We start from the raw sequence: 55,550 nt of genomic DNA, 5'->3' as shown, positions 1-55,550 counted from the left end.
GTTGCAGCGCTGACTATCCCGTTTCTCGAGCTGATCGACGGATCCCAGAAGGTCGATATCGATGCGGCGCGCGGGATGCTGCGTACCGCAACCTCGCGCATTTCGGATCGGCTCGGCTTTCAGCCCGATTGATGGCGATCGCGACCGTTTATGAAAACTGTCTTGCAAATACGCAAGGAATTATGCGACTTCCATTAACGGAGGTTGGTCGCCATGCGCGCGATTGTCTGTCATGAGCCCTTTCGGCTAGGCCTGATCAACCGGGACGAGCCGGTCGCAGGGCCAGGAGAGGTCCTGATCCGGATTCGCAGGGTCGGTCTGTGCGGCACCGATTATCATATCTTTTCGGGCAGACACCCGTTCCTCAATTATCCGCGCGTCATGGGTCACGAACTTGCCGGAGAGGTCGCGGCGCTCGGCCCGGGCACGTCGCTGCGTCTCGGGCAGCTCGTCACGATCAATCCCTATCTGGCGTGCGGCGCCTGTATCGCGTGCCGCAAGGGCAAGCCCAATGCATGCGTCAACATCAAGGTGCTGGGCGTACATGTCGATGGCGGTATGTGCGACATGCTGGTCGTCCCCGAAAGCGCAGTGATCGATGCCGAGGGTCTCACGGTCGACCAGGCCGCAATGGTCGAGTTTCTCGCGATCGGTGCGCATGCCGCGACGCGCGCTCCCGCCGCGGGTGTCGAGCGAATGCTCGTCGTCGGCGCCGGCCCGATCGGCATCGCGACGGCGCTCTTCGGTCGGCTGCGCGGCTTCGAGGTGAGTCTCGTCGATCGCAGACAGGCCCGGCTCGACTTTGCGCGTGATCGACTCGGTCTTGACGGCGTACCTGCGGATGACCGCCTCGAATTCGTGCTCGACCGACATACCCAGGGGGACATGTTCGATCTGGTCGTCGACGCGACCGGCTCGCTTCCCGCCATGCGCCGCAGCCTCGGCCTGGTGGCGCACGGCGGAGCTTTGGTGCTGGTCGGTGTGGCGCCGGGGGACCTGACTTTCGAGGACCCCGAATTCCACAAGCGGGAGGCCATGTTGATCGCCAGCCGCAACGCCTTGTCGTCGGATTTCGCGCGGGTGATCGCGGCGATCAAGTCGGGCGATATTCCGACCGACCAACTGCAAACGCAAAGCGTCGACGCGGACGAGCTGCCGACCAGTATGCCCAACCTGATCGCAAACGCGGATTCGGTACTAAAGGCGGTCGCGCACTTCTGATGGGCCGAGAATTGACGGTCCCGGTCGTCTGGTTAGGCTATGCACGGTTCAGGGAGGCTTGCGGAGTGACAATCGGCTATTGGCGGGCAGCGATCGCAGTCGTCGCGGCGACCATTTCCACGACGGCTCTGGGTCAGGTGCGAACGGGCGCGTCCCCCGGATCGAATCCGATCATCCGCGACAAGTTCACCGCCGATCCCGCGCCCCTCGTGGTCGGCGACCGGCTCTATCTCTATGTCGGCCATGACGAGGCGCAGCGCGACGAGATGTTCAACATGCGCGAGTGGCTCGTCTATTCGACCACCGACATGAAGCATTGGACCGATCACGGGCCGATCATGAAAGTGGCCGACTTCAAATGGGCGAAGAAGGACGCCTGGGCCTCGCAGACGATCGAGAAGAATGGCAAGTTCTGGTTCTACGCGGCGGTCGAGCATGACGACACTCATCCCGGAAAGGCGATCGCGGTCGCAGTGTCCGAAACCCCGACCGGCCCGTTCGTCGACGCCAGGGGCTCGGCGCTGATCACCAACGAAATGACCCCGAAGGGCACGCATAGCTGGGAGGACATCGATCCCACCGTCTTCACCGACGATGACGGCACGACCTGGATCGCCTGGGGCAATCGCCAATGCTATATCGCCAGGCTCAAGCCCAACATGATCGAGATCGACGGCCCGATCACCGAGATCACCCCACCGCATTTCGAGGAAGGGCCGTGGCTGCACAAGCGCGGCGCGCTTTACTACCTGACCTATGCCTCACTCGACCGATCGAAGCACCGGGACGAAAAGGTGTCCTATTCAACCGCGCCCTCGCTCAAAGGGCCCTGGACCTGGCGCGGCGAGCTGACCGGATCGGGCAAATACAGCTTCACGATCCATCCCGGCATCGTCGAGTACAAGAACAACTGGTACCTGTTCCTGCACAATGCGACGCTGGCGATCGGCGACTTGAACGGCTCGATCGGTCGCCGCGCAGTCACCGTCGAGCATCTCCGATACAATGCGGACGGCACAATGAAGCCGGTGGTCCAGACGGATGCCGGAGTATCGGCCCCGCCGCCCCGATAAGCTGGGGAACGCGCAAGCGCAGGTTCAGGAGGTCACGTCGAGCCGGACCTCCCTGGCAGGCAAGCCATCGACCGCCACATCCACGATGAGCGGCCCCGCTGTCGTCCCCGCGCGCATCACGGCAACCGCGCGGCCATGGAAGGTCTTGCGCGCACCGGACTGGAAGCTGGACACATCCATGGGACTGCCGTTGCCCATGCCCGCCAGCGTGCCTGCGCCGCGGACATGGACGCGAACCTGCCGGTCCTTGTCACGGTCATAGACAGGCGTGCCGTCGGCGTCCTCGAGTTCGACCGTGAGATAGGCGAGGTCCTCGCCATTGGCGCGCATTCGCGACCGGTCCATGGTGACCTGCGCACGCACGGGCGGGCCCGCGGTGCGCAGCGTCCATCGTCCGGCCTCGCGTCCATCGCGATAGCCGATGGCGACCAATTCTCCGGGCGCGTAGGGCACCTTGAAGATGGCCTTGTGCTCGCTTTCCGTATCAACTGTCTTGCGGCCCAGGCTCTTCGTGTTGAGGAACAGCTCGACCTCCGGGAATTCCGAATAGACATCGACTTCGAGCGGCTTGTTCTCCTGGCCCGGCCAGGTCCAGCTCGGGTGCACGTCGTCCAGAGACCAATCGAGATGCGGCTGCGTGGTCGGGAACAAATGACGATCGGGCAGATCCTCGGTGCCCGGTGGTTGCCGGACAAAAACCGCGATCGGATCGATTCCGGTCTTCCACAGGATCTGGCGGTAATAGGCCGCCGGACGTTTGCGCCCGGTCGCGTCGATTTCCCCGCTATAGGCCAGGTTCCAGGGATAGGGGCCGAGCTTCTGCCAATCCTGGCTGTATCCCATCCAGCCGATGCCGCTTTCGCCGATATAATCGACGGTGGTCCAGACGAAGTCGCCGATGACCCAGGGATGCTTCTCTACGTATTGCCAGTAGGAGAATGCGTCCTTCGGGAGCGACTCGGAGGTGTACAGGATCCTCTCGGGAAACTTCCCGTGTTCCGCGTCGAAATCGTGCGCATGGTAGTTGAACCCTGCGACATCCAGCACGTCGAACTGGTTCGAGCTTTTTGGCGGATCGGTATTGACCCCCTGCGTGACGGGCCGGGTGGGATCCAGGCGGCGAACCCGCGCGGCCAGCTTGCGGCCGGTCTCCACACCTTCCGGCGTGCCGTCTTCTGGGATTTCGTTGCCGATGCTCCAGAACAGGACGCTCGGGTGATTGCGGCCGCTGATCACCATCCTGTCGATGTCCTGCGCCCAGTTTTCGGCGAAAAAGCGCGCATAATCCTGCGCCCGCTTGCTCTTGTTCCAACTGTCGAAAGCTTCATCGATCACCAGCATGCCGAGTTCGTCGGCCGCGTCGAGCGTGGCCTGACTGGCCGGGTTATGGGCATTGCGGATGGCGTTGTACCCTGCGGCCTTCATCAGTGCGACCTTGCGAGCGTCGGCGTCCGGCGCGCCGGCGGCTCCGATCATGTAATTGTCGTGATGGATGTTGCCACCGCGCAGCTTCACGGGCCTGCCGTTGATACGCAGTCCATTGCGCGCATCCAGGGCCACGGTGCGAAAGCCGAAGCGCGTGCTCCTTTCGTCTACCACAGCGCCGCCGACACGGACCTCCTGGACCAATGTGTAGAGATTGGGCGAGTCGGGCGACCACAGTGCCGGACGGGCAAGTTCGAGCCTTTGCACTGCCTCCGCTCGCGCGCCGGGAGCGAGCGTCTGCGTCCGGCGCCCCTCGGCAACCGTCTCGTCTCGCGCCGAAACCACGCGGGTCACCAATTCGATTTCCCGCACCGCGCCGGAACGGTTCGCGACGGTCGCCTGGGCCGAAACCACGCCGCGTTCTTCGGTCGCCACCGGCGTGGTCACGAAAATGCCGTCAGGGTCCAGATGCACCCGGTCCAATATCTCCAGACTGACCGGCCGGATCAGGCCGGAGCCCGCATACCAGCGTGAGGAAGGATCGGCGTGATGTGCGCGCACGACGATAACGTTGTCGCCCGCCCGCACCTTTCCGGTCACATCGAGCGAGAAGGCCGTATAGCCGTAGTGATGCCGCGTCAGATGCTCGCCGTTCAGCCAGATGTCGGCGTCCATGTACACGGCTTCGAAATTCAGCCGGACGATGCGGGCAGCCTCGGCCGGCGAAAACGTCAAATGACGCCGGTACCAGCCAACGCCGCCGGGCAGGTAGCCGGAATCCTGTCCCGCCGGCATGTTCGGATCGAATGGCGGGCTGCCATCGGCCTTGTCCATGATCGACCAGTCATGCGGAACGACGACCTGGCGCCATCCCCGATCGTCGAAGTTCGGCTTTTCGGCGCCCGCGACTTCACCTGCATGGAATAGCCAGTCCTGGGAGAGGCTGCGCGTTTCCGCCCAGGCCGGGGCGACCGCCAGAAACAGCGCCAGGATCAATCCACGCTTGAAACCCTTAATCGTCGGCAAGGCCCGCTCCCGTCCCGTGTTGTCCCGCAATGCGGTGGCCATTTTGGCCGTATCCCGTTGTGGCGATGGTCGTTCTCAGACCGGTGAGACCCTGTTCATGGATCTTGCGGATCAGGTCGCGATGCCGCGGCAGCCTCACACACAGCCACTTGGCCGATCGTGTCGGGTGGAGCCGTTCGTTTATCGGCGCCAGTGCCGAAGATGGAGTGCGGCGACATCAATGCTAGCGCTACCGCTCGCGACTTCGCAGGGTCGTGCCGCGAGCCGCTATGGCCATCCTCCCTATCCACCTGCTGTGAATCTGGGCAGACATTAACCAGCGAAGTTAGCGCTATCAACGCTAATTTGTCGGCGTATATAAATGCTGCGGGTTCGCTGATCCCGGTAGCTTTGGGCATCGAATGGCCGACGCCGCGCCAGCTTCAGGAGCGGGGAGAACAGGGTCGCGTTCCGGCGACCGTGCCGGGTGCGCCTTCGGCCGCCGTCCAGCGTATCAAGGTCCACTCTCCCGCCATTCTGGGCAATCTGGAGGGCGAGTCCGCCGATCGCGACGTGCTGGTGGTGCTGCCTCCCGGTTACGCCAGCAACCCNATCAAGGTCCACTCTCCCGCCATTCTGGGCAATCTGGAGGGCGAGTCCGCCGATCGCGACGTGCTGGTGGTGCTGCCTCCCGGTTACGCCAGCAACCCCAAAAAGCGCTATCCGGTGCTCTACGCCCTGCACGGCTACTCGATCGGTGCCGAGCAATGGGTCAAGGAAATCCACGTCCCCCAGACGATCGAAGGCGCCTTCGCCCAGGGCGCGAAGGAAATGATCGTCGTGCTTCCCGACAGCAAGACCGCGCATAACGGATCGATGTATTCGAGCTCGGCGACCACCGGCGATTTCGAGACGTTCGTATCACACGATCTGGTGCGGCATATCGACGCGCATTACCGCACGCTGGCCAGGCGTGAGAGCCGTGGACTGGCCGGCCATTCGATGGGCGGATATGGCACCGCGCGTATCGGAATGAAGCACCCCGATATGTTCGGGGCGATCTACATGATGAGCCCTTGCTGCCTGTCACCGCGCGACCCCGCCCAATTCGACGCGGCGGTCGGGGCGAAGCTCGCCAAGGTGCAGTCGCTGGAAGAAGCCAGCAAGCTCGGCTGGGGCGAGCGCGCGCAGCTCGCCACCGCGGCTGCGTGGTCGCCCAATCCCAAAAACCCTCCGCTGTACCTCGACCTGCCGATGAAGGACGGCGTGGTGCGGCCAGAGATACTGGCGAAATGGGCGGCGAACGCGCCGCTCGCGTTCGTCGACCAATATGTCGGCAATCTCCGCCGTTACCGCGCGATCGCTATCGACGTCGGCGACCGCGACGGGCTCAAGGACGATTCCCGGAAGCTGCACGAAGCGCTCGATCGCTATGGCATCGCCAACAGCTTCGAGATCTATCCCGGCGATCAGCAAGCACCTGGCGTTCGCGGGCCCCCGATGAGGTCCATCCCGCCGGGGCTGCCCTGCGTCGCGTCGGCGCTCACATCGATGAGCGCGTGTCCTCGAGCGCCAGGTCGACCAGGGTTCGCATTGCCTCGCTTGCTGCTTCGGGATTGCCGGCGGTAATTGCCTCGAAGACGCGCGCATGGTCGGGCAGCGGATCACGTGGCAGCGCGCGCGTGCGCTGCTTGAACTGGGTCGTCCAGTTCACGGCCGCGCCGATGCTGGCGCTCAGCGCGATCAACGCGTTGTTGTGCGTGGCGTGCAGCAGCGCATCATGGAAATCGCGGTCCGCGGCTCGGCCCTTCTCGGTCGCCAAGGTGAAGCGGCGCATCCGGGCCAGGGCATCCTTCATCGCCCTGATGTCGGCTTTCTCGCGACGACTTGCCGCAATCCGGGCAGCCGCAGGTTCGACGATCGCACGAAGTTCGAACAGATCCCGGACGAATTCCAGATCGGGTTCGCCCGAAAAGGCCCATGCCAGCACTCCCGGATCGAGCATGTTCCAGCGACTGCGGGGAAGCACGCGCGTTCCCGCTTTCGTGCGGCTTTCTACCAGTCCCTTCGCCGCAAGCACTTGCACCGCCTCGCGATAGGCGCTGCGGGAGACATCGAGCGCTTCGGAATTGGCGACTTCACCCGTCAGCCGCTCGCCAGGGGCGATGCGTCCGGAAACGATCGCGGTGCCGAGATAATGCGCAACGGCACCACGCAGGCGCCGGCCTGTGCCCTTGGCGGATGACGCGAGGGGAGATGCGGCGAGCGAACCCGCAAGCGCGGAGTCTTCGCTGTCCGATGCCATGTGGTGAATCTCCCCTGAAACACCGCGTTATCCGCACGCCGGCAACGCGGTGCAAGTTGCGTTTGACGCAATGTCCCTGGTGCCGTGCGCGCGTCCGGCCAACCCGAATCCTGCACGGACTTGATTCCCGTCATGCTCGCGCCTGACCGAACACAGGCGGCTGTCGCCATTTCGGGGCTCAACCAGACACTACCGATGCGGGACCGCGCAATGCGATAACGCGGTTCTATCGCATATGTCGATGATGGTGGGCGGTGACGGGCTCGAACCGCCGACCCTCTCGGTGTAAACGAGATGCTCTACCAACTGAGCTAACCGCCCTTGCACCCCGCCGATGCCAAAAGCGGCGCGCGGGGGCAAGGCCCGGTTTCACACCAGGTGCAATCCCGCCCGCTTCACTGCACCCGCATAGCTGCGCATGCCCTCCAGTCCCTTGCTGCTGAGCCCGATATAGGCGCGCCGCCTGTCGCTCGGGTCGGCCTGCCGCTCGAACAGGCCGGCATCGTGCAGCGTCCCGATCCAGCGTAGCGCCGTGGTCGGCGGCACTGCCGCGGCGATGCACAGGCTCGATACCGAGACCTGACGCCGCTCGAGCTCGGCGGCGAACAGGTCGAGCAGCATGTCCCAGGCGGGATCGGCGAACAACTCGTCGGCGAAGAATTGCGCGCGCAGCCGCCGCGCGCGGATCACCGCCCGGATCTCGGCCGGAGCGATCTCCACTGCGGGTCCTGCGTCCGGACCGCGATAGCCGGTCCCACGATCGCGCACGCCGCCGCGCGGCTCGGCATCGTCGACCCGGGTCAGCCGGGCGAGGGTCTCCGCGATCCGCGCGACTTCCTCGCTCAGTCGCCGCAACCGCGCCGATTCCGCCTCGCGATTGACGTCGTCCATCACGCCGCGTGCGCGCCACTTCGCAGTGGAGATGGCGCTGATCCGGTCGGCCTTGCCGGGATTGCAGAGCAATTGCGCCCGCGGCCCCAATAATTGCGCCGCCGCCGCATCGATCTGCTCGGGCAGCACCGTCGCCACGACCCCGAGGGAGCGTTCGCGCGCCAACATGTCCGCCCGCGCAAGCACCACATCCAGCAGCGCGTCCGGCGCTGCCACCGCCTCGATCAGGATCAGATCGAGCCCGTCATAGTTGCTGAGATCGGCCGAGGCCTCCGCGAAGCTGACCGGCTTTCGCGCGATGCATCCGGTCATTTCGAGCGCGGCGATGGCCTCGCTTGCCGCCCTCGCGTCGTCCGCCACGATCAGCGCAATCGGGGCAGCTATGCCATAGCTCTCGCCTGGGCCCTCGTGGAGCATGGTCAATCTCGCCATCGCCTGCCTCAGGTTCATCTTCTGTTCCGGAGATGCCGCATGGCTCCGAAACGGGTGAGTCCGATTTCCTCCGTTTCGGAGGTTATAAGGCGACCCGCACGGCGGGTGGGGTGTTCAATCCTCCATTCCGGATCGAGTGGTTGTCCCGATCCGGACCAGAGGCGTGTCAATCCAAGGACTTCACGATCTCTTCGACCATCTTCTTGGCATCGGCCAAAAGCATCATCGTGTTATCGCGGTAGAATAATTCATTGTCTACGCCCGCATAGCCGACGCCGCCCATCGAGCGCTTGATGAACAATACGGTCTTCGCCTTTTCGACGTCGAGCACCGGCATGCCGTAGATCGGCGAGCTCTTGTCGGTCTTGGCGGCGGGATTGGTCACGTCGTTGGCGCCGATCACGAAGGCGACGTCGGTCTGCGCGAATTCGGAGTTGATGTCCTCGAGCTCGAACACTTCGTCATACGGCACATTTGCCTCGGCGAGCAGCACGTTCATGTGCCCCGGCATGCGCCCCGCGACCGGGTGGATCGCATATTTCACGCGAACGCCGTGCTCCTTGAGCTTGTCGCCCATCTCGCGCAGCGTGTGCTGTGCCTGCGCCACCGCCATGCCGTAGCCGGGGACGATGATGACCTGCTCGGCCTGCTGCATCAGGAAGGCGGCGTCCTCCGCCGAGCCGCGCTTCCACGGCCGGTCGGTAGCCGCCGCCGCGGCACCGCCGCCGCTGTCCCCACCGAAGCCGCCCGCGATCACGCTGATGAAGCTGCGGTTCATCGCGCGGCACATGATGTAGCTGAGGATCGCGCCCGAGCTGCCGACCAGCGCGCCGGTGACGATCATCGCTGTATTGTGGAGCGTGAACCCCATCGCCGCCGCCGCCCAGCCCGAATAGGAGTTCAGCATCGACACGACGACCGGCATGTCCGCGCCGCCGATCGGGATGATCAGCAGGAAGCCGATCAGGAAGCTCAGCGCGGTGACGGTCCAGAAGACCCATGGGCTCTGATCGGTCACGAAATAGGCGATCAGGCCGAGGATCGCGGCGATCAGCCCGAGATTGATGACGTGGCGGCCGGGCAGCATGATCGGCTTGCCGCTCATATTGCCGTTGAGCTTCAGGAACGCGATCACCGATCCCGAGAAAGTGATCGCACCGATCGCGACGCCGAGGCCCATCTCGACCCGGCTGACCTGGTGGATGCTGGCGAAGGGCTCGCCGATCATCGGGATCACCAGATCGGCGATTCCAAATGCCTGCGGATTAAGGAACGCCGCCGCAGCGACAAGCACCGCCGCCATGCCGACAAGGCTGTGGAACGCCGCGACCAGCTGCGGCATCGCGGTCATCTGGATGCGGCGGGCAGTCACCCAGCCGATGCCCCCGCCAACGGCGATGGCACCGAAAATCAAGGCCAGCCCGGTGGTATCGATCGGGAAGATGATCGCGGTGACATCGTCGTTCTTGGTCATGTAGCGCGGCGCGTGGACGATCAGCGTCGTCACGACGGCGATCATCATGCCCATCATGCCGAGGCGATTGCCCCGCTGGCTCGACACCGGGCTGGACAACCCGCGCAATGCCAGGATGAAGCAAATGCCGGCGACGAGATACGCCAGGGCTGCCCATGGACTTTGAGCGATACTCTCCATGATCAGCGAATCCCCCTGAAGCGCATCACCGCGCCTTCTTTTTATACATCGCCAGCATTCGCGCAGTGACCGCGAAGCCGCCAAAGATGTTGATGCTGGCGAACACCACCGCGATGAGCCCGAGCAATTTCGACGTTGCGCCACCTCCGCCAGTGCCGCTCGCCGCGCTCGCGATCAGCGCGCCGACGATGATCACCGACGAGATCGCATTGGTCACGGCCATCAGCGGCGTGTGCAGCGCCGGCGTGACCGACCAGACGACATAATAGCCGACGAAGCACGCCAGCACGAAGATCGACAGGATCGAGATGAAGTCCATCAGTGCTTTCCTTGATCCTCCCCGGAACGGGGAGGGGGACCATGCGAAGCATGGTGGAGGGGGAGCGCCGCGAGCGACACGATCGAAGCGGCTACGCCGTCCGCATCCTTCAATACCTCGGCAGCATCGATCCGGACGAGACGGTACCCATTCTCACGAATGAACCGGTTCCGCTCGACATCCTGCGCAATCGCGGCAGGTGTCGCATGAACCTGCCCGTCGACTTCGATCACCAGCCGCACCGGCGCCAAATAGAAATCGACCACATAAGGCCCGATCGCGTGGTGATTGCGGAAGTGCAGTCCCGACATCCGCTTCCGCAGCCGCTGCCAAAACAGCACCTCGGGATAGCTCATTTCCCTGCGCTGCTTGCGCGCCCTAGCGGTTTCGGGCCGAAGCATGCGCGGAGCACCACCTCCACCACGCTGCGCGCGGTCCCCCTCCCCGTTCCGGGGAGGATCGAGGGGGGCGATGCTCAACCCAGCAGCCTCTCGCTCACGACCTTGCCGCCCTGCGTCAGGCGGATCGCGTTGCCGATCTCTTCGTCGAGCACCGGCTTGCCCGCTTCCTTGTCCCAGAACGCGCTCAGGAAATTGAACAGGTTGCGCGCGAACAGCGCCGATGTGTCGGCGGCCAGTCGGCTAGGCACATTCTTGTGCCCGACGATCTTGACGCCGTGGACGGTCACCACTTCGCCCGCCACCGCGCCCTCGACATTGCCGCCTGCCTCGACCGCGAGATCGACGATGACGCTGCCCGGCTTCATGCTCGCGATCTGCGCGTCGCTGATCAGCCGCGGCGCGGGACGCCCCGGGATCAGCGCAGTGGTGATCACGATGTCCTGCTTGGCGATATGGCTCGAGACCAATTCGGCCTGCGCGGCCTTGTATTCGTCGGACATCTCGGTGGCGTAGCCGCCGGTGCCTTCGCCCTCGATGCCCTTCACATTCTCGACGAAGATCGGCTTGGCGCCGAGCGACTGGATCTGCTCCTTGGTCGCGGCGCGCACATCGGTCGCCGAGACCTGCGCGCCCAGCCGCCGCGCGGTGGCGATCGCCTGCAGCCCCGCCACGCCCACGCCCATCACGAACACCTTGGCGGCGCTCACCGTGCCCGCCGCGGTCATCATCATCGGAAAGGCTCGGCCATATTCGGAGGCGGCGTCGAGCACCGCCTTGTAGCCCGCGAGGTTCGACTGCGAGGAGAGGATATCCATCGACTGCGCGCGCGTGATGCGCGGCATGAGCTCCATCGCCAGCGCCTCGGCACCGAGTGCGGCATAACAGTCGACTCGCGCGCGCTCCCCGAACGGGTTCAGCCCCGCGACGATCCACGCCCCCTGCTTCAAACCGGGAAGCGCATCGGGATCGGGCCCCTGCACGCCGAGCACGATATCGGCATCGGCCAGTACTGCAGCGCGGTCGCCGATCGTCGCGCCCGCATCGGCATAGCCCTGGTCGGCGATCGACGCAGTCTCGCCCGCGCCCGCCTCGACTGCGACGGTGGCGCCCAGACCGACGAACTTCTTGACGGTCTCGGGAGTCGCGGAGACGCGCCGCTCGCCGGCGGCGGTCTCCTTGAGCACCGCGATCTTCACCTCAGCTGGCGATCATGAAGACGACGAAGGCGCCGACGGCGGCCGACGCGATCGTCCCCCAGAGCATGAGCTTGGTGAAGCCGCTATAGGTCTCGGCGTGCACCTGCACTTCGGTGCTGTTGTCGCCCGTATCGGCCATGCGTCCTCATCCCCTATGCGCAAATTTCGCCGGACCTTAACCGCGGCACCGCATCCCCTCAACCCCGCCGCCGCAAACATCGGTTGCGCGCAGGCTTAAGCGGGCCTTTACCGGTTGCAGTCTAAGCAATGCCCTGAAACGGGACATTAGGGACAGACGGATGACGCGCAACGGACAGCGCCTCCTGATGCTGATAGACGACGAACCGGCGCAGCGCCGCCTCGTCGCAGCGATCGCTGCGCGCCGCGCCTGGCGCACCATCTTTGCGGGCGAATCGGAGACGGCGATCGCGATGCTCGGCACGCCCGACGGCATGGCGCTCGACGCGATCATCCTCGATCACGCTTCGTCCGACGCCGACGCCGCCGCCTTGATCGGCGAGCTGCGCGCCCGCCGTCCGCAATTGCCGATCCTCGTGCTCACGGCCAACAGCTCGGCTGCCGCCGCAGTCAGTGCGATGCGCGCCGGCGCCACCGATTTCCTCGTCAAGCCGATCGCTTCGGACCGGCTGCTCGCCGCGCTCGAGGTTGCGATCGGCGGCCTGACCGCGGGCGAGCTCCGCCCGCTCACCGAGAAGCTGTCGGCCAGCCTCGCCTTCGACGAGATCGTCGGCAGCGCCCCGCAGTTCCGCGCTGCCCTCGCGATCGCTGCCAAGGCCGCCCGCGCCCGGGTGCCGGTACTGATCGAAGGCGAGAGCGGTGTGGGCAAGGAAGTGGTGGCGGAGGCGATCCACGCCGCTTCCCCGCGCAACAAGAAACCGGCGATCGCCGTCAATTGCGGCGCGATTCCCGCCAATCTCGTCGAATCGGAACTGTTCGGGCACGAGAAGGGCGCGTTCACCGGCGCGTTCGAGCGCAAGATCGGGCGCTTCCAGGATGCCGATGGCGGCACCTTGTTCCTCGACGAGGTCGGCGAGATGCCGCTCGACGCGCAGGTCAAGTTGCTGCGCGTGCTCCAATCGGGCGAGATCCAGCCCCTCGGCGCGCGCCATCCCCGCGAAGTCGACGTCCGCGTCATCGCCGCGACCAACAAGAGCCTGCTCGCCGAAGTCGAGGCCGGCCGCTTCCGCGAGGACCTCTATTATCGCCTCAACGTCGTCCAGGTCACGATCCCGCCCTTGCGCGAACGTGCCGGCGACATCCCCGCGCTCGCCCGCCATCTGCTCGCGCGGATCGCGGAGCAGCCGGGGCTCCGGCCCCTGGGCATCACCGACGACGCGCTGACCCTGCTCGGCAGCTATGACTGGCCGGGCAATGTCCGCCAGCTCCAGAACGCCCTGTTCCGCGCCGCCGTGCTCTGCGACGGCGACGGTCTCGCCCGTGCCGACTTTCCCCAGATCGCCCGGCTCGCCGCGGGCCGCCCGGCCGGCAGCGGACCGGTGCAGCAGGGCTCGGGCAATGCCGGCGTCACTCTGTTCCGTCCCGACGGCAATCTGCGCGCGCTCGACGAGATCGAGGCCGACGTCATCCGCCTCGCCATCGGCCATTATCGCGGCCGCATGACCGAAGTCGCACGCCGCCTCGGCATCGGCCGCTCGACGCTCTACCGCAAGCTCGGCGAACTCGGGATCGACCAGAGCGCCGCCTGACCGCTTATCGCGCTGGCGAAGGGCGCGCGCGCCACAGGCCGAGGGCGGGCTGCCGTTGGCGTGGCCCTTCGGGCAAGGGCCGCTCGACTCCCACCGCCGCGAGCGATGTCCCCGGAGCATAATCGCCGCGCGTGAGCGTAAAGACCCGGCGCTGCTGCACAAGCAACGCGCGCGCGCCGGCCGCGTCGACGTGGGGCGCCGAGGCGAGCCCCTCGGCCCAGCGATCGACCGCCCCGGACCGCTCGAGGATTACCAGGCGAAGGCCCGGCGCCTGCCTGCGCAGATAATGGTCCGTCGCCACCGCCATGGCATCGCCCTCGACCAGCACTATCGCGTGCGGATCGATGCGCGCGATAGCCGCGATCTGCCGGGGCCAGGCCTCAGTCTCGCGCTCGGGGAGCCAGCGAAGCAACGCCCCTGCCTGCAATGCGATCAACACCACCACCAATGCCGTCCGTATCGGCGAGGAAAGCCCGGCGAGCGCCACCGCGAGCAGGACCAGCATCGGTCCGGCGGCCCAGAACAAGGTGCGCGGGAGGAACACCGGCAATGCCTGGCTCAGCGCCCAAAGCAGCACCGGCGCCGCGACCGTCAGCACCGCGAGCAGCACCACCGCCGGTCGCCGATCGCGCGCGGCGAACCACGCCGCCCCCGCCAGCCAACCCAGCGCCAGCAACGGCGCGAGCACGACCTTCTCGCTCGCCACATAAAAGGGGAGATAGATCACCGCGGTCATGCCGAGCGCCGAAATCACGTCCGGCCTGGCGATCCAGCTGAACCCGGTGCCGCCGGCCTGGGCCTGCCCGAAGCTGATCCACGCCCACCAGGTCCACAATATCGCGACGATCGCATTGACTGCGATCCAGCGGATCAGCGCGGGCATGTCGCGGCGAAGCAGCCACGCCATTGCGAGATTAATGAGGCCGACGAAAACGATCATCGTGGTGTGCGAATAGAGTGCCACCAGCGCAGCGAGCGCGTAGCCGCAGAGCGGCGCGAGCCGCGGGCGTTCGAGATACGCCACCATCGCCACACAGCCGAACAGACCCGCGGTCTGCGCGAGGATATAGCCGCGGACTTCCTGCGAGAAATCGACATGCGCCGCCGAGGTCGCCAGCAGCAGCGCTGCGATCAGTCCCGCGCGAGTCCCTCCGATGCGCCGCGCCAGCCACCAGCCCGCGGCGATCCCCGCGGTGCCGATCGCCACCGACAGCGCCTGCACGGCGAGGTCGCTTGCGCCGAACAGCGCCATCCAGCCCTTGAGCAGCGTATAATAAAGCGGCGGATTGGCCTCGCGCGCCATCCATCCGCTCCACAGCAATCCGAGCGGCTGGTCGGCGAGGCGGATCGCGGCGATCTCGTCGAACCACAGCGAATAGCCCGCAGTGGCGATGCGCAGCGCGACGGCGAGAAGCAGGATGGGTATGGCGAGCAGGTCTCCCCGATTCCACTCGGCCTTCGCAGCGTTCCGCATCACGACTGCCCTCCCATCCCGACATTGCTGTCGCGACGTGCGTGGGCAGCGTCAAGCGGTTCCGCCTGCTGGTGGCAGACGCACCTGCCCTGTTCTAGACCGGCACCATGTCCACCTTCTCCGGCAAGTCCATCCTCGTCACCGGCGCCGCATCCGGCATCGGTCTCGCAGTCGCCCTTCATTGTGCCGATCACGGCGCCGCGCGGCTGATCCTCGTCGATCGCGATCCGATTTCCGCGGACTTCGCGCATGAGGCGGTAACCGGCGACGTGCGCGACGAAACAATGTGGAACAGGCTCGATCTGGCCGGGCTCGACCATGCGGTGGTCAATGCCGGCGTCGCCGGGGCGGGGACGATCGCCGATATGAGTCTCGATGCCTGGCGGCACATCCTCTCGATCAATCTCGACGGTGCATTCCTGACCCTGCGTGCGGCGATGCGCGCGATGCGCGGGCGCGGCGGATCGATCGTCCTCACTGCCTCCGCAGCCGGCGTGAAGGCCGAGCCCGGCGTCGCCGCTTATGGCGCGTCCAAGGCGGCGCTGATCCACTTGGCAAAGGTCGCCGCGAAGGAAGGCGCGCCGCACGGCATCCGGGTCAACGCCATCGCCCCCGCAGGCGTCGAGACGCCGGTATGGGACGCGATACCGATGTTCGCCGAACGCGCCGCCCAGATCGGCCGCGAGGCCGCCTTTGCCGAGATGGCGGCGACCGCCACGCCGCTCGGCCGCTATGCCAAGCCCGAGGAGATCGCGCGGCAGATCGGCTTCCTGCTCTCCGACCAGAGCGCGCTCGTCACCGGCGCGACCTTGATCAGCGACGGCGGCTACACGCTCTGATTACGAGATCAATATACCGATGGGGTCTCGCCCCTAATCGATCGCTTCGATGCCGGCTGCCTTCAACTGCTCGAGATGGTCCTTCATGTGCTGGAGCTGTTCGGGCGAATGGCCCTGCCATTCCGGGACTTCGCCGATGACGCGCAAGGGGGCCTGGGAGCGATAGGATTTGGTCGGGTTGCCGGGGAATTTCCTGTCGGTGAGATTGGGGTCATCGACGAAGGCGCCGGTGGGTTCGACTTCGTAGATGCGCTCGCGCCCATCACCCTGCGCCAGTTCGGCGCCCCAGATCGCGGCTTCGAGCGTGGCGGAGAAATAGGCCCAGCTCGCCTGCTTGCCGCTGCCGTAATTCGAGCTGTAGCCGGGGCCGATCAGATCGCCGGGGCGGAGATCGGCGCGGGTGCCGTGATAGAAAGGCGGGGTGGCGTCGGCGGCGTAGGTCATGGTTCGCGCATCCTTGCTGTTCCGGGGCAGCGGGTGATGTCGTGGGCGGCCGGGCGGCGGTCAATCCCTGTCGGCGAACTGCACCAGGTCCCAGAGATTGCCGTAGAGATCGCGGAATACCGCGACCTTGCCGTAGGGCTGGAGCACGGGCGGGCGGACCCATTCGACGCCGGCTTGCGTGTAGGCGGTATGGTCGCGATCGAAATCATCGGTGGCGAGGAACAGGAAGACCCGGCCGCCCGCCTGATCGCCCACGAAGCGCGCCTGCTCGGGCGTGGCCGCGCGGGCGAGGAGGATCGTGGTGGCGTTTTCCGGGGCGTTCGGTGGGCGGATGGTGACCCAGCGCTTGTCCTGCTCGGGTTGGTAGCTGTCCTCGACCAGCGTGAAGCCGAGCTTGCCGATGTAGAAGTCAAGCGCTTCGTCATAGTCGCGGACGATCAGGGCGATATGGGCCAGATGGGACATTATCGTGATCCCGCGTTCAGGCGCAGCGGCCATCGCCCGTGCTCGATATGGGTGGTCTTGCCGACCACGCTTTCGACCAGCGCGATCGAGTCGACCGTCCAGCCGATAGGCGCGATCTTCTGGCTACCGAGCCGATCGCCGCGATAGTTGATCGTCACGTGCGGCTCGGGCGTGGTGCCGAGCATCATCGGGGCTTTGCGTTCCAGCAAGTGGCGGACCAGCGACGCCTGGAACGCGCGAGCCTCCGCCAGCGGCGCGCGGGTGCGCAGGGTCACGGCCTTGCGGTTCTCGATCCGGTCGAAGGCGAGCGGGAAGGCGGGACCCTCGAAACTGTCCAGCGCGGCGACGACTTGCGGCAGCCATTCGGGCGGGGCGTAATGGAGATCGAACAGCGACATCAGCGTGGCGTGGAGCAGCTCCGCGCCGCGGCCGGGATCGTTGCGCGGGAGCGCGGTGATCTGCGCCTGCACCTCGGGCGGCGGCTTGGCCATGACATAGAGCGGGTTGCGGGCGCGCATGGAGCGAAGCCTAGCAGAGCGAACGTCAGGCGAAAGGTCACACCAGGGTCACACTGGTCAGGTGCCTTGCCGGCGACGGCTGCGCGGGCGGGCGTCGCTCACCGGATCGAGATGATAGCATAGGTCCGCGAACTCCTCGTCGGTCAGCACGCCGCCTTCGTCGCGCTTCTTCAGCGCGGCGGCCCCCCGCGCATCACGCGCCGCCGCTTGCTCCGCCGCGCGCTCGGCGTCGGACTTCGGCCAGGGCTGTTCGCTGAGGAAGTGCGGCAATTTGCCGTCGGCGATATCGGCGAGTTCCAGTTCGTCCGCAAAGGTCTCGGGATCGAGCAGCGCTTCGGGTGGCGCGGGCAGAGCGGGCTCCATCGCGCGGAGGCTTTCTTCCAGAACCGGCATGGCCGTCCCCTGGGATCCGGCGCCGGGCGCGCGGGCGCTGCCATAGCGTTCGGACTTCAGGTGGCTGAGCAGCCATTTCAACAGGCCATTATCGTGGACGAGGCGGGTGGCGACGACCGCGCCTTCGCGGTTGAGCACTTCCTGCTCGGTGCCCTCGATCACGCGTTCGAAGGCGATGTCCTCGATCAGGCCGCCGGCATGATGGCGCGCCGCATCCCAGGCGCGCGCGAATGCGGCGCCATGCGCGGAGCGGCGGAGGCGATAGGCGGTCTCCCGCGACATGCCGACCGCCCTGGCCGCGACATTGACGAGGCCGGTATCGGCGAGCGTTTCGATGAAGCGGCGCTGCTTCTCCTCGGTCCAGCCGTCGGTGCGCGGGCGGCGGCGGACCGGGACCCAGCGATAGTCGGCGGGGTCATAGGGTGCGGGCGGCGCGCCGTCGTCGTCCTGCACCGCGAGCGCATTGTCGCTTTCGGGGAGCGGCGCGCGATCGGGTGCGGGCGCCGGATCGGTTAGGGGGAAGGGATCGGCGGCACCAGCGGCGCGCGCGAAGGCTGCGGGATCTGATCGCTTGCTCATCTACGAGCTTGGAGCAGACGAAATCCTACATTGGAAGGGGGTTTGTACTTTTTTTGTTCTTTTGCTGATCGGTTCGGTTGTTCGCCAGGGGGCGACGGTTCGGAGGAGCCGTGAGCCGCAGCCGCAGAAGACGCCGATCATCGGCTTCACTTGTGTCGGGAGCGACAAGCCGTGGAAGGCAGAAGCGGCGCGCAGCTTTCGCCACGCCGCGAGTCAGGCGTTGAGTGACGGCGAGAACGCGCTGCTGCCTGTCAAACGCTGGGCGGTGGTAAACCCCTATGACGTGCCGAAGGACGGGAAGCACTGGATCGGCGCGGGTGAGGCGCGGTGGCTGCGGAAGTAGCTCAGCCGACCTTGTGCTCGATCAGGTCGCAGTGCCTGTTCTGCTGGGGAACGGGAGTGTCCTCGACGAGCGTGATGCCGAGCTTGCCGATGCAGAAAGCGAGAGCTTCGTCATAGTCGCGGGCGAGGAGGGCTAGATATGCAAGAATTACTATTACCGCACCACGACTCGTTCTTCAAAAATCACCTCTGCAGCACCCTTTATAACTGAGTATTGCAGAGAGCCGCACACTATATAATATAAATCTCCCAGCGATGAGAAAATGTTCAGATGACTTTCTGATTCTTCCATCTCATGGTAAGGATCAAAAAAATTCATAGGGAAAGCCACATCTCCATGATAAACTCGTGACCTATCGCTATAAATTGCGTTCAATGATTTCTTTAGTATATTTATATCAACGCCATTGAATATTTTTGGCACTCTTTTTTTAATTTTTTCTGATAAGCCGACGGCACTTTCGCAGTAGAATGCATCAAGCGCCCCCATGGCCCATACTATACCATTTAAATGCCCTGTGAAATCTTCGTAAAAACTGTGAGAGAAATACGAGAATGCTCTCTCTACGTTTGTTTTAGGAAGGTCAGACCAAACTCCTCTTAGGGATTTACCCCAAGATAGGCAATCTGTAATCGGAATTGATTTAAGTGGTTTTGATTTATACAACGAGCTATCTTCGTATATCAACTCTAGCCAAGAACCACATGCTGCACCTTCTTCATAGAAATTTTCTGAGTGAACGGCACTAAACCTATTGCTAGCCAACCCCGGTATACCAATGTTAGCTAATGCTATAAATCTTTGAGCAATAGAATTGCTAATTGTACCAAGATATCTCGTCGCTGCCTCGGTGATCTCCGAAGCAGGTAGACCGCTCTTGATCGAATTTTCTCTAGCAGCAGAAAATAATACTTCATCCCATGTGAAATTAAAATTCAAGCACACAAAATCATCAAAATTATACCAATTAGGATGATTCTTTTCATGAAGATGAATTATTTTCTCTGACGGTACGGCCACATTAACAGAAATATTGTCGGGTCTAAGAGGACCGTCTCCGACATACCCCACCAAGTTACCAGAAATCTTACTCCAAGGATTCTCTTGAATCGCCCTTGAAGGATCCGCATCCCAAATGAGATCCCAAGCTCGAACCAAGAAGGAAACTGAAACGAGCATGCTAATGGGGATATGGCTGATCTTGCGTCATACCCTATCCATCCTCTTTCCTGCTTTGCGATGTCAATCATGATTGCATCAGCGGCCATGTAAAGCCGTTGCGAGCCTTTTTTGATTACAGCAAGCGTCACCGCCATGCCGACTTCCGCTCAGCTTCACCGGCAACGACGGCCTCCTATATCTTCTCCCCGGGCAACTTGCTCGCCTGTGTCGCCTAGTCGGTGAAGCGGTCGCCGGGGGCCATGTGTAGCTCGCTGCCGGTTTTTTCGCCTACTCCGTCGGAGCATGCCCATAGAAGCGCAGGATTTCGATCAGGCGATCGATGGTGATGCCTTCTTCCTGATCGATCGCCAGCGGGTGGGTTTCGTCCATGATCCGGAGCGTGGGGCGCTGCCGATCCGGCTGGGGATAGACGTACACGCTCTGCGGCTCGGTGCCGATATAGGTCTCCAGCGTATTGCATAGCCAGCCGGTCCATGGGCCCCAGTCGGGATAGGCGCCGTCGTCGAAACCCTCGAGATACTTGTCGAAATTCTCTCGCGAGAGCGTGGACCAGCAACCGAAGCCGAACTTCTCGCTCAGGCCGTGGACCGGAATCTCCAGCACGGCGCGCACCAGGAAATGCTCGCCGCCGAGCACGCAGAAATCCTCGGACAGGAAATCGCCATCAAGGCGGATGGCGCCATTGGGCTCGCGTTCCTCGGCATGCGGCCAGGGATTCGGTGCGAATGCGGCGAGGGCCATGAGCCCGACATGGAGTTCATCGCAAGTGGCGCAACGCCATGTGCCGGTCAGCCGCTCGGCGAGCGACTTCCGGCGCCGGAACCAGCTCACGCTGCCACCGACAGGGAAATCTTCCCGCACTTCTCATCAACCAACTGGCGCATCTGCCCCCCGACGATTGGTCAATCGTGCTCCCTATGCCCGGCGACAGGCTGAACGGGTCGCGCCAACGGAACGCAAAGCGGGCGGCCGGCGCGTCATGTCCTTCCCGGCCGGACCATCGGCGTCAGGACCGGCGAGGTTTCGGTCTTGATCTCGCCGATGCGTTCGAAGCCGAAGCGTTCGTAGAGCGGTATGTTGCGCGGATTCGAGCTCTCCAGATAGGCGGGGCGGCCATCCGCGTCGATGCGCGCGACAGCGGCTTCCATCAAGGCAGTGCCGAGGCCCTGGCCCTGGCGGGCGGGGTCCGCGGCGATCAGCGGCAGATACCAGTGCGGCTCGTGCAGGTGGAATTCCGCCATCTTCGCGAAGAGGGCGTCCATCTCGGCCATCCGGCTTTCCGGCGTCTGTTCGGCCATGATCGCGGACAGGCGATCACCGTCCGATTCGACCCCGGGGGGCAGCCAGGTCGCGACCGCCGCGCCGTCATCCGCCACGAAGGCGGTGCCGTGATCGAAGGCCGCGCCGCCGAAGGCGTCGAAGAACTCGGTGCGCCGATCGAGATAGACCGCCGCGTCCGGCGAGGCCCAGCGCGCCATCGGATCAGCGGAAAAGCCGAGCACGATGGTCTGCAGCAGTCGCGCCTTGTCCTCCGGCTTGCCGATGGTGATCCTTGCCATGCCCTCTCCGTTCGGTTGACGCTCAGTCGTGCTCCCGCCCGCCGGCCCCCATATACAGCTCGCTCCCCGTTTCCTTGAACACCTTGCTCATCTCTTCCATGCCCTTGAGTGCGGCGGCCTTGCTGGCGGCGGCGGTTTCGGCGCCGGTGGGGCCGGTGGCGAGGAAGCCTTCGACGCCCTGGTTCGCCTTGTTGGCGAAGGCGCGGACTTCCTGCGAAATCTGCATCGAGCAGAATTTGGGGCCGCACATCGAGCAGAAATGCGCGGTCTTGGCGCCTTCGGCCGGCAGGGTCTGGTCGTGATATTCCTCGGCGGTGTCGGGATCGAGCGACAGGTTGAACTGGTCGCGCCAGCGGAACTCGAAGCGCGCCTTTGACAGGGCATTGTCGCGGACCTGCGCGGCGGGGTGGCCCTTGGCGAGATCGGCGGCGTGGGCGGCGAGCTTGTAGGTCACCACGCCGACCTTGACGTCGTCGCGGTCGGGGAGGCCGAGATGCTCCTTGGGGGTGACGTAGCAGAGCATCGCGGTGCCGTACCAGCCGATCATCGCGGCGCCGATGCCGCTGGTGATATGGTCATAGCCGGGCGCGATATCGGTGGTGAGCGGCCCGAGCGTATAGAAGGGCGCCTCGCCGCAGACCTCGAGCTGCTTGTCCATATTCTCCTTGATCTTGTGCATCGGCACATGGCCGGGCCCCTCGATCATCACCTGGACGTCCTGCTTCCAGGCGCGGTGAGTGAGCTCGCCGAGCGTGTAGAGCTCGCTGAACTGGGCTTCGTCGTTGGCGTCGGCGATCGAGCCGGGGCGCAGGCCGTCGCCGAGCGAATAGGCGATGTCGTACGCCTTCATGATCTCGGTGATCTCGTCGAAGCGCTCGTAGAGGAAGCTCTCCTTGTGGTGCGCGAGGCACCATTTCGCCATGATCGAGCCGCCGCGCGAGACGATGCCGGTGACGCGCTTGGCGGCCATCGGGATGTAGCCGAGGCGGACGCCGGCATGGATGGTGAAATAGTCGACGCCCTGTTCGGCCTGCTCGATCAAAGTGTCGCGGAAGATCTCCCAGGTCAGGTCCTCGGCGACGCCGCCGACCTTTTCGAGCGCCTGGTAGATGGGGACGGTGCCGATCGGGACGGGCGAGTTGCGCAGGATCCATTCGCGGGTGTCGTGGATGTTGCGGCCCGTCGAGAGGTCCATCACCGTGTCCGCGCCCCAGCGGATCGACCAGACCATCTTGTCGACTTCGGCGGCGACGTTCGAGGCGACGGCGCTGTTGCCGATGTTCGCGTTGATCTTGACGAGGAAGTTGCGGCCGATCGCCATCGGTTCGCTCTCGGGGTGGTTGATGTTGTTGGGGATGATCGCGCGGCCCCTCGCGATCTCATCGCGAACAAACTCGGGGGTGACATAATCGGGGATCGCGGCGCCGAAGGACTCGCCGTCGCGCGCATATTCGGCGAGGCGCTCGCGGCCGAGATTCTCGCGGACCGCGACATATTCCATCTCGGGGGTGATGATGCCGCGGCGGGCATAATGCATCTGGCTGACGTTCGCGCCGGGCTTGGCGCGCAGGGGGCGCTTGATCACGTTGGGGAAGGGCTCGACGCCGCCGCTGCGATCGGGGCCGAGCTGGCCGTTATCCTCGGGGCGGATCTCGCGGGCCTGGACCTGCTCGACATCGCCGCGGCCGAGGATCCAGTCGCGGCGAAGCGCGGGGAGGCCGGCCTTGATGTCGATGCGGGCTTCGGGATCGGTGTACGGGCCCGACGTGTCGTAGACGCGGACGGGGGGCTCGCCCGAGGTCGGATCGAGGTGGATCTCGCGCATCTTCACGCCGAGCGGGCCGACATGGATTTTGCGCGAGCCGCGAATCGGGCCGGTGGTGACGCCGATTTCGGTCTTGGCGGGGATGTCGGCCATTCGTCTTCTCCAATTGGGGAGAGGACGGTCCGGTGGCGGGGCCGCTCCCTCCCTACGCCGGTGCCCATCTACCAGGAATGGGGCGGATCAGGTTCAGCGGGTCGAGGGCTCCTGCCCTCCTCTCAAGCGCGGTGCGGCGCTCCCCCGGGGATGGGGCCGTCTTAGGCGCGGCGGCGGGGAAGGGAAAGAACGAAAAGAGCGCCCGGTCTTGCGACGGGCGCCCTCTGTCTTGTCGGCGGAACTGCCACGGATCCCCGACCCCCGGCTTCACGCACGGGGGGAAACCGCGTGCGGATTCCGATACAGGGGCGGGTGCGCCCCTGCGACCTTACTTGATCTTGGCTTCCTTGAACTCGACATGCTTGCGCACGACGGGATCGTACTTGCGGAAGGAGAACTTCTCGGTCTGGGTGCGCGGATTCTTCTTCGTGACGTAGAAGAAACCCGTGTCCGCCGTGCTGACGAGCTTGATCTTGACAGTGGTCGGCTTGGCCATGACCCGAAACCCTTGAATCGTTCGAAAAGAAATAGCGGCGCGCGCAGGCGCACCGCTGTCAGGCCGCGGCGGATGCGCGAATCGTGTGGAAAAGTCAAGAAGGCGATGCGGCCGCGCGTGACATCTAGTGGCGCTGCTTCGCCTCCGCGTCGATCTTCGCGCCGAGCGCGGCCATGCGCTGCTGCATCCCAGTCATCGCATCGGTCATCATCGAACGCTGGACGGCCAGGAAATCCGGGTCGGCCATGACCGTAGGCGCCAACGTGACATAAGCGTGCCCCGCGGGCGTCTGGAAGAAGGCGTCGATGGCCTGCAGCTGATCGAGCGTGAAGCGCCGCGCATACGCACGGGCCATCGCGTCGAACATCGCCGGCATCGATGCCTTCATCGTGGCGATCGAATGTTCGAACTCGTCCTTCATGAACGTCTCGATCGTCGCCACCAGCTTCGGATTCTCGGCCTTGGCGGTTTCGAACTTCGGCCCGCTGAGTACCGCGCCGCGGATATTCTCCATCATCGGCCGCACCATCTGCTCGACCATCGAATCGCGCTGGGCGGCAGGCATGATCCGGTCGATGAGCGCTTGGGCGGCGGCGAGGCGCGCAGGCTCGGGGGCCGCGGCCGGGGCCGGCGCGGTCTGCGCATTCGCCGACGCCAGGGGCGACAGGACAAGAACGAGTGCGCCTGCAAGCAACCGAAGCATATTCACTCCCATTCGCACCGTGCGATGGGCGATGCTTACGCGCCTGCCGCCGCGCCTGCCAGCGCCCTTGGCATTTCGATTGTCGAGGCCGGGGCGATGCGGCGATAAGGCGTGGATGGAAGCGCTCGTTCCCGCCTTTGTGCTGGCACTGCTGGCACAGCCCGGCGACCGGCCGGCGTTGCTCACGGCGATCCTCGCCGACCGGTTTCGCCGGCCGTTGCTGGTGGCGCTCGCCGCGGGATTGGCGCACGGGATCGGCAGCGTGGTCGCCGCATTGGCGGGCGGGGCACTGACGCTCACGCCTGAGGCGCGGTCGCTGCTGCTCGCGGTCGCATTGGTGGCGGGGGGCGTGACTGGGCTGTGGCGGACGGCGCTGCCCAGCCGGCTCGAGCGCTGGCATTTCGGGCCGTTCCTCACGCCGCTGGCGGGCTTGTTCGTGCTCGCTTTGGGCGAGCAGACGCAATTCTTCACCTTCGCGCTGGCCGCTTCCGGCATGCCGTGGTTCGCCGGCGCCGGATCGACACTGGGGGCATTGGTGGTGGCGGTGGCCGCGGCTTTGCTCGGCGAGGCGCGCTGGACCGCGCTGCCGCTGCGCTGGCTCCGTCTCGGCGCGGCTGCGATCTTCCTCGTCGCCGGGGTGGTGATCGCCCTCAATGCGCTGGACCTGCTCGGCTGATCGGCGGCGGCGATCTTTCTCATCGAAAATAGCCGTGGCAGCGCGTGGAGCCGATCCTATATGCCCATCGTTGGGCTCACGTATCGTTTTCGGAGGACATGATGGCAGATACAAAGGCGGCGCTTCAGACGCCCACGGACCTCAATCGCAACGACACGAAGAGCGTGGCGGACGCATTGAACAGCGCGTTGGCCGATTGCTTCGCGCTCTATTTCAAGACCAAGAATTTCCACTGGCACGTCTCGGGCCCGCATTTCCGCGACTATCACCTGCTGCTCGACGACCAAGCGGCGCAGGTTTACGGCGTGACCGACGCGATCGCCGAGCGCGTGCGCAAGACCGGCAACGTCACCCTCCGCTCGATCGGCGACATCGCGCGCCGCCAGACGATCAAGGACAATGACCAGGAGTTCGTGGCGCCCGGCGACATGCTCGCCGAGCTGCGCGACGACAATCTCAAGCTGGTCGAGAGCTTCCGCGCGGTGAAGCAGGCCGCCGAGGATGCCGGCGACAACGCCACCTCGGGCATCGTGGACGAATGGACCGATCAGGCCGAGGAACGCGCCTGGTTCCTGTTCGAGGCCAGCCGCAAGGGCTGAGCTTCGCGATCCGAGATAGCAAAAGGGCCGGGAAGCGATCCCCGGCCCTTTTGTTTGTCACCGTTCGCCCTGAGCCTGTCGAAGGGCGCCGAGCCCACAGGCTGTCGCTTGCGGCGGTGCTTCGACAGGCTCAGCACGAACGAGGAGGGAGCCGCCTCTCCGGCGCGTTACTTGATCGCGGCGAGGTCGGTTTCGACCTTCTTGAGCATCTCGTCGGTGAGCTTGCCGTCGGACATCGGCTGGACCGCGCGCAGGCTCATGCCCTTGAACATGTCGTAGGACGGATGGGTGGTCACGCCGGGCAGATCGGCGTCGAGCACCGCCTTGGCCTTGGCGTCGGCGACGAGCGCCTCGATCGGGGTGTCGAGGCTGAACTTCGCCGTGGCGGCAGGGGCTGCGGCGGGAGCAGGAGCAGCGGCAGGCGCGGTCTGGGCGAAGGCGCCGGGCGCGAGGAATGCGAGCGCGGCGGCGGCCGGAACGATAAGCTTCATAGGTGCGGAACCCTCTTCCCAAGGCCGGGCATGCTGCTCGGCGGAGCAAGCTTAACCGCAACTTCGTGGCAGCGCCATTGCAGCGCCTGAGCGACTCGACATTGCCGCGGCCTGTGGCAGTCTGGCCCTCGAAGAACCAGCGGAAGGACGTGCGTCATGTATGTCTGCGGCCTCGTGATCCCGGTGCCTGCGGAACACCTCGAAGCCTATCGCCGATGGGCCGAGAACGGCGCCGCCTTCTTCAAGGAATATGGCTGTATCGAAATCGTCGAAAGCTGGGAGGATTTCGTGCCGGAGGGGAAGCAGACCGACTTTCGCCGTGCCGTCGCGGCGCAAGCGGGCGAGAAGATCGTCTTCAGCTGGCAGATCTGGCCGGACAAGGCGTTCTTCGAAGCCGCCGAGGCCAGGATGCACGAGGATCCGCGGATGGACAGCGCCGGCGATCCGCCCTTCGATGCCCGGCGGCTGATCCTCGGCTGCTTCGAGCCGATCGTCACGATGGGCAGGGGCTGACCGCCCGGCGATTCGTGGCTACCGCCCGGGAGCAGGGCCGAGTGTGACCATCCACCAGTCTGGCACCGCGCCGTAGCGCAGCGGGAGCACGCTGGCGCCAAGCCCAGCCGCGACCAATGTGATCCGTCCCGGCTCGCGGATGACGCCGCAACGATAGCGCTCGCCATAGTTGGAGGAACTGGCGACCGGGCCGACCAGCGGCAGCACGATCTGCCCGCAACGGGTGTGTCCGGCGAGAACCAGTCCGAAGCGCGGCGGCAGACGCGGCACGACATCGGGGCTGTGCGCGAAGAGCAAAATCGGGCCGGGCAATCGCGCGGCGGCACGCGACAAAGCGGGGACGTCGGCATTCCCGGTATGCTGATCGCCGGCTCCCGCCAGCGTGATCGGGGCGACGCGGACCGCGATTGTCGAGCACCGGGATGCCCACCGCTTCCAGCGCGCGTCGCATCGACGGCCCGTCGCGCCAGTGATCGTGATTGCCGAGCACTGCCCAAGTGCCGAGCGGCGCGCGGAAATGGCAAGGCCGCGGCGATCTCGGCGTCGCTATAGATACGGTGCCGAGCGCGCGATCGCCGACGAAATCGCCTGCGAGGAGAATGAGGTCGGGCTTCTGCAGGGCGACCTGCGCAGCGATCCGCGCGATTCGCTCGGGCGGCATATCGGGCCCCTGGAGATGCGGATCGGTGATCAGCGCGACGCGAATCGGGCGGGCGCTCGCCGGCCAATCGGAATAGCCGAAGCTGGCGGTGCGCATCACCGGATCGCGTATGGTGTTGGCGTAGCCCCAGCCGAGGAAAGCGAACAGCACGAGAAGGAGCGCCCCGAGCGCAAGCAGCCACATGCGCACGGATCTGGCACAAAACCGCTTCCGAAACCATTTAGCGAGGATGCGCGCCTTCGCCGATCTGCTCGATGCCCTGATCTACACGCGCTCGCGCAACGCCAAATTGCGGCTGATCGGCGATTATCTGGCGAACACGCCCGACCCCGATCGCGGCTGGGCGATGGCGGCGCTCACCGGCAGCCTCGATCTGCCGGCGGTCAAGCCGGCGCTGGTGCGGGCGCTGGTCGAGGAGCGCGTCGATCCGGTGCTGTTCGCGCTGAGCCGCGACTTTGTCGGCGATTCGGCCGAGACGATCGCCTTGCTCTGGCCCGAGCCCGAAGTGCCGCCCAAGGCCGGCGCCCCGCTGACGCTTTCCGAAGTCGTCCATGTGCTCGGCACGATTTCCAAGTCCGATGCGCCCGCGGCGCTGGCGTCGATGCTCGACCGGCTCGACGCCGACGAGCGGTTCGCATTGCTCAAGCTCGCCATGGGCGCGCTGCGCGTCGGCGTTTCGGCGCGGCTGGCCAAGACCGCGCTGGCACAGGCGTTCGGGCTCGATGTGGATGCAGTCGAGGAGGTCTGGCACGGGCTGGTGCCGCCTTACGCTCCGTTGTTCGACTGGGCGGAGGGGCGCGGGACCCAGCCGACCCCGGAGAATGTGCCGGTGTTCCGGCCGTTCATGCTCGCGCATCCGCTGGAGGAGAACCAGGTCAGCCTCGACGAGTATGCCGCCGAGTGGAAATGGGACGGCATCCGCGTCCAGATCGTCCATGTCGCGGGCGAGACGCGGCTCTACAGCCGGGCGGGCGACGACATCACCCACAGTTTCCCCGAGGTGGCGCGGGCGTTCGGGACGCCGGGCGTGCTCGACGGCGAATTGCTGGTGAAGGGCAATGCGCAGGGTGGCGCCATAGAGAATGGGGGCGGCGCGGGGAGCTTCAATGCGCTCCAGCAACGGCTGGGGCGGAAGATCGTGTCGGCGAAGACGCTCGCCGAATATCCCGCTTTCGTGCGGCTGTACGACATCCTGTTCGACGGGCCCGAGGACTTGCGCGCTTTGCCCTGGACGGAGCGGCGGGTGCGGCTGAAGGCGTTCGCCGCGCGGCTCGATCCCGAGCGGTTCGACGTCTCGGCGGTGATCGAGGCGAAGGACTTCGCCGCGCTGGAGGAGGTGCGCGCCGGCGCGCGCGATGCGGCGATCGAGGGCGTGATGCTCAAGCGCCGCGATTCGCCCTATGTCGGCGGGCGGCGCGCGGGGCTCTGGTACAAATGGAAGCGCGATCCGCTGATCGCCGATTGCGTGCTGATGTATGCGCAGCGGGGCAGCGGCAAGCGATCGTCCTTCTATTCGGACTATACGTTCGGCGCATGGACGCAGGAGGGCGAGCTGCTCCCGGTCGGCAAGGCCTATTTCGGCTTCACCGACGAAGAGCTCAAATGGCTCGATCACCATGTGCGCAACCATACGGTCAATCGCTTCGGCCCGGTGCGCGAGACCGACAAGTCGCTGGTGCTCGAAGTGGCGTTCGATTCGATCCACGAATCGAAGCGCCACAAATCGGGGCTGGCGATGCGCTTCCCGCGGATCAGCCGTATCCGCAACGACAAGCCGGCAAGCGAGGCGGATACAATCGAGGGGCTACGGCGGCTGGCGACCTAGGTTCTCGGTACTTCGATCCTGCTCCCGTCGACGCGTTCGATGACGAAGCCGGTGACCGTGCCGTTGGCATGGGCGAAGCGGATGCGGCTGCGCGGATCGAATTCGAGCGCGAAGAGATCGGCGCCGAGCGGCACCAGCGCGGTCTTGGGGCCGCCTTCGCGCTGATACACCAGGCCGCCGCCCTCGACCTTCACCATGCGCTGTCCGTAGCGGCCGGCATAGGCGTCTAGCGGCTGCGCGGGGGTGGCCGGAGTCATGCGCACGGCCACGAGCGCGGCGCTCCATTCGAGCTCGGTCTTCTCGGGACCCTGCGCCTTGGCGGCGAGACGAGCCAGTGCGTCCTGCTGCGCACGATCGAGCGCGAGGTCTTGCGCTACCGCCAGCTTGGGCGCGACTCCCTTCGCTTCCCAGTCGCTGCCGTCGGGTAGCTCGGGCCGGCCGACCGAGACGCTGAGCGCGAAGCCGCCGGGAATGGCGAAGATGTCGTTGCGATATCCCGCCCCCGCCGTGGTCTCGCCGACCAGCGTGCCGAAGCCGAAGCCCTTGACGTGCGACGCGAATTCCTCGGCGGCCGAGGCCGAGCCGCCACTGGTGAGCACATAGACCGGCACGCCGGTGATGCGGCCGCCCGGGACTTCGGTTTCGGCGACGGACACGGTGGGCTTCTCGTCGCGCATGTGGAAGGTGACCAACTTGGCGCCCGGCGGGACGAAATAGCTCGCCAGCCGCCGAACCGCCTCGGGGCTGCCGCCGCCATTGCCGCGAATGTCGATGATGATCGCGTCACCGCCGCGCAGGAACGCCACGGCGTTGTCGAGCGCCGCGCGGCTCTCGTCGCCGGTCCACATGAAGCCGTCATAGCGGAGCATGCGGATATTGCCCGGCAGCATCTTGAGTTCGCTGACGCCGTGATTGTTGCGACGCGCCAGCGCGCGCCAGAACGCCGAATCGGCCACTTCGTCGCCCTGCCGCCCTGCGGCGAGCTCGGCGGCGACGCGCGGATCGAAGCTGATGCCGAGATGCTTGTCATGCGCGACCGCGGCGAGATCGTCGTTGATGCGCTTCGACAATTCCTGCGGATCGGCCACCGCGTAGCGACCGCTCGCCAGCCCTTTCGCCAGGGCGGCGTCGAGCGCGGGGCGGCGCTCCTTGATGACGTAATTCTCGCGCAGCGCCTTGCGCACCGCCTCGATCACCGCACGCGAATCGAACTTCGCGGCCTGCGCCTGCGCGGCCAGCGGAACCGCGGGGACGGCCAGCGAAGCGGCGGCGAGCGCGCCGGCCAACAATTGGATACGCATCGTACATCCTCCCATTGCGCGCCGGTTACGCCCCGGCTGACGCCCCTGCCGATACTCTGCGCTGGCGTTGCCGCTATTGCGGAGGCAATGTTGGGTGCACGTGTGCACAATTCTGGCACGCGAAGCGGGAGGATCGCCGGATATGGGCGCAACGCGCGATACGCTCGACCTGCGCATCCTCGACCTGCTTCAGCGCGACGCATTGCTGACCGCGGACGAACTGGCGGAGCGGCTATCGGCTTACGGGTACGGCGATTGCGCGAGAGCGGCGTGATCGCGGAGGACGTGTCGGTGCTGTCCGAGCAGGTGGGGCCGTTCCTGTCGGCGGTGGTGCAGGTGCAGATGGACCGGCACGCGCTCGCCGCGGTCGAGGCGCTGCGGCGGCGGCTCGTCGCCAGCCCGCACGTCCAGCTCTATCTCGAAATCTCGGGCACCTTCGACCTGATGCTGCTGGTGACGGTCCGCGACATGGACGCGTTCAACGACTTCGTCGATACCATGCTGGGCGCCGATCCGGTGGTGCGGCGCTACGAAACCAGCTTCGTCAAGCGACGGCGGAAGTTCAGCACGGCGCTGCCGCTGGACGTGGAGGCGTGAACGCCGGTGGCGCGGCCTGGCTCGCCCCTGCGATGATGATCGCCTCGGGATCGATCCACGCAGTGGTCAATGCGATCCTCAAAGGCGGCAAGGACAAGATGGCCGGGCGCGCGACGATCGACGGATCGAGCGCGCTGCTGCTGCTGCCGGCGACGTTGTTCGTGCCCTTGCCCGCGGGCGCCTGGGGTTGGCTGGCGGCGACCGCCTTGCTCCACTGCGCCTATCTCTACGCCTTGGTCCGCGCGCTCGAGACGAGCGACTTCTCGGCGGCCTATCCGATCCTGCGCGGAACGGCACCGCTGGTGACGGCCGCGCTCGCGATCGGCGTGTTCGGCGAGGCCGTCGGTGCGCGCGAGGCCGGTATCGCGCTCATCGGTGCCGCGATGTTCGTGATGATCGGCGGCCGGCACATCAGCCGTGCCGGGCTGGGCTGGGCGTTGCTCACCGGCGTGACGATCGCCGGCTACACCGTGATCGATGCCAACGGGGTGCGCGCGGCGCCGACGCCGATCAGCTTCATCGTGTGGATGTTCGTGCTGATGGGCAGCCTGACCGTGGCTATGTTCGCGGTGATTTCGCGCGGAACGATCTTCATCGCGGCGCGCCGGCAATGGCGCCCGGGCGTCGCCGCCGGTGCACTGTCGATCCTGACCTATGGCCTTGCGCTCAGCGCCTTCGCGCTGGGGCCGACCGCGCCGCTCGCGGCACTGCGCGAGACGGGCATGGTGACCGCGCTACTGATCGCCACGTTCGTGCTCAAGGAGCGGGTGACTGCGGGGCGGGCGTTGGGCGTGGCGGGGATCCTATCCGGGGCGGTGCTGATCCTGACGCGGTGATGACTGGGCGGCTATCCAGGCGGAATGAACTTCCAACCTGCTCGCGTTGTTTTTGATCGATGGCGCGGGAGGAAGACGCTTTCCCCGGATTTGAATCCCTCTCGATCGATTCGAGTCGAGGGTCGGTCTTCCTCCGCCGGGGTGGCGCCGGGCCGCCCGTGCTTCTGCTGCATGGCTTTCCCGAGACCGGTTTGATGTGGCACCGGGTCGCTCCGCTGCTCGCCGGCGCGTTCACATTGGTCGTCGCCGACCTGCCGGGATACGGGCGCAGCAGCTGCCCTCGGGACAGCGACCATCACGCTTCCATGTCGAAACGCGAAATGGCTGCGACGCTGACCGATGCGATGGGGATCGCCGGATACGAACGCTTCGCAATCGTCGGGCATGACCGCGGGGGCCGCGTCGCATATCGGGCGGCGCTCGATCACCCCGCACGCATATCGCATGTCGTGGTGCTCGACATGGTCCCGACCTATGACGTTTGGGACCGCGCCGACGCCCGGCTCGCGCTCGCTTACTGGCCGTTCTCGCTGCTCGCACAGCCGGCGCCGCTCCCGGAGCGCCTCATGGCGGCGGCGCCCGATGCCGTGGTCGACAATGCGATCGCCGAATGGGGATCCTCGCCGGACGCCTTTCTCACCTGGCTTCGCGAAGCATATATCGACGCATTGCGCGATCCCGCCCGCGTCCATGCCATCTGTGAGGAATATCGGGCCGCCGCCGGCATAGACCGGGAAATCGATCGTGCCGATCTCGACGCGAACCGTCGCATTATTTGTCCGCTATTGGCGCTCTGGAGCGATCGAGGAGGGCTCGCGCGCTGGTATGACGATGCGGGCGGGCCCCTGGGCTTGTGGCGGCGCTGGGCCGACGATGTGCAGGGCCAATCGGTATCAGGGGGCCACTTCTTCCCCGAAGAGGATCCGGCAACCACCGCCAGGCTCATCCGCGCCTTTCTGGAGAGCGAGGGCTGCCGCCAGAAGCGCACCGAACGCGACGCGGACCCGCGGCCCGGTTGAGCTCCCGAAAGCAAAAGGGCCGGAGGTTTCCCTCCGGCCCTTTCGTTTGTCTGTCAGCTAAAGCTCAGCTGCCCGGCGTCAGGTTGACTGCCGCATACTTGCCGCGGCGGTCGACCTCGAGCTCGAATTCGAGCCGGTCGCCTTCGTTGAGCGTCGGCATGCCGGCGCGCTCGACGGCGCTGATATGGACGAAGGCGTCGGGCTGGCCGTCATCGCGCTGAATGAAGCCGAAGCCCTTCATCGCGTTGAAGAACTTGACCGTTCCGGTCGCCTTCTCGCCGGTCAGCTGACGCTGCGGGCCACCGGCACCGCCGGCGCGCGGACCGTCGCGATCGCGCGGGGGACCCGAATCGGTCACCGGCATCGGCTCGCCTTCGATCTTGAGATCGGTCGCCGAGATGCGGCCGCCGCGATCGACGAGCGTGAAGCCCATCGGCTGGCCTTCCGCAAGACCGGTCAGGCCGGCCTGCTCGACTGCCGAGATGTGCACGAACACGTCCTCGCCGCCGTCATCGCGGACGACGAAGCCGAAGCCCTTTTGTGCGTTGAAGAATTTTACGACACCCGTCGCCTCGCCGACGACCTGGGGGGGCATTCCGCCGCCACCGCCGCCGCCACCGCCGCGGAAACCACCGCCGCCGCCGCCGAAGCCGCCGCCACCACCGCCGCGATAGCCACCGCCACCGCCGCCGCCGAAGCCGCCACCACCGCCGCCGAAGCCGCCGCGATCACCACCGAAGCTGCTACCGCCGCCGAAGCCGCCGCGGTCGCCGCCGAAGCTGCTACCGCCGCCGAAACCGCCGCCACCTTCGTCGCCAAAACCGTCGCGCTTGTCTCTGCCGCGCCCGCCGCGATCACCACGGCGCCCTCGATCAAAACTCATGCCCTGTTCGTCTTCCCGGTTCGCCCTTACTCCAATCAAAACCCAAGCGTCGGACGAAAAACGCAGGTGTCCGGGCACAAAAAACAGCGCCACGGAATCGGTCATAGCCCAAAATCGGACAGAGCGCGAACGAAAATCGTCTTGATTAGGGCAGATTCCTGGAGTCGGCGGCGCTTGCGCCACGCCTCGCCGCACGGCACAGCTTGCGGGATATGGAGAACATCCTCGAACTGCTCGCCAGTCCGGCCGCCTGGGCCGCGCTCGTCACGCTGATCGTGATGGAAGTGGTGCTGGGCATCGACAACCTCATCTTCATCTCGATCCTGTCGAACAAATTGCCCGAGGAGCAGCGGCGCAAGGCGCGGCGAATCGGCATCAGCCTGGCGCTGGTGATGCGGCTGGCGCTGCTGACGATGATCGCGTGGATCGTCGGGCTCACCGCGCCGGTGTTCGACCTCGGCATCGTCGGGCCGCTCTCGCACGGCGAACCTGCCTTCGAGACCCAGTTCTCGTGGCGCGACCTGATCCTGCTGGCGGGTGGGCTGTTCCTGATGTGGAAGGCGACGACGGAGATCCACCATTCGGTCGATTCGGACGAGCACGACACCGGCGACCTGCTCGACAAGAAGAAGCTGGCGTCGATGACCTTCGCGGCCGCGATCGTCCAGATCCTGCTGCTCGACATCGTCTTCTCGATCGATTCGATACTCACCGCGGTGGGCATGACCGAGCATGTCGAGATCATGTACGTCGCTGTCGTCGTCGCCGTGACGGTGATGCTGTTCGCCGCCGATCCGCTCGCCAACTTCATCAACCGCAATCCGACGGTGGTGATGCTCGCTTTGGGCTTCCTGCTGATGATCGGCATGGTGCTGATCGCCGAGGCGTTCGGCGCGCATGTACCCAAGGGCTATATCTATACGGCGATGGCCTTCTCGGCCGCGGTCGAGGGGCTCAACATCTGGTCGCGGCGCGCCAAGGACAGGAAGGCGGCGCGAAACGAGCCGCCTTCAGCCCATTGAGGCGCGCGGCGAACAAGTCTAGGCGGCTGCCATGACCGTGCATTTTCATGAAGAAGACCTGCCGGAAGGCGTGTTCGCTCCCGGCGCGTCGATCGCCGTCGATACCGAGACGATGGGGCTGATCACGCCGCGCGACCGGCTGTGCGTCGTGCAGCTGTCAGACGGCGGCGGCGACGAGCACCTCGTCCGCTTCGGCCCGCGCTCTTCCTATGACGCGCCGAACCTCCGGGCACTGCTCGCCGATCCCGAACGACTCAAGCTCTATCATTTCGCGCGGTTCGATCTCGCGGCGATTCGCTTCTATCTCGGCGTCACCGCCGCGCCGGTCTATTGCACCAAGATCGCGTCGCGGCTGGTGCGCACCTATACCGACAGGCATGGCCTCAAGGACCTGGTCCGCGAGCTGCTGGGACAGGAAATCTCGAAGCAGCAGCAATCCTCGGACTGGGGCGGGCCCGAACTTTCCGAGCCGCAGAAGGAATATGCCGCGTCGGACGTGCGCTATCTGCATGCGATGAAATTGGAACTCGACAAGCGTCTCGAGCGTGAAGGCCGCATGCCGCTCGCCCAGGCCGCTTTCGACTTCCTTCCTTGGCGGGCGGAGCTGGATCTCGCCGGCTGGCCCGAGGTCGATATCTTTGCGCATATTTGATTCCACGATGCCGCACCGGCCCGCTCCCCCACCCGGCCTCCCACAGGATGCTGGCGCTGGGAGGCCGGGTGGGGGAGCGGGCCGGCACCGTCGGCCTCAAAGGCGCCTCCATGTCTGAAGTCGCCGCGCGCCTCCGTTCGCAGAAGCGTGGCTGGGCGCATCCCGGCAGCAGCCACGATCGCGTCGTGCGACTCGGGCTGATCGTGCTGCCTCTGGGGATCGGCGTGCTCGGCGCGTTTCTCGTGGTCGCGCCACTGCTGATGGGCGGCGATGTCAGCTTCGTGCTCGACAAGAACAAGGTCGACGTCTCGCCCGAACGCCTGCGCATCGACGCCGCCGAATATCGCGGCGCCGACGACAAGGGGCGCCCTTTTCATCTCCATGCCGGATCCGCGGTGCAGCGCAGTTCGTTCGAGCCGATCGTGAAGCTCAACGACCTCTCCGCCGAGATCCGGCTCGACACCGGTCCCGCCTCGCTGCGGGCGGAACGCGGCCAGTATGACATGACCAACCAGAAGGTCGCGGTGAATGGTCCGCTCAAGTTCCAGACCTCGGACGGCTATGTCCTCAACACGCATGACGCAACCGTCGATCTCAAGGCGCGGCGGATGGAAAGCGGGGGCGCAGTGACCGGCAATACCCCCACCGGCGTGTTCAGCGCGAACAAGTTGACTGCCGATCTCGACAGCCGCACCGTCTCGCTCGAAGGCAATGCGCGCTTGCGGATCGTCCCCAGCCGCGCAAATAGGCGTTGATGATCCGTCGTATCGCCCCGCTTCCGATCGGACTCGCGCTGGCGCTGGCCGCCGCCGCGCCCGCTTTCGCGCAAACGCGCCACAATTCATCCGCGCCGATCGACTTCGCATCGGACCGGATCGAACTGCAGGACCGCGCCAATCGCGTGCTGCTGACCGGCAATGTGAAGATCACCCAGGCCGAGATGACGCTGACCGCGGCACGGATGACGGTGGCCTATACCGGGCAGATCACCAATGGCTCGCCACAGGTCTCGCGACTCGATGCGTCGGGCGGCGTCACGGTGGCGCGGCCCGATCAGACTGCGCGCTCGCAATATGCGGTGTACGATCTCAACCGCCGGGTGATCACGATGGTGGGCGGCGTGACGCTGCGCCAGGGCGCGAACAATGTCTCGGGCGGGCGCCTGTCGATCGATCTCGATACCGGCCGCGCGACGATCGACGGTTCGGGCGTGCGCGGCGGCACCACGCCGGGCGAGCCGGGGGTGCAGAACTCGGGCGGCCGCGTCACCGGTCGATTCTCGGTGCCGAAGCGCGAAGGGCAGTAACCCGCCTTTTTCCACGGGCTGCCGCAGTTTCGCTTTTCATCCATGGCAATCTCATGCAGGAATCCTGCCAAACCGCATCGATATGCGGCGGTGAATGAACGATCGCGCAGGAAGCCCAGATGAACGACGTCGCCATGCTCGAGCATCCCGTAGCCGATCCGGCGCCTTTGCCGGACAAGGGGCTCGCGGTGGTCTCGATCGCCAAGTCGTACGACAAGCGCGTGGTGCTCACCGACGTCTCGGTCTCGGTGGGGCGCGGCGAAGTGGTCGGGCTGCTCGGCCCGAACGGCGCGGGCAAGACGACGTGCTTCTATTCGGTGATGGGGCTGGTGAAGCCCGATTCGGGCCGGATCATGCTCGACGGCGAGGATATCACCAAGCTCCCCATGTATCGCCGCGCGATCCTGGGCCTCGGCTATCTGCCGCAGGAGACCTCGATCTTCCGCGGCATGACGGTCGAGAACAACATCCTCGCCGTGCTCGAGCTCGCCGAGCCCGACAAGGCCGCGCGCGAACGCCGGCTGGACCAGCTTCTCGACGAGTTCGGCCTCACCCGGCTGCGCAGCGCGCCGGCGATGGCATTGTCGGGCGGCGAGCGGCGCCGCGCCGAGATCGCCCGCGCGCTCGCCGCCGATCCGACGATCATCCTGCTCGACGAGCCATTTGCCGGCATCGATCCGATCTCGATCTCGGACATTCGCGATCTCGTGATCCAGCTCAAGAATCGCGGGATCGGCGTGCTGATCACCGATCACAATGTCCGCGAGACGCTCGACATCGTCGACCGCGGCTACATCATCTATGACGGCCGCGTGCTCTTCGCCGGCTCGCCCGAGGAGCTCGTCCGCGACGAGAATGTCCGGCGGCTGTACCTCGGCGAGAGCTTCGAGCTGTAGGCTATGAGTCTGGCGCCTCGCCTCGACCTGCGGCAGTCGCAATCGCTGGTAATGACGCCGCAGCTCCAGCAGGCGATCAAGCTGCTGGCGCTGTCGAACCTCGAGATCGAGACCTTCATCGCGGAGGAGCTGGAGAAGAACCCGCTGCTCGACGCGCAGGCGGGCGGCGACGAAGCGCCCGATATCGCGCAGTCCGAGCCGGAGGGCGACTTCGAGACGGTGCGCGACGGTCCCGCGGATGCGAGCGAATTGCTGGCGGGCGGCGGGGAAGCGGCGGGCGAGGCATCGCTCGACGTCGATTTCGCCGCGGAGACCTTCCACCACGACAGCGCGGCCGATTCGATCGGAGGGCTCGACGGCAGCCTCGGGATGAGCGGCGCGGGCGGCGGCGGATCGGAGGACGGGCCGGACTTCGACAATTTCGGCGCGTCCGAGCTGAGCCTCGCCGACCATCTGATGGCGCAGGCCGGCGAGAGCGTGGCCGGTGCCGATCTGTTCATCGCCGCCCATCTCATCGACCAGATCGACGAGGCCGGCTATCTCACCGCCCCGCTGCTCGATATCGCCGGCCGGCTCGGGGTGCCGCTGGCCCGCGTCGAGGCGGTGCTGGCCACGATCCAGACCTTCGACCCGACCGGAGTCGGCGCGCGCAATCTCGCCGAATGCCTCGCACTGCAGGCGAAGGAGGCCGATCGCTACGATCCATGCATGGCGCGACTGATCGACAATCTCGAGCTCGTCGCGCGCGGTGACCTGCCCCGGCTCAAGCGCCTGTGCAATGTCGACGACGAGGATCTGGCGGACATGATCCGCGAGCTCAGGAACTACGATCCCAAGCCCGGCTGCCGCTATGGCGGCGAGCCGACGCTGGCAGTGGTACCCGATATCTTCGTCGCGCGGCGGGGCGCGGGCTGGGCCGTCGAGATCAACGCCGCGACCTTGCCCAGATTATTGGTCAACCGGGCTTATTATGCCGAGGTTTCGGCGGGCAAGCAGGACAAGGCCGGCAAGGCGTGGATGTCGGACATGCTCGCCAGCGCCAATTGGCTGGTCAAGGCGCTCGACCAGCGTCAGCGCACGATCATCAAGGTCGCGACCGAGATCGTGAAGCAGCAGGAGGCGTTCTTCCTGAAGGGCGTCGCGCATCTCAAGCCGATGACCCTGCGCCAGGTCGCCGACGTGATCGAGATGCACGAATCGACCGTCAGTCGGGTCACCAGCAACAAATATCTGAGCTGCGCGCGCGGACTTTTCGAGCTCAAATATTTCTTCACCAGCGCGATCCAGTCGTCGGACGGCGGCGATGCTGTGTCGGCGGAAGCGGTCAAGAGTGCGATCCGGACCTTGATCCAGGCCGAGGACCCCAAGGCGATCCTGTCCGACGATACTTTGGTCGACATGCTGCGCGAGAAGGGCTTCGACATCGCCCGGCGCACCGTGGCCAAATATCGCGAGGCGATGGGGATCGGCAGCTCGGTCCAGCGCCGCCGGCAAAAGGCACTGGAGGGCGTGGGCTGAACCGCGATTGGGGACGATTCGGTCGCGCGATCCCGCCCCATGAGACTCCGTAGAGGCGTTCTTCCTACAATGAGAGGATGAGCGCGACTTTTTCCATCACCGTCGAGCCCGAGCGCGACCTCGTGCGGATCGCCATGGCGGGCCTGTTCACGCCCAGGGATATCCGGGATTTCTACGAGGCGCGGCGGGCGGCGCATGCGAAACTGACTTGCGGCCGCAACGAACATCTCACGATCAACGACCTGCGGAGCATGAAAATCCAGCCGCAGGAAAGCGTCGCCGAATTCCAGCAGATGCTGGGCGCGCCCGACTATCGTTCGCGCCGGCTCGCTTTCGTGATCGGTCGCACGCTCGCGCGCAGCCAGTTGCAGCGCGCGCTGGGCGGGCGCGGTTCGGCCACGCGCTGTTTCGACACCGTCGCCGAGGCCGAAGCCTGGCTGTTCCACGGATCGATAGCGGGCGCCTTGCGCGCAGCGGGCTAATCGTCCTCGTCCTCGAAACCGGAGAGGTCCAGCGCGCGCGCCTTGATCTGGTGGAGCCGGCACCAATGGACCAGCGCATCCTCCCGGCCATGCGTCACCCAGACCTCGCGCGGCGCGATCTCACGGATCGTGGTGGTCAGCTCGTCCCAATCGGCATGGTCGGACAGGATTAGCGGCAGCTCGACATTGCGCTGCCGCGCGCGCTGGCGGACGCGCATCCAGCCCGACGCCATCGCCGTGATCGGATCGGGCAGCCGGCGCGACCAGCGATCGTTGAGGCTGCCTGGCGGGCAGAGAATGATCCGTCCCTGCAGTTCGGCCTTGGCCACGCCGGTGGCGGGACGCAGTTCGCCGAGATCGACGCCCTGCTCGACATAGAGATCGCATAGCCGCTGCAGCGCGCCGTGGATGTAGATCGGATCGTCGAACCCCATCACGCGCAATTCCTTGATCACCCGCTGCGCCTTGCCCAATGCATAGGCGCCGACCAGCACGCAGCGCGCGGGATTGGCCCTCAGGGCGGTGAGCAACTTGTCGAGTTCGTCATGCGTCTCGGGGTGGCGGAACACCGGCAGGCCGAAGGTCGCCTCGGTGACGAAGATGTCGCACGGCACCGGCTGAAAGGGTGCGCAGGTCGGGTCCTCGCGCCTTTTGTAATCGCCCGAGACGACGACGCGCTCTCCGGCATGTTCGAGCACGATCTGCGCCGAGCCGAGGACATGGCCGGCGGGGACGAAGCCGATATCGATATCGCCCATCCGCAGCGATTCGCCATAGCCGATGGGATGGCCGTTCTGCGGACCGTAACGGCATTCCATGATCGCCAGCGTCTCGGGCGTCGTCCATACCGCACCATGTCCGCCGCGCGCATGATCGGCATGGCCGTGCGTGATCAGGGCGCGAGGCACGGGCTGCGACGGATCGACCCACGCATCGGCGGCGGGAATGTAGATGCCCGCGGGCTCGGGGGTGATCCAGCTGCCGATTGCCATGCCGACTATATGGTTCGCGGCGCCCGCGGTTCCCAGTGGATCGAAAACGCGCGCGGCTTCGTTTCTCACGGCCAACGGACGCGAGGAGCTGTGCCATGGACCTTTCGAGCCTCCAGGGGGTGATGGTGATCGTCGGGCCGATCCTGCTCGCGTTGGCGATCGTCTGGGCGATGTTCCGCAACCGCAGCGATTCCTCGCCGAAGGATGTCGCGCGTACCGAGGAAGCCACGCGGAAACTTTATGACGAGCAGGATCGCGAGGATAAGCTGCGCGACGAGCAGTGAGCCGCTAGGGAGAATGCGTGCGGGCCGCTGACCTCCCTCCGATTCTGACCGACTGGTTCGCGTCGCGCGGCTGGACGCCGCGCCGGCACCAGCTCGACATGCTCGATGCAGCGCGCGCCGGCGAGCACGCGCTGCTCGTCGCGGCCACGGGTGCGGGCAAGACACTCGCGGGTTTCTTGCCGACGCTCGCGGAGTTGATAGAGGCGCCGACGCAGGGCCTGCACACGCTCTACATCTCGCCGTTGAAGGCGCTCGCGGTCGACGTGCAGCGCAATCTGCTCACCCCGATCGAGGAGATGGGCGTCCCGATCCGCGTCGAGACCCGGACCGGCGACACCCCCCATGAGCGCAAGGTCCGCCAGCGCGCGCGGCCGCCCGAGATATTGCTCACCACGCCCGAGTCGCTGAGCCTTTTGCTCTCCTACGAAGACAGCCTCACGATGTTCGCGGGGCTGAAGACGGTGGTGATCGACGAGGTCCATGCCTTCGCCACCGGCAAGCGCGGCGATCTGCTCGCGCTGGCGCTGGCGCGGCTGCAGCGGCTCGCACCGGGGATGCGCCGGGTAGCGCTGTCGGCGACGGTCGCCGATGCCGACGGCTATCGCGCCTGGCTTGCGCCGCATGGCGACATCGATGCCGTGACCCTGGTGCAGGGTGAGAAGGGCGCCGATCCCGACATCGCCATCCTGCTCCCCGAAGGGCGCGTGCCCTGGGCGGGGCATTCGGGCGTCTATGCAATGCCGCAGGTGATGGCCGAGATCGAGACGCATCGCACCACGATCGTCTTCTGCAACACCCGCGGGCTCGCCGAGCTCGTCTTCCAGCAGCTCTGGAAGGTCAACGAGTTGAAGCTGCCGATCGGCGTGCATCACGGCAGCCTCAGCCTCGAGGCGCGGCGCCGCGCCGAGCAGGCGGTGGCCGACGGCAAATTGCGCGCCCTGGTGGCGACCGCGAGCCTCGATCTCGGAGTCGACTGGGGCGATGTGGATTGCGTGATCCAGATGGGCGCGCCCAAGGGATCGTCGCGGCTGCTCCAGCGGATCGGGCGCGCCAACCACCGGCTTGACGAGGCATCGGAGGCAGTGCTCGTGCCCGGCAATCGCTTCGAATATCTCGAGGCGCGCGCGGCGCTCGACGCGGTCGAGCAAGGCGAGCTGGATCCCGATGTCTTCCGTCCCGGCGCGCTCGACGTGCTGGCGCAGCATGTCATGGCCTGCGCATGCGCGGCCCCGTTCGATGCTGCGGAAATGCTGCACGAGGTCCGCGGCGCATTGCCCTATTCGGCACTCGAGCAGGAGACATTCGACCGCGTCCTCAGCTTCATCGCCGACGGCGGCTACAGCTTGCGCGCCTATGACAAGTTCAAGCGGCTTACCCGCGGGCAGGACGGGCTGTGGCGCGTCACCAAGCCCGCCTTCGTTGCGCAGCATCGGCTGAATGCGGGGATCATCGTCGAGGCGCCGATGCTCGACGTGCGCTTCAAGAACGGCCGCAAGCTGGGCAAGATCGAGGAGGGCTTCGGATCGACGCTCTCGCCGGGCGATACCTTCTTCTTCGCCGGGCTGAGCCTCGAGGTCGAGCGCGTCGAATTGACCGACCTGATCGTGCGGGCGAGCGCGAAGCAGGCGCGCTACGTGTCCTATATGGGCGCGCGGCTGGCGATCACGTCGACGCTCGCCAATCGCGTGCGCGAATATCTGCACGATCGCGATCAGTGGCGGCGCTTTCCCGACGATGTCCGCGAATGGCTCGAAGTGCAGGAGCGCCGCTCGGCGATCCCCGCGCCGGCGCAATTGCTCGTCGAGACCTTCCCGCACGAAGGCAAGCACCACATGGTCGCCTATAGCTTCGAGGGCTGGAACGCGCACCAGTCGCTCGGCATGCTGATCACGCGGCGGATGGAGGCGATGGGGCTGAAGCCGCTGGGCTTCGTCGCCAACGATTATGCGCTGGCGGTGTACGGGCTCGAGAAGATCGAGGATCCCGCCGCGCTGTTTTCGCCCGATATCCTGGAGCATGAATTCGTCGACTGGGTGCAGCAATCGGCATTGCTCAAGCGGTCCTTTCGGGAAGTGGCGATCATCGGCGGGCTGGTCGAGCGCCGGCATCCGGGCAAGAAGAAGAGCGGACGCCAGGTCACGTTCTCGACCGACCTGATCTATGACGTGCTCCGCAAATACGAGCCCGACCACCTGCTGCTCAGGGCCGCTTGGGCCGATGCGCGCGCGCGGATGACCGATGTCGGCCGGCTGGCGCGGCTGCTCGATACCGCCGCGGACACGATGCTGCACATCGATTTGCCGCGGGTGAGCCCGATGGCGGTGCCGGTGCTGATCATGATCGGGCGCGAACGCACCCCACAGGGCAGCGGCGAGGAGGCGCTGCTGATCGAAGCGGAAGGCATTGCGGCGGAGGCGATGCGGATGGATTGATTTCGATTGCTGCGCAACATGCGCAGGTATATTGCTATCATATGTCTGGAGTTCTTTATCCGCTCCTGCTCTTCACATTGCCGATCGAGGCACCCGTTGTTCCGCCTCCTGCGCCTCCGCAAGATCCCGAGCTGATCAGCCCTGAATCGGTGATGGAAGCCACCTTGCTGACGCTCGGCGAAGTCGACCAGCGATTGACGGTGCCGGTCGCAGTCAACACCAAGGGCCCCTATAATTTCATCATCGACACCGGCGCCGAACGTACCGTCGTCTCGCGCGAGCTCGCCAACACGCTACGGCTGAGTGCGGGCCACCCGGTGACTCTGCTTTCGATGACCGGACGCAGCCAGGTCGACACGGTGCTGGTGCCCGACCTGACGATCAAGTCGATCGGCATTCAGCACAGCGTCGTCGCTCCCAAGCTAGAGGCGCGCAATCTCGGCGCGATCGGGCTGCTCGGCATCGACACGCTCCGCGACCATCAGGTCACGATCAATTTCGAGCGCGGCACGATGGAAGTGCGCAAGAGCGAGAAACGCCCCAAATTCCGCCGCGCGGACAGTGACGAGATCGTCGTGACGGCCAAGAGCATGTTCGGTCAGCTCATCGTCACCGACGCTTATTATGGGAACACCCGCATCCAGGTGGTGCTCGATACCGGCAGCCAGGTGAGCATGGGCAACAGCGCGCTGCGCAAGCGCGTCACGCGAAACCGCAAGACCCAGCCGATCGAGCTGACCGACGTGACCGGGGTCAAGACGTTCGCCGACTATACCACCGTGCCCAATATCAAGGTGGGCGATGTGATGTTCGGATCGATGCCGGTCGCTTTCGCCGATGTCGCGCCGTTCGAACGCTTCGGGCTGACCAAACGTCCGGCCCTGCTGCTCGGCATGGACGCGCTGCGCAGCTTCCGCAGCGTCGATATCGATTTCCCCAACCGGCAGGTCCGCTTCCGGATGCCGAAGGGCAGCGAACGGCAGCCCCGCTTCACCACGGGCTCGCTGATTCCCGGCGGTGGCGGTTCCCTCGGAGTGAAATCCTATTAGTCCGGATTGACTTGGACGCGCCGGGGCTGCTTGGCTCGGCGCATGACTCGCCTGTCCCGCGCCTCGCTTGCTACACTTCCCGTCGCCCGCCCGGGCCACACGCCCGAAGCCATCCGTACCGGCATCGTCCATTTCGGCCCCGGCGCCTTTCATCGCGCGCATCAGGCCGCTTATGTCGATCGGCTGCTCGACGCGGATCCGCGCTGGGGGATCGCCGCGGTTTCGCTGCGCAGCGGGAGCACCACCGACGCGCTGAAGGCGCAGGACGGGCTCTACGCGCTGGCGGTGATCGACCGCGAGCCTTCGACGCGGATCGTCGCCGCGCATTCGGATGCGATCGGCCCGGGCGAAGGCGCGCGGCTGCGCAGGCTGCTCGCCTCGCCCGAGGTGCGGATCGCGACGAGCACCGTGACCGAGAAGGGCTATTGCCTTGCCGGCGACGGCAGTCTCGACTTCGCGCATCCCGATATCGTCCATGATCTCCAGCGCCCCGCCGAGCCGGCGAGCGTGATCGGCTGGATCGTCGCCGGGCTGGGGGATCGCCGCGCCGCCGGGCTGCCGCCCTTCGCGATGCTCTGCTGCGACAACATGACCGGCAACGGCGCCAAGCTTCGGGCGGCGTGCGTGGCGCTGGCGCGGGAGCAGGATCCTGTGCTCGCCGACTGGATCGCGGGTGAAGTCGCCTTTCCCGATTCGATGGTCGATTCGATCACGCCGGCCAGCGACGCGGCGTTTCTCGGCAAGGTCCGGGATGCGCTCGGCGTCGAGGACCTGGCTGCGGTCCAGCGCGAGAGCTTCACCCAATGGGTGCTCCAGCGCTTCGACATGGCCGACGGGCCCGATCTCGCTTCGGCGGGCGTGACGCTCACCGACGATGTCCGCGGCTATGAGCAAGCCAAGCTCCGCATCCTCAACGGCGCGCATTCGACGCTGGCTTATGTCGGGCTCGCGCGCGGGCACGAGACGGTGTTCGAAGCGATGTCCGATGCCGTGCTCGAAGGTTTCGTCACGCGGCTGGTCCATCAGGACATCGCCGCCTCGCTCGCGCCGGTCGAGGGGCTCGACAAGGCCGCTTATGCCGATGCCGTGCTGAACCGCTTCCGCAATCCCGAGATCCGGCATCTGCTCGCGCAGATCGCATGGGATGGTTCGCAGAAGCTCCCCTATCGCCTGCTCGATACGACGCGCGCGGCGCTCGATGCGGGGCGTGGCGTGGAACGGCTGGCAGTGCCGGTGGCGGCGTGGATCGCGTTCGTGCGCCGCAAGGCCGAGGCGGGCGAGACGATCACCGATCCGCTGGCCGACTCGCTCGCCGCCGCCGCGACCAGTGCCAATCCGGTGACGGCGATGCTTGGCGTCGAGCCGGTGTTCGGGGAGCGGCTGGCCGGCGACGAACGGTACCGTGCCGCGGTGCGCGAAGCGTTCCAGTATTTCGCGCAAGGCGACATCGCGCCGCTGCTTGCGCGGTAGCTATTCGTGCTCCGGCCTTCGCCGGAGCAACGGGGGGTCAGAGTGGCCTGGGTCCGTCCGTACCCAGCACGTGCGTGCAGAGCTGCGCCTCGGGCGTATCTTCGGCCTCGAGCGCCGCGACGGTGACCCAGCCCTCCGCGCGCAGTTTCGCGCCGGTTTCCGGAGCGGTGCCGAACGGCAGGAACAGCCGGCGGCGCTCGCCGGCGCTCAGCCCGGCGTCCAGGATCGGATCGGCGAACAGCGAGAAGCCCACCGCGGGCTCCTCGCGGCCATTGCCGTGGAGGATCGTGTAGGTGCCGCCGCGGCCGATCTCGCCGCGCACGCCGCGCGCGAAGATCGAGAAGCCGAGCCAGCTCTGATATTCGAAGCCGTGGCGTTCGGTCGGATCGAGCGTCAGCGCGGCCTGTCCATCGACGCTCGCGGCGATCCGGGCGAGCCCGTCGAGCCGGCTGGCCAGCGCATTGCCCGCGTCGATCGCGCGCAGCCGCGCCATCGCAGCGTCGAACGGCCCCGCCGCTTCGATCAGCGGCAGCCAGCGCGCGTCGATCGCGGCGACGCCGCCGGCATCCTTGGCGTCGAGCCGATCGCGCAGCAGCGCCAGCGTGCCGGGATCGAGATCGGCGGCGAGCGTGTCGGCAAGGTCGGGAAGCGTGAAGTCGATCGCGATTCCGGTCACGCCCGCCGCCTGCAACGCTTCGATCGCGACGCGGACCACTTCGATCGCCGCCGCGACGGTGTCGAGTCCGATCAGCTCGGCACCCATCTGCCGCATCGCGCGCTGCGGGTTGAGTTCGGAGGCGCTGAGCTTGACCACCGCGCCGGCATAGGAAAGCCGCACCGGACGCGGGTGATGGCCCATCCGCGTGACTGCGATACGGCCGACCTGCGCGGTCAGATCCGGACGGATCGCGAGCGTGCGCTGCGAGACGGGATCGACGAAGCGCACCGCGTCGCGTACCCCGCCGGCCTTGAGCCGCGAGGCGAGTTCGTCGGCGAATTCGGCGAGCGGCGGATCGACCTGCTCATAACCATAGAGCCGCGCCACCCCGAGCACGCGCGCCTCCAGCCCCGCCGCGGCATCGGCGGCGGGGGGAAGGCGGTCGTGAAAACCCTCGGGAAGTAGGCCGGACATAGACGATAGAACCCCTTCAGCCGCCCCATACCCGTTCGGACTGAGCCTGTCGAAGCCCCGTTCTTCCTCGCGAAAAGAAGAACGGCCCTTCGACAAGCTCAGGGCGAACGGTGTGCGTGTGCAGTCCTCAGAACTTGAGCGCCATCGCCGTCTTCACGCCGGGGAGCGCGCGGACCGTGGCGACGAGCTCGGGCGTGACTTCGTTGTCGATCGACAGCAGCAGCACCGCTTCGCCGCCGGCATCGCGGCGGCCGAGGTGGAAGGTGCCGATATTGACGCCCGCCTCGCCCAACGTGGTGCCGAGCCGGCCGATGAAGCCCGGCGCGTCCTCGTTGACGACATAGAGCATGTTGCCGATCAGATCGGCCTCGACCTTGATCCCGAACAGTTCGACGAGGCGCGGCTGCGCGTTCGAGAAGAGCGTGCCCGCCACCGAGCGCTCGCCCGCATCGGTCTTGACCGAGACGCGCAATAGCGTGTGGTAATCGCCTTCCTTTTCGTTGCGGACTTCGCGCACTTCCATGCCGCGTTCCTTGGCGAGATAGGGCGCATTGACCATGTTCACCGTGTCCGAATGGACGCGCAGGAAGCCGGCGAGCACCGCGCTGACGATCGGCTTCTGGTTCAATTCGGCCGCGGCGCCTTCGCTGTGGATCGAGACGCGGGCGATCTCGCCATGCGCGAGCTGGCCGATCAGGCTGCCGAGCTTCTCGGCGAGCGCCATGTACGGCTTGAGCCGCGGCGCTTCCTCGGCGGACAGCGACGGCACGTTGAGCGCGTTGGTGACGCCGCCGGAGACGAGATAGTCGGCCATCTGCTCGGCGACCTGGATCGCGACATTGACCTGCGCCTCGTTGGTCGAGGCGCCGAGATGCGGCGTCGAGATGAAGTTGGGCGTGCCGAACAGCGGCGATTCCTTCGCCGGCTCCTGCACGAACACGTCGAGCGCTGCGCCGCCGATATGACCCGAATCGAGCAGCTCCTTGAGTGCCGCCTCGTCGATCAGCCCGCCGCGGGCGCAATTGATGATGCGAACGCCCTTCTTGGTCTTGGCGAGATTCTCGCGGCTGAGGATGTTGCGGGTCTGGTCGGTCAGCGGCGTGTGGAGCGTGATGAAATCGGCGCGCAGCAACAGATCGTCGAGCGTCATCTTCTCCACGCCCATCTCGAGCGCGCGCTCGGGCGTGAGGAAGGGATCATAGGCGATCACCTTCATCTTGAGGCCCAATGCACGGTCGGCGACGATCGAACCGATATTGCCGGCGCCGATCAGCCCGAGCGTCTTGCCGGTGACTTCGACGCCCATGAAGCGGTTCTTCTCCCACTTGCCGGCCTGGGTCGACTTGTCGGCCTCAGGCAGGTCGCGGGCGAGCGCGAACATGAGGGCGATGGCGTGCTCGGCAGTGGTGATCGAGTTGCCGAACGGGGTGTTCATGACGACCACGCCCTTGGCCGAGGCCGAGGGGATGTCGACATTGTCGACGCCGATGCCGGCGCGGCCGACGACCTTGAGGTTGGTCGCGGCTTCGAGGATTTCCTTGGTCACCCGGGTCGAGCTGCGGATCGCGAGGCCGTCATAGTCGCCGATGATCGCCTTGAGCTCCTCCGGCGTCTTGCCGGTGATCTCGTCGACCTCGACGCCGCGCTCGCGGAAGATCTGCGCGGCCTTGGGGTCCATTTTGTCGCTGATGAGGACTTTGGGCATGGTTCTATCCTGAAACTTGGTGCTCCGGCGCAGGCCGGAGCTCTGGAAAGGGAATGGCTGGTGGCCAGCGCTCCGGCCTTCGCCGGAGCACGCGAGAAGTCAGGCGGCTTTCGCCTCGGCGTAGGCCCAGTCGAGCCATGGCCCGAGCGCCTCGATATCGGCGGTGTCGACCGTCGCGCCGCACCAGATGCGCAGCCCCGCGGGGGCGTCACGATAGCCAGCGACGTCATAGGCCGCGCCTTCCTTGTCGAGCAGCGACGCGAACTTCTTGATGAACGCCTCGTCGGCACCCTCGACAGTCAGGCACACGCTGGTGGTCGAGCGGCTCGCTTCGTCCTCGGCGAGATTGCCGAGCCAGTTGCGTTCCGCGACGATCTTCTGGAGTGCGGCGGCATTCGCATCGCTGCGCGCGATCAGGCCCTTCGCTCCGCCGACCGACTTGCCCCATTCGAGCGCGAAGATCGCGTCCTCGACCGCGAGCATCGACGGCGTGTTGATCGTCTCGCCCTTGAACACGCCCTCGGCGAGCTTGCCCTTGGCGATCAGGCGGAAGACTTTGGGGAGCGGCCAGGCCGGGGCGTAGGTTTCGAGCCGCTCGACTGCGCGAGGGCCGAGGATCAGGACGCCGTGACCGCCCTCGCCGCCCAGCACCTTCTGCCACGAGAAGGTCGCGACATCGATCTTGTCCCACGGCAGGTCATAGGCGAACACTGCCGAGGTCGCGTCGGCGAAGCTCAGGCCTTCGCGGTCGTCGGGGATCCAGTCGCCGTTCGGCACGCGCACGCCCGAAGTGGTGCCGTTCCAGGTGAACAATACGTCGTTCGACCAGTCGACCTGGCGCAGATCGGGAAGCCGCCCGTAATCGGCGCGGAGCACGGTCGGGTCGAGCTTGAGCTGCTTGACCGCATCGGTGACCCAGCCTTCACCGAAGCTCTCCCAGGCGAGCGTCGTCACCGGGCGTGCGCCCAGCATCGTCCACATAGCCATCTCGAAGGCGCCGGTGTCGGAGCCCGGGACGATGCCGATGCGGTGCGTATCGGGGAGCTGCAGCAGCTCGCGCATCAGGTCGATCGCATATTGCAGGCGGGTCTTGCCGATCTTCGAACGGTGCGAGCGGCCGAGCGATTCGCTGGCGAGCTTCGACGCATCCCAGCCCGGAGGCTTGGCGCAGGGACCGGAAGAGAAAAAGGGGCGTGCCGGCTTGGTAGCGGGCTTGGCAGCAGACGCAGTTGTGGCGTCGGTAACGGCAGAATCATTCATGTCAGTCTCTCCTTGCAGAGAGCACGCGCGGCGTTGGGACCGCGTGGCCCGTCGACGGCCCTAGCGGCGGCTGGCGCAAAGTCAATGTGGGTAAAGCTACGGCTTCGCGGGTTCGGGCGGCCATTTCGCCAGCAGCCCGCGGTCGGTCATCCAGTCGGTGATCCGCGCGGGCCAGTTGCGAAGACTCACCATCGGCGTCGTCTCGCCCATGTTGAATGCGTGCCCGCCCGCCGCGTACATATGGAGCTCGGAAGAGGCGCCCGCGGCGCGATAGGCGTTGAGCAAATCGATGATCGGTTGCGAGCAGCATTGATCGTCGTTGGTCGCGGTCATCAGCAAGGGCGGCGAATCGCGCGTGATCTTCTCTTCGCCGTGGAGCGGACCCGGGAAGACCAACACGCCGAAATCGGGACGTGCCGAGAGCCGGTCGATCGCATCCCCCTTTCCCGGCGCGGGCACCGGCGGGCTGAGCAGGGTCACCCGCGCCAATTCACCCCCGGCGGAGAAGCCGACCACGCCGATCTTGTGGGGATCGAGCTTCCATTCGCCGGCCCGGCTGCGGATCGTCCGCATCGCGCGCTCGGCATCCTGCCGGGCATGCTCGAACTTGTAGGGTGAATCCTTGCCGCGGAAGAGCCGGTAGCGCAGCACGAACGCCGCGATGCCGCGCTCGTTGAACCATCGCGCGGCATCATTGCCCTCGCTGGTGATGACGAGGAATTCGTGCGCGCCGCCGGGCATCAGCAAAACCGCCGCGCCGGTCTCGCGGCCCGGGCGTGCGGGGAAATAGGTGACGCTCGGGTCGTTGACCGGCTTGAGCCAATAGGCCTCGGCCTGTTCGGGGATATTCTTGCGGCTCTCGAATCCCGGCGCGCCGTCTGCCCATAATGCGATTCGCTGCGGCGTAGCGGGCGGATCCTGCGCCCAGACCGGCGATGCGAGCAAGGCGAGCGCCCAGGCGAAGGCGGCGAGCAGTCTGGTCATGAGTCTCTCCGGTCGGCGGCCGTCTCGGGCGGCGCCTGGGAACGATGGTAGCGCTACCAGTACGAGAGTCAAACCGGTGCTCGCGTGCGACGGACAACAGCGAATCTTCAGAATCACCGTGCTATGCGTGCCGGATGCGCATCGGCGTCCTGTTCCTCGCCTTGTTCCTGACCAGTTGTATCGGCGGCGACAGTGACGACCGGCCGGCGCCGATTCGCGAGCGCAGATCGGGGCCGATCACGCTGACCGGGCCGACTCCGCGCGAGACGCAGCAATGCTTCGCCGATCTGTCGCGCGAACAGGTTCGCTATTCGCCGTTGCCCGACCGCGATTTCGGCAGCGGCTGCATCGTCACCGGCGCGGTGCAATTGCTCGATATCGGCGTGCCGGTGACCAACCTCAAATCGATGCGCTGCCCGCTCGCACGCACCTTCACGGCGTGGGTGCGCTTCGCGGTAGCGCCCGCGGCGAAGCAGATACTCGGCAGCGAGCTGGTCCGCGTCGAAAGCTTTGGCACCTATTCGTGCCGGGCGATCATCGGCGGTTCTTCGGGGCGGATATCGGAACACGGTCTCGGCAACGCCGTCGATGTCGGTGGATTCATCCTCGCCGACGGACGCAAAATCCGTGTCGAGACCGGCTGGAAGTCCGACGATCCGGCCGTCCGCCAGTTCTTCGCGACGATCCACAATTCGGCGTGCAAGCGCTTCAAGACGGTGCTCGGCCCCGATTACAACGCCGCGCACTACAATCACCTCCATCTCGACATGGGCCGCGGGCCGTTCTGCGCCTGATCTGGGCATTTGCAGCGAGCCCGCGATCGGCCTAAGCCGGACCAAATGAGCAACGACACACGCGTCCCGAGCCGCGTCTTCCGCCCCGCGCAGCAGGAAGCCGAGAACGCCAACACCAATAGCGGCACGCCCCAGACCGAACATCCGGCATACCGGCTCGCCTTTCAGGACATGGACTTCCTGTTGCGCGAGGATCTTCGGCCCGTCCGCTTCCAGCTCGAGCTGCTCAAGCCGCAGCTGATCCTCGACGAGGCCAATATCGCCTCGACCTTCGTCGTTTATGGCTCGGCGCGTATCCCCGAGCCTGAAAAGGCGAAGGCATTGCTCGAGCTCGCCGACACGCCCGAGCAGAAGAAGATCGCCGAGCGGCTGATCGAGAAGTCGCATTATTACGACGTCGCGCGCGAGCTGGCGCAGATGGTGAGCAACTTTCCGCTCGACGAAGCGGGCAAGCGGCACTTCGTGGTGTGCTCGGGCGGCGGCCCTTCGATCATGGAAGCGGCCAATCGCGGCGCGCGCGACGTCGGCGCGGACACCGTGGCGCTCAACATCGTGCTGCCGCACGAACAGGCGCCCAATCCCTATGTGACGCCGTCGCTGTCGATGCAGTTCCACTATTTCGCGCTTCGGAAGATGCACTTCCTGCTCCACGCGCGTGCCGTCGCGGTGTTCCCGGGCGGCTTCGGCACGTTCGACGAGAGCTTCGAGCTGCTGACCCTGATCCAGACCGGCAAGATCGATCCGATCCCGGTGCTGTTCTACGGCAAAGACTTCTGGCAGCGCGTCGTCAATTTCGAGGCTCTGTGCGAGGAAGGCGTGATCGGTCCGCGCGATCTGAGCCTGTTCCACTTCGTCGAGACGGCGGAAGAAGGCTGGCGGATCGTCCAGGATTTCTGGCGCGACAAGCAGGCGAAGGGCTGAAACTCGCCTGTGCGGTGACGGGCAACAGAGGCCTCCGGGCATCTCCCTTGTTGCCTTGCAACATGCTTTCCCCCATCACCGCGCCCTCGGAGGAAGCGCAATTGGCCACCCGCGCCGCGACATCGTTGTTCGACGCCGCGACAATCGCCGATCGCTGGATCGCGGATTATTGCGGCCATGTTCCCGACAGCGACGTGCTCTGCGCCGGCGGTCGCGATCCGGCATGGACGGCGATGTTCGAGGAACTCGCCGCGGTCTCGGGCGAGGGACTCGAGCCCGCCCGCGAGCGCGCGCAACGCCATGCCGAGGATATCGGCACCGGTTTCCGTATCCCCGACGAGGGCGAGGAGCGCCCCTGGCCGCTTTCGCCCGTCCCGCTGCTGATCGAAAAGGCCGAATGGGACGGCATCGCCCAAGGTATCATCCAGCGCGCCGAGCTGCTCGAAACCATTCTCCAGGACCTGTACGGCGAGGCGCGGCTGATCGCCGACGGCCATGTCCCCGCCGCGCTCGTCGCCGGCAGCCCCTTCTTCCTCCGCCCGCTCGCGCGGCTCACGCCGCCCGGCGGCCACCATCTCCAGTTCGTCGCCGCCGATCTCTGCCGGGGACCCTCGGGCGAATGGCGGGTGCTCGCCGATCATCTCCGCGCGCCCGCCGGTGCGGGCTATGCGCTGGAGAACCGGCTGGCGATCGCGCGGACTTTGGGCGAGCTCCAGTCGCGGCTCAATATCGAGCGCCACGCCCCCTTCTTCGCCGCTTTCCGAGAAGGTGTGGCGGCGGCGTGCCGGCGCGCCGAGCCGCGCATCGCCTTGCTGACCCCCGGCCGGCTCAATCCGAGTTATGCCGAGCAGGCGCATCTCGCGCGCTATCTCGGCTTCCTGCTCGTCGAGGGTGCCGATCTCGCGGTGCTCGACGACAAGCTCTATGTCCGCACTATCGCCGGGCTGAAGCGCGTCGACGCCTTGTGGCACCGGCTCGATCCGCGGCTGCTCGATCCGCTCGCGCTCGATTCGCATTCGACGATCGGCGTGCCCGGAGTGATCGACGCGATCGCCGCGGGCAATGTCGTCATCGCCAACGCGCCCGGCGCCGGGCTGCTCGAAGCGCCGGCCTTCGCCGCCTTCCTGCCGCGGCTGGCGGAAGTGCTGACCGGTGCGCCGCTCGCACTCCCCAATATCGCGACCTGGTGGTGCGGGCAGGATGCCGAACGCGACTATGTCGCCGCCAATCTGGAGTCGCTGCTGATCGCGCCGGCTTTCGGAAGCGCGCCGCTCGGGCTGCCCGCCGGCGAGACGGTGCTCGGCGCGGCGCTCGGATCCGACGAACGCGCGGCCTTGCTTGATGACATGACGCGCCGTCCGCAGGACTATGTCGGGCAGGAGATCGTCCGCCTCTCGACGATGCCGGCGGTGGCCGGGGACGCGCTCGCGCCGCGCCCCTTCACGCTGCGGGTCTTCGCCGCGCGCGACGGCGAGGGCCGCTGGGCCGTGCTCCCCGGCGGCTTCGCCCGTATCGGCGAGCATCCCGATCCGCGCGCCGCGGTGATGGGAGAGGGCATGTGGTCCGCCGATGTCTGCATCCATGGGCCCGATCCGGTCGCGCCGGTATCGCTGCTGCCTTCGGACGACACCACCCAGCTCCGCCGCAATCCGGGCACCTTGCCCAGCCGCGTTGCCGACAATCTGTTCTGGCTCGGCCGCTATCTCGAACGCGGCGAGGCGCTGCTTGGGCTGCTCCGCGTGCTGCTCGGCCACTCCATCAGCGCCGACACCGGCGCCGCGCTTGCGGCGGATACCGTCGCCCGCCTCACCCGGCTGGTGGTGGCTTCGGGCGCGGCGCCCGAGCCCAAGGGCTTCAAACGCGCCGACCTGACTCAACTCGCCCGTACTGCGCTCGAAGACGAGGGGGAGTGGTACAGCGTCCGCGCGATCAACCGGCAGGCGCGGCTGATCGGCGAAGTCTCGCGCGAGCGGCTCTCGGCCGACATGATCCGCCTGCTCGACGCGCCCTTTCCGCAACGCGGCGTGCTGCTCGACAAGGCCGGCTCGCTCCAGCGCCGCTATTCGGCCCTCAACGGGCTGGCGAGCGAGCATATGACGCGCACCGATGCGTGGCGCTTCCACGACATCGGCCGCCGGATCGAGCGCGCGTTGGGCGCGATCCGCTTCATTCGTACGTTCGGCGGGCCCGACGCGACCGCCGACGATCTGTCGACCCTGCTCGATCTGCTGGACAGCCAGATCAGCTATCGCCAGCGCTATCTGACCGGAATGGCGCGCGTGCCCGTGCTCGATCTGGTGACGCTCGATCCCCATAATCCCCGAGCGCTCGCCTTCCAGGTCGCGGCGATCTCGGCGCATCTCAACAAGCTGCCGGTGCTTTCCGACGATGGTCTCGCCGAACCGCAACAGGCGCAGGCGCGCGAGATCGCGGCTTTGCTCGTCACCGCCAGCGCGACGCGGGTGAGCGATGCGATGCTGAGCGATCTCGAAACGCGCCTGACGAAACTTTCGGGAGCAGTCGCACGGCGTTACTTCCTGCACGGTGCCGAGCCGCTGCGCGCCGCCGGCCTCGTCCTGGCCTGACCTGCATGCTGTACCAAATCCGCCATGTGACGCGGTTCGACTATGCCGAGCCTGCCGCCTTCGCGCGCAACAATCTCCGCCTCAAGCCGATCCTCTGGTCGGG

General features: G+C 66.1%; 58 protein-coding genes, 1 tRNA gene and 1 pseudogene (2 of these 60 only partly in view). 30 read left to right on the top strand and 30 right to left on the bottom strand.

The genetic code is table 11. The features are described from left to right. The 3 genes from ASE13_RS12485 to ASE13_RS12475 all read left to right on the top strand — a co-directional run. Positions 1–132, top strand: partial view of an IclR family transcriptional regulator gene (locus ASE13_RS12485; RefSeq protein WP_056616185.1) — the final stretch only. Its footprint begins 651 nt before the window's first position; 132 of the gene's 783 nt are visible here — the last part of the coding sequence; its start codon lies beyond the left edge, outside the window; the stop codon is at positions 130–132. An 81-nt stretch (positions 133–213) separates the two neighbouring features. Next, complete coding sequence (locus ASE13_RS12480; protein WP_056616182.1) at positions 214–1,221, top strand: zinc-binding alcohol dehydrogenase family protein; 1,008 nt, start codon at positions 214–216, stop codon at positions 1,219–1,221. A gap of 65 nt (positions 1,222–1,286) precedes the next feature. Further along, on the top strand, positions 1,287–2,294 hold the full coding sequence (locus ASE13_RS12475) for a glycoside hydrolase family 43 protein (RefSeq protein WP_235536959.1): 1,008 nt from the start codon (positions 1,287–1,289) through the stop codon (positions 2,292–2,294). Between the two features lie 24 nt (positions 2,295–2,318). Here the strand turns inward: ASE13_RS12475 and ASE13_RS12470 are convergent, their stop codons facing one another. Continuing rightward, positions 2,319–4,787, bottom strand: coding sequence for a glycoside hydrolase family 2 TIM barrel-domain containing protein (locus ASE13_RS12470; protein WP_082596759.1), 2,469 nt, complete (start codon positions 4,785–4,787; stop codon positions 2,319–2,321). Positions 4,788–5,336: 549 nt separating this feature from the next. Here ASE13_RS12470 and ASE13_RS19510 point away from each other — a divergent pair. Further along, on the top strand, positions 5,337–6,353 hold a 1,017-nt coding region (locus ASE13_RS19510), incomplete at its 5' end, for an alpha/beta hydrolase (RefSeq protein WP_235536958.1). Here the strand turns inward: ASE13_RS19510 and ASE13_RS12460 are convergent. The 8 genes from ASE13_RS12460 to ASE13_RS19505 all read right to left on the bottom strand — a co-directional run bounded on the left by ASE13_RS12460 (position 6,268) and on the right by ASE13_RS19505 (position 12,061). After that, positions 6,268–7,029 carry a FadR/GntR family transcriptional regulator gene (locus ASE13_RS12460; RefSeq protein WP_056616175.1) on the bottom strand — a complete coding sequence of 254 codons (762 nt, stop codon included), beginning with the start codon at positions 7,027–7,029 and terminating at the stop codon, positions 6,268–6,270. The genes ASE13_RS19510 and ASE13_RS12460 overlap by 86 nt on opposite strands. Positions 7,030–7,274: 245 nt before the next feature. After that, positions 7,275–7,350: transfer RNA gene (locus tag ASE13_RS12455), tRNA-Val, on the bottom strand. Between the two features lie 48 nt (positions 7,351–7,398). Continuing rightward, a complete protein-coding gene (locus ASE13_RS12450) occupies positions 7,399–8,370 on the bottom strand; it encodes a hypothetical protein (RefSeq protein ID WP_156404874.1) in 972 nt (323 codons plus the stop codon). 148 nt (positions 8,371–8,518) lie between these two features. Continuing rightward, positions 8,519–10,006 (bottom strand): NAD(P)(+) transhydrogenase (Re/Si-specific) subunit beta, encoded by a 1,488-nt coding sequence (locus tag ASE13_RS12445; protein ID WP_056616169.1) that lies wholly within the window; start codon positions 10,004–10,006, stop codon positions 8,519–8,521. Positions 10,007–10,031: 25 nt separating this feature from the next. After that, positions 10,032–10,325 (bottom strand): proton-translocating transhydrogenase family protein, encoded by a 294-nt coding sequence (locus ASE13_RS12440; protein ID WP_056616166.1) that lies wholly within the window; start codon positions 10,323–10,325, stop codon positions 10,032–10,034. Continuing rightward, on the bottom strand, positions 10,325–10,726 hold the full coding sequence (locus tag ASE13_RS12435) for an endonuclease domain-containing protein (protein ID WP_056616163.1): 402 nt from the start codon (positions 10,724–10,726) through the stop codon (positions 10,325–10,327). The genes ASE13_RS12440 and ASE13_RS12435 overlap by 1 nt, the downstream gene beginning before the upstream one ends. A 74-nt stretch (positions 10,727–10,800) precedes the next feature. After that, positions 10,801–11,922, bottom strand: coding sequence for a Re/Si-specific NAD(P)(+) transhydrogenase subunit alpha (locus tag ASE13_RS12430; protein ID WP_056616160.1), 1,122 nt, complete (start codon positions 11,920–11,922; stop codon positions 10,801–10,803). A 1-nt stretch (position 11,923) separates the two neighbouring features. Continuing rightward, entirely contained in the window at positions 11,924–12,061 is a 138-nt protein-coding gene (locus ASE13_RS19505) for an aa3-type cytochrome c oxidase subunit IV (RefSeq protein WP_082596755.1), read from the bottom strand. A 160-nt stretch (positions 12,062–12,221) separates the two neighbouring features. Here ASE13_RS19505 and ASE13_RS12425 point away from each other — a divergent pair, with 160 nt between their 5' ends. After that, positions 12,222–13,649, top strand: coding sequence for a sigma-54 dependent transcriptional regulator (locus tag ASE13_RS12425; RefSeq protein WP_056616157.1), 1,428 nt, complete (start codon positions 12,222–12,224; stop codon positions 13,647–13,649). Positions 13,650–13,653: 4 nt separating this feature from the next. Here ASE13_RS12425 and ASE13_RS20350 read toward each other — a convergent pair whose 3' ends face one another. After that, positions 13,654–15,123: a glycosyltransferase family 39 protein gene (locus tag ASE13_RS20350; protein ID WP_056616154.1), complete on the bottom strand. Its 1,470-nt coding sequence runs from the start codon at positions 15,121–15,123 to the stop codon at positions 13,654–13,656. A gap of 107 nt (positions 15,124–15,230) precedes the next feature. Here ASE13_RS20350 and ASE13_RS12415 point away from each other — a divergent pair, with 107 nt between their 5' ends. After that, complete coding sequence (locus tag ASE13_RS12415; protein ID WP_056616151.1) at positions 15,231–15,962, top strand: SDR family NAD(P)-dependent oxidoreductase; 732 nt, start codon at positions 15,231–15,233, stop codon at positions 15,960–15,962. Between the two features lie 33 nt (positions 15,963–15,995). On the opposite strand, the gene arr is transcribed toward ASE13_RS12415, so the two are convergent. From arr to ASE13_RS12395, 4 genes are read right to left on the bottom strand one after another with little or no spacing between them, the layout of a single operon-like run. After that, on the bottom strand, positions 15,996–16,406 hold the full coding sequence (gene arr, locus ASE13_RS12410; RefSeq protein ID WP_056616148.1) for an NAD(+)--rifampin ADP-ribosyltransferase: 411 nt from the start codon (positions 16,404–16,406) through the stop codon (positions 15,996–15,998). A gap of 60 nt (positions 16,407–16,466) precedes the next feature. Next, positions 16,467–16,871, bottom strand: a complete 405-nt coding sequence (locus tag ASE13_RS12405) for a VOC family protein (RefSeq protein WP_235536957.1) — start codon at positions 16,869–16,871, stop codon at positions 16,467–16,469. Continuing rightward, complete coding sequence (locus ASE13_RS12400; protein ID WP_056616138.1) at positions 16,871–17,389, bottom strand: 2'-5' RNA ligase family protein; 519 nt, start codon at positions 17,387–17,389, stop codon at positions 16,871–16,873. Before ASE13_RS12400 ends, ASE13_RS12405 begins: the two co-directional genes overlap by 1 nt. 57 nt (positions 17,390–17,446) lie before the next feature. After that, the gene (locus tag ASE13_RS12395; protein WP_056616135.1) at positions 17,447–18,361 is read right to left on the bottom strand and encodes a hypothetical protein; all 915 of its coding nucleotides are present in this window, start codon (positions 18,359–18,361) and stop codon (positions 17,447–17,449) included. Between ASE13_RS12395 and ASE13_RS12390 the strand changes: the two genes are divergently transcribed. Further along, the gene (locus tag ASE13_RS12390; protein ID WP_056616132.1) at positions 18,354–18,704 is read left to right on the top strand and encodes a hypothetical protein; all 351 of its coding nucleotides are present in this window, start codon (positions 18,354–18,356) and stop codon (positions 18,702–18,704) included. The genes ASE13_RS12395 and ASE13_RS12390 overlap by 8 nt on opposite strands. A 153-nt stretch (positions 18,705–18,857) precedes the next feature. Here ASE13_RS12390 and ASE13_RS19875 read toward each other — a convergent pair whose 3' ends face one another. From ASE13_RS19875 to ASE13_RS12365, 6 genes are all read right to left on the bottom strand, one after another. Continuing rightward, a complete protein-coding gene (locus ASE13_RS19875; RefSeq protein WP_156404873.1) occupies positions 18,858–19,883 on the bottom strand; it encodes a hypothetical protein in 1,026 nt (341 codons plus the stop codon). 270 nt (positions 19,884–20,153) lie between these two features. Then, complete coding sequence (locus ASE13_RS12385; protein ID WP_056616129.1) at positions 20,154–20,717, bottom strand: DUF2199 domain-containing protein; 564 nt, start codon at positions 20,715–20,717, stop codon at positions 20,154–20,156. A 146-nt stretch (positions 20,718–20,863) separates the two neighbouring features. Then, entirely contained in the window at positions 20,864–21,445 is a 582-nt protein-coding gene (locus ASE13_RS12380; RefSeq protein WP_056616126.1) for a GNAT family N-acetyltransferase, read from the bottom strand. Between the two features lie 22 nt (positions 21,446–21,467). Further along, positions 21,468–23,363 (bottom strand): phosphomethylpyrimidine synthase ThiC, encoded by a 1,896-nt coding sequence (thiC, locus tag ASE13_RS12375; protein ID WP_056616123.1) that lies wholly within the window; start codon positions 23,361–23,363, stop codon positions 21,468–21,470. Between the two features lie 328 nt (positions 23,364–23,691). After that, positions 23,692–23,859, bottom strand: a complete 168-nt coding sequence (rpmG, locus tag ASE13_RS12370; protein ID WP_025560997.1) for a 50S ribosomal protein L33 — start codon at positions 23,857–23,859, stop codon at positions 23,692–23,694. Between the two features lie 124 nt (positions 23,860–23,983). Beyond that, positions 23,984–24,562 (bottom strand): DUF2059 domain-containing protein, encoded by a 579-nt coding sequence (locus ASE13_RS12365; RefSeq protein ID WP_162254692.1) that lies wholly within the window; start codon positions 24,560–24,562, stop codon positions 23,984–23,986. Between the two features lie 115 nt (positions 24,563–24,677). On the opposite strand from ASE13_RS12365, the gene ASE13_RS12360 reads away from it, so the two are divergent. Beyond that, positions 24,678–25,238: a TMEM165/GDT1 family protein gene (locus ASE13_RS12360; protein WP_056616115.1), complete on the top strand. Its 561-nt coding sequence runs from the start codon at positions 24,678–24,680 to the stop codon at positions 25,236–25,238. Between the two features lie 101 nt (positions 25,239–25,339). Further along, positions 25,340–25,837 carry a Dps family protein gene (locus tag ASE13_RS12355; protein WP_056617738.1) on the top strand — a complete coding sequence of 166 codons (498 nt, stop codon included), beginning with the start codon at positions 25,340–25,342 and terminating at the stop codon, positions 25,835–25,837. 167 nt (positions 25,838–26,004) lie between these two features. Here ASE13_RS12355 and ASE13_RS12350 read toward each other — a convergent pair whose 3' ends face one another. Next, on the bottom strand, positions 26,005–26,328 hold the full coding sequence (locus tag ASE13_RS12350) for a hypothetical protein (RefSeq protein WP_056616112.1): 324 nt from the start codon (positions 26,326–26,328) through the stop codon (positions 26,005–26,007). Positions 26,329–26,484: 156 nt separating this feature from the next. Here ASE13_RS12350 and ASE13_RS12345 point away from each other — a divergent pair, with 156 nt between their 5' ends. Continuing rightward, positions 26,485–26,841: a DUF1428 domain-containing protein gene (locus ASE13_RS12345; RefSeq protein ID WP_056616110.1), complete on the top strand. Its 357-nt coding sequence runs from the start codon at positions 26,485–26,487 to the stop codon at positions 26,839–26,841. Positions 26,842–26,859: 18 nt separating this feature from the next. Here the strand turns inward: ASE13_RS12345 and ASE13_RS20270 are convergent, their stop codons facing one another. Together ASE13_RS20270 and ASE13_RS20470 are read right to left on the bottom strand one after the other, a co-directional pair. Then, positions 26,860–27,138, bottom strand: coding sequence for a hypothetical protein (locus tag ASE13_RS20270; protein ID WP_235536956.1), 279 nt, complete (start codon positions 27,136–27,138; stop codon positions 26,860–26,862). A gap of 214 nt (positions 27,139–27,352) precedes the next feature. Then, positions 27,353–27,502: pseudogene (locus ASE13_RS20470) on the bottom strand (phosphohydrolase); the annotation flags it as partial. A 229-nt stretch (positions 27,503–27,731) separates the two neighbouring features. Here ASE13_RS20470 and ASE13_RS12335 point away from each other — a divergent pair. Continuing rightward, positions 27,732–29,327: a cisplatin damage response ATP-dependent DNA ligase gene (locus ASE13_RS12335; RefSeq protein ID WP_056616104.1), complete on the top strand. Its 1,596-nt coding sequence runs from the start codon at positions 27,732–27,734 to the stop codon at positions 29,325–29,327. On the opposite strand, the gene ASE13_RS12330 is transcribed toward ASE13_RS12335, so the two are convergent. Further along, positions 29,324–30,628, bottom strand: coding sequence for a S41 family peptidase (locus ASE13_RS12330; RefSeq protein WP_056616101.1), 1,305 nt, complete (start codon positions 30,626–30,628; stop codon positions 29,324–29,326). The two genes, ASE13_RS12335 and ASE13_RS12330, sit on opposite strands and share 4 nt — an antisense overlap. Before the next feature lie 142 nt (positions 30,629–30,770). On the opposite strand from ASE13_RS12330, the gene ASE13_RS19870 reads away from it, so the two are divergent. From ASE13_RS19870 to ASE13_RS12315, 4 genes are all read left to right on the top strand, one after another. Beyond that, positions 30,771–30,902 (top strand): winged helix-turn-helix transcriptional regulator, encoded by a 132-nt coding sequence (locus tag ASE13_RS19870; RefSeq protein ID WP_156404872.1) that lies wholly within the window; start codon positions 30,771–30,773, stop codon positions 30,900–30,902. Further along, positions 30,899–31,225, top strand: coding sequence for an Lrp/AsnC family transcriptional regulator (locus ASE13_RS19495; RefSeq protein ID WP_056616098.1), 327 nt, complete (start codon positions 30,899–30,901; stop codon positions 31,223–31,225). Before ASE13_RS19870 ends, ASE13_RS19495 begins: the two co-directional genes overlap by 4 nt. Beyond that, the gene (locus ASE13_RS12320; RefSeq protein ID WP_235536955.1) at positions 31,222–32,061 is read left to right on the top strand and encodes a DMT family transporter; all 840 of its coding nucleotides are present in this window, start codon (positions 31,222–31,224) and stop codon (positions 32,059–32,061) included. Before ASE13_RS19495 ends, ASE13_RS12320 begins: the two co-directional genes overlap by 4 nt. Before the next feature lie 158 nt (positions 32,062–32,219). Next, positions 32,220–33,080: an alpha/beta fold hydrolase gene (locus ASE13_RS12315; protein WP_200955701.1), complete on the top strand. Its 861-nt coding sequence runs from the start codon at positions 32,220–32,222 to the stop codon at positions 33,078–33,080. A gap of 64 nt (positions 33,081–33,144) precedes the next feature. Here the strand turns inward: ASE13_RS12315 and ASE13_RS20420 are convergent, their stop codons facing one another. Next, the gene (locus ASE13_RS20420) at positions 33,145–33,963 is read right to left on the bottom strand and encodes a cold-shock protein (RefSeq protein WP_056616088.1); all 819 of its coding nucleotides are present in this window, start codon (positions 33,961–33,963) and stop codon (positions 33,145–33,147) included. Between the two features lie 212 nt (positions 33,964–34,175). Here ASE13_RS20420 and ASE13_RS12305 point away from each other — a divergent pair, with 212 nt between their 5' ends. The 7 genes from ASE13_RS12305 to ASE13_RS12275 all read left to right on the top strand — a co-directional run bounded on the left by ASE13_RS12305 (position 34,176) and on the right by ASE13_RS12275 (position 39,839). Beyond that, entirely contained in the window at positions 34,176–34,985 is an 810-nt protein-coding gene (locus ASE13_RS12305) for a TerC family protein (protein WP_056616086.1), read from the top strand. Positions 34,986–35,016: 31 nt separating this feature from the next. Continuing rightward, entirely contained in the window at positions 35,017–35,637 is a 621-nt protein-coding gene (locus ASE13_RS12300) for a ribonuclease D (RefSeq protein ID WP_056616082.1), read from the top strand. A 110-nt stretch (positions 35,638–35,747) separates the two neighbouring features. Continuing rightward, complete coding sequence (lptC, locus tag ASE13_RS12295; RefSeq protein ID WP_056617735.1) at positions 35,748–36,392, top strand: LPS export ABC transporter periplasmic protein LptC; 645 nt, start codon at positions 35,748–35,750, stop codon at positions 36,390–36,392. Then, on the top strand, positions 36,392–36,943 hold the full coding sequence (locus ASE13_RS12290) for an LptA/OstA family protein (protein ID WP_056616080.1): 552 nt from the start codon (positions 36,392–36,394) through the stop codon (positions 36,941–36,943). The genes lptC and ASE13_RS12290 overlap by 1 nt, the downstream gene beginning before the upstream one ends. A 119-nt stretch (positions 36,944–37,062) precedes the next feature. Then, positions 37,063–37,839 (top strand): LPS export ABC transporter ATP-binding protein, encoded by a 777-nt coding sequence (gene lptB, locus ASE13_RS12285; RefSeq protein ID WP_056616077.1) that lies wholly within the window; start codon positions 37,063–37,065, stop codon positions 37,837–37,839. Positions 37,840–37,842: 3 nt separating this feature from the next. After that, positions 37,843–39,357 carry an RNA polymerase factor sigma-54 gene (gene rpoN / locus ASE13_RS12280; RefSeq protein WP_056616074.1) on the top strand — a complete coding sequence of 505 codons (1,515 nt, stop codon included), beginning with the start codon at positions 37,843–37,845 and terminating at the stop codon, positions 39,355–39,357. A 77-nt stretch (positions 39,358–39,434) separates the two neighbouring features. Further along, positions 39,435–39,839 (top strand): hypothetical protein, encoded by a 405-nt coding sequence (locus ASE13_RS12275; RefSeq protein WP_056616071.1) that lies wholly within the window; start codon positions 39,435–39,437, stop codon positions 39,837–39,839. On the opposite strand, the gene ASE13_RS12270 is transcribed toward ASE13_RS12275, so the two are convergent. After that, positions 39,836–40,831: a ligase-associated DNA damage response exonuclease gene (locus ASE13_RS12270; protein ID WP_056617731.1), complete on the bottom strand. Its 996-nt coding sequence runs from the start codon at positions 40,829–40,831 to the stop codon at positions 39,836–39,838. The two genes, ASE13_RS12275 and ASE13_RS12270, sit on opposite strands and share 4 nt — an antisense overlap. A gap of 95 nt (positions 40,832–40,926) precedes the next feature. On the opposite strand from ASE13_RS12270, the gene ASE13_RS12265 reads away from it, so the two are divergent. From ASE13_RS12265 to ASE13_RS12250, 4 genes are read left to right on the top strand one after another with little or no spacing between them, the layout of a single operon-like run. Next, entirely contained in the window at positions 40,927–41,115 is a 189-nt protein-coding gene (locus ASE13_RS12265; protein ID WP_056616069.1) for a hypothetical protein, read from the top strand. Between the two features lie 44 nt (positions 41,116–41,159). Beyond that, positions 41,160–43,547, top strand: a complete 2,388-nt coding sequence (locus tag ASE13_RS12260; protein ID WP_082596837.1) for a ligase-associated DNA damage response DEXH box helicase — start codon at positions 41,160–41,162, stop codon at positions 43,545–43,547. A 41-nt stretch (positions 43,548–43,588) separates the two neighbouring features. Beyond that, a complete protein-coding gene (locus tag ASE13_RS12255; protein WP_082596749.1) occupies positions 43,589–44,596 on the top strand; it encodes an aspartyl protease family protein in 1,008 nt (335 codons plus the stop codon). A gap of 42 nt (positions 44,597–44,638) precedes the next feature. After that, a complete protein-coding gene (locus ASE13_RS12250) occupies positions 44,639–46,066 on the top strand; it encodes a mannitol dehydrogenase family protein (protein WP_056616067.1) in 1,428 nt (475 codons plus the stop codon). Between the two features lie 37 nt (positions 46,067–46,103). Here the strand turns inward: ASE13_RS12250 and ASE13_RS12245 are convergent, their stop codons facing one another. The 4 genes from ASE13_RS12245 to ASE13_RS12230 form a co-directional block, all read right to left on the bottom strand. Continuing rightward, a complete protein-coding gene (locus tag ASE13_RS12245) occupies positions 46,104–47,198 on the bottom strand; it encodes an ATP phosphoribosyltransferase regulatory subunit (protein ID WP_056616064.1) in 1,095 nt (364 codons plus the stop codon). Positions 47,199–47,325: 127 nt separating this feature from the next. Beyond that, a complete protein-coding gene (gene serA / locus ASE13_RS12240; RefSeq protein ID WP_056616061.1) occupies positions 47,326–48,903 on the bottom strand; it encodes a phosphoglycerate dehydrogenase in 1,578 nt (525 codons plus the stop codon). A 99-nt stretch (positions 48,904–49,002) separates the two neighbouring features. Further along, the gene (locus tag ASE13_RS12235) at positions 49,003–50,163 is read right to left on the bottom strand and encodes a phosphoserine transaminase (protein ID WP_056616059.1); all 1,161 of its coding nucleotides are present in this window, start codon (positions 50,161–50,163) and stop codon (positions 49,003–49,005) included. Between the two features lie 96 nt (positions 50,164–50,259). Next, a complete protein-coding gene (locus ASE13_RS12230; protein ID WP_082596747.1) occupies positions 50,260–51,147 on the bottom strand; it encodes an alpha/beta hydrolase in 888 nt (295 codons plus the stop codon). A 134-nt stretch (positions 51,148–51,281) separates the two neighbouring features. On the opposite strand from ASE13_RS12230, the gene ASE13_RS12225 reads away from it, so the two are divergent. From ASE13_RS12225 to ASE13_RS12210, 4 genes are all read left to right on the top strand, one after another. Next, positions 51,282–51,941, top strand: a complete 660-nt coding sequence (locus tag ASE13_RS12225) for an extensin family protein (protein ID WP_056616055.1) — start codon at positions 51,282–51,284, stop codon at positions 51,939–51,941. Between the two features lie 45 nt (positions 51,942–51,986). Continuing rightward, a complete protein-coding gene (locus ASE13_RS12220; RefSeq protein ID WP_056616052.1) occupies positions 51,987–52,862 on the top strand; it encodes an LOG family protein in 876 nt (291 codons plus the stop codon). Between the two features lie 62 nt (positions 52,863–52,924). Continuing rightward, a complete protein-coding gene (locus ASE13_RS12215) occupies positions 52,925–55,447 on the top strand; it encodes a circularly permuted type 2 ATP-grasp protein (protein ID WP_414885316.1) in 2,523 nt (840 codons plus the stop codon). Positions 55,448–55,452: 5 nt separating this feature from the next. Beyond that, positions 55,453–55,550: the start of a transglutaminase family protein gene (locus ASE13_RS12210; protein ID WP_056616049.1), read on the top strand. Its footprint extends 793 nt past the window's final position; only the first 98 of its 891 coding nucleotides appear in the window; the start codon lies at positions 55,453–55,455; the stop codon falls past the right edge of the window.

Source organism: Sphingomonas sp. Root241, assembly GCF_001428865.1.
Lineage (GTDB): Bacteria > Pseudomonadota > Alphaproteobacteria > Sphingomonadales > Sphingomonadaceae > Sphingomonas.
Note: the sequence above shows the minus strand (reverse complement) of the source record. Positions and strands in the feature narration are given on the sequence as shown.

Coding starts and splice junctions, on each gene's coding strand:
- ASE13_RS12480 (WP_056616182.1), top strand. CDS start 214: ATGCGCGCGATTGTCTGTCATGAGCCCTTTCGGCTAGGCCTGATCAAC.
- ASE13_RS12470 (WP_082596759.1), bottom strand. CDS start 4,787: ATGGCCACCGCATTGCGGGACAACACGGGACGGGAGCGGGCCTTGCCG.
- ASE13_RS12460 (WP_056616175.1), bottom strand. CDS start 7,029: ATGGCATCGGACAGCGAAGACTCCGCGCTTGCGGGTTCGCTCGCCGCA.
- ASE13_RS12450 (WP_156404874.1), bottom strand. CDS start 8,370: ATGAACCTGAGGCAGGCGATGGCGAGATTGACCATGCTCCACGAGGGC.
- ASE13_RS12445 (WP_056616169.1), bottom strand. CDS start 10,006: ATGGAGAGTATCGCTCAAAGTCCATGGGCAGCCCTGGCGTATCTCGTC.
- ASE13_RS12440 (WP_056616166.1), bottom strand. CDS start 10,325: ATGGACTTCATCTCGATCCTGTCGATCTTCGTGCTGGCGTGCTTCGTC.
- ASE13_RS12435 (WP_056616163.1), bottom strand. CDS start 10,726: ATGCTTCGGCCCGAAACCGCTAGGGCGCGCAAGCAGCGCAGGGAAATG.
- ASE13_RS19505 (WP_082596755.1), bottom strand. CDS start 12,061: ATGGCCGATACGGGCGACAACAGCACCGAAGTGCAGGTGCACGCCGAG.
- ASE13_RS12425 (WP_056616157.1), top strand. CDS start 12,222: ATGACGCGCAACGGACAGCGCCTCCTGATGCTGATAGACGACGAACCG.
- ASE13_RS20350 (WP_056616154.1), bottom strand. CDS start 15,123: ATGCGGAACGCTGCGAAGGCCGAGTGGAATCGGGGAGACCTGCTCGCC.
- ASE13_RS12415 (WP_056616151.1), top strand. CDS start 15,231: ATGTCCACCTTCTCCGGCAAGTCCATCCTCGTCACCGGCGCCGCATCC.
- arr (WP_056616148.1), bottom strand. CDS start 16,406: ATGACCTACGCCGCCGACGCCACCCCGCCTTTCTATCACGGCACCCGC.
- ASE13_RS12405 (WP_235536957.1), bottom strand. CDS start 16,871: ATGTCCCATCTGGCCCATATCGCCCTGATCGTCCGCGACTATGACGAA.
- ASE13_RS12400 (WP_056616138.1), bottom strand. CDS start 17,389: ATGCGCGCCCGCAACCCGCTCTATGTCATGGCCAAGCCGCCGCCCGAG.
- ASE13_RS12395 (WP_056616135.1), bottom strand. CDS start 18,361: ATGAGCAAGCGATCAGATCCCGCAGCCTTCGCGCGCGCCGCTGGTGCC.
- ASE13_RS19875 (WP_156404873.1), bottom strand. CDS start 19,883: ATGCTCGTTTCAGTTTCCTTCTTGGTTCGAGCTTGGGATCTCATTTGG.
- ASE13_RS12380 (WP_056616126.1), bottom strand. CDS start 21,445: ATGGCAAGGATCACCATCGGCAAGCCGGAGGACAAGGCGCGACTGCTG.
- thiC (WP_056616123.1), bottom strand. CDS start 23,363: ATGGCCGACATCCCCGCCAAGACCGAAATCGGCGTCACCACCGGCCCG.
- rpmG (WP_025560997.1), bottom strand. CDS start 23,859: ATGGCCAAGCCGACCACTGTCAAGATCAAGCTCGTCAGCACGGCGGAC.
- ASE13_RS12365 (WP_162254692.1), bottom strand. CDS start 24,562: ATGCTTCGGTTGCTTGCAGGCGCACTCGTTCTTGTCCTGTCGCCCCTG.
- ASE13_RS12360 (WP_056616115.1), top strand. CDS start 24,678: ATGGAAGCGCTCGTTCCCGCCTTTGTGCTGGCACTGCTGGCACAGCCC.
- ASE13_RS12355 (WP_056617738.1), top strand. CDS start 25,340: ATGGCAGATACAAAGGCGGCGCTTCAGACGCCCACGGACCTCAATCGC.
- ASE13_RS12350 (WP_056616112.1), bottom strand. CDS start 26,328: ATGAAGCTTATCGTTCCGGCCGCCGCCGCGCTCGCATTCCTCGCGCCC.
- ASE13_RS12345 (WP_056616110.1), top strand. CDS start 26,485: ATGTATGTCTGCGGCCTCGTGATCCCGGTGCCTGCGGAACACCTCGAA.
- ASE13_RS12335 (WP_056616104.1), top strand. CDS start 27,732: ATGCGCGCCTTCGCCGATCTGCTCGATGCCCTGATCTACACGCGCTCG.
- ASE13_RS12330 (WP_056616101.1), bottom strand. CDS start 30,628: ATGCGTATCCAATTGTTGGCCGGCGCGCTCGCCGCCGCTTCGCTGGCC.
- ASE13_RS19870 (WP_156404872.1), top strand. CDS start 30,771: ATGGGCGCAACGCGCGATACGCTCGACCTGCGCATCCTCGACCTGCTT.
- ASE13_RS20420 (WP_056616088.1), bottom strand. CDS start 33,963: ATGAGTTTTGATCGAGGGCGCCGTGGTGATCGCGGCGGGCGCGGCAGA.
- ASE13_RS12305 (WP_056616086.1), top strand. CDS start 34,176: ATGGAGAACATCCTCGAACTGCTCGCCAGTCCGGCCGCCTGGGCCGCG.
- ASE13_RS12300 (WP_056616082.1), top strand. CDS start 35,017: ATGACCGTGCATTTTCATGAAGAAGACCTGCCGGAAGGCGTGTTCGCT.
- lptC (WP_056617735.1), top strand. CDS start 35,748: ATGTCTGAAGTCGCCGCGCGCCTCCGTTCGCAGAAGCGTGGCTGGGCG.
- ASE13_RS12290 (WP_056616080.1), top strand. CDS start 36,392: ATGATCCGTCGTATCGCCCCGCTTCCGATCGGACTCGCGCTGGCGCTG.
- lptB (WP_056616077.1), top strand. CDS start 37,063: ATGAACGACGTCGCCATGCTCGAGCATCCCGTAGCCGATCCGGCGCCT.
- rpoN (WP_056616074.1), top strand. CDS start 37,843: ATGAGTCTGGCGCCTCGCCTCGACCTGCGGCAGTCGCAATCGCTGGTA.
- ASE13_RS12275 (WP_056616071.1), top strand. CDS start 39,435: ATGAGCGCGACTTTTTCCATCACCGTCGAGCCCGAGCGCGACCTCGTG.
- ASE13_RS12270 (WP_056617731.1), bottom strand. CDS start 40,831: ATGGCAATCGGCAGCTGGATCACCCCCGAGCCCGCGGGCATCTACATT.
- ASE13_RS12265 (WP_056616069.1), top strand. CDS start 40,927: ATGGACCTTTCGAGCCTCCAGGGGGTGATGGTGATCGTCGGGCCGATC.
- ASE13_RS12255 (WP_082596749.1), top strand. CDS start 43,589: ATGTCTGGAGTTCTTTATCCGCTCCTGCTCTTCACATTGCCGATCGAG.
- ASE13_RS12250 (WP_056616067.1), top strand. CDS start 44,639: ATGACTCGCCTGTCCCGCGCCTCGCTTGCTACACTTCCCGTCGCCCGC.
- ASE13_RS12245 (WP_056616064.1), bottom strand. CDS start 47,198: ATGTCCGGCCTACTTCCCGAGGGTTTTCACGACCGCCTTCCCCCCGCC.
- serA (WP_056616061.1), bottom strand. CDS start 48,903: ATGCCCAAAGTCCTCATCAGCGACAAAATGGACCCCAAGGCCGCGCAG.
- ASE13_RS12235 (WP_056616059.1), bottom strand. CDS start 50,163: ATGAATGATTCTGCCGTTACCGACGCCACAACTGCGTCTGCTGCCAAG.
- ASE13_RS12230 (WP_082596747.1), bottom strand. CDS start 51,147: ATGACCAGACTGCTCGCCGCCTTCGCCTGGGCGCTCGCCTTGCTCGCA.
- ASE13_RS12225 (WP_056616055.1), top strand. CDS start 51,282: ATGCGCATCGGCGTCCTGTTCCTCGCCTTGTTCCTGACCAGTTGTATC.
- ASE13_RS12220 (WP_056616052.1), top strand. CDS start 51,987: ATGAGCAACGACACACGCGTCCCGAGCCGCGTCTTCCGCCCCGCGCAG.
- ASE13_RS12215 (WP_414885316.1), top strand. CDS start 52,925: ATGCTTTCCCCCATCACCGCGCCCTCGGAGGAAGCGCAATTGGCCACC.